43 protein-coding genes and 1 pseudogene are annotated in these 44,104 nt (G+C 63.4%); 26 read left to right on the top strand and 18 right to left on the bottom strand.

From position 1 onward, the window contains the following. Positions 1–33: 33 nt before the first annotated feature. Positions 34–513, top strand: a pseudogene (locus ACOJTD_RS26630) (glycoside hydrolase family 15 protein); the annotation flags it as partial. Positions 514–521: 8 nt separating this feature from the next. On the opposite strand, the gene ACOJTD_RS26625 reads toward ACOJTD_RS26630, so the two are convergent. The 8 genes from ACOJTD_RS26625 to ACOJTD_RS26590 form a co-directional block, all read right to left on the bottom strand. Then, positions 522–1,331: an HAD family hydrolase gene (locus ACOJTD_RS26625; RefSeq protein WP_420135846.1), complete on the bottom strand. Its 810-nt coding sequence runs from the start codon at positions 1,329–1,331 to the stop codon at positions 522–524. Then, positions 1,331–1,843 carry a gluconokinase gene (locus ACOJTD_RS26620; protein ID WP_420135847.1) on the bottom strand — a complete coding sequence of 171 codons (513 nt, stop codon included), beginning with the start codon at positions 1,841–1,843 and terminating at the stop codon, positions 1,331–1,333. The genes ACOJTD_RS26625 and ACOJTD_RS26620 overlap by 1 nt, the downstream gene beginning before the upstream one ends. 25 nt (positions 1,844–1,868) lie before the next feature. Beyond that, positions 1,869–2,615: a 6-phosphogluconolactonase gene (gene pgl / locus ACOJTD_RS26615; protein ID WP_420135845.1), complete on the bottom strand. Its 747-nt coding sequence runs from the start codon at positions 2,613–2,615 to the stop codon at positions 1,869–1,871. Further along, positions 2,615–4,126 (bottom strand): glucose-6-phosphate dehydrogenase, encoded by a 1,512-nt coding sequence (gene zwf, locus ACOJTD_RS26610; RefSeq protein WP_420135844.1) that lies wholly within the window; start codon positions 4,124–4,126, stop codon positions 2,615–2,617. Before zwf ends, pgl begins: the two co-directional genes overlap by 1 nt. Beyond that, complete coding sequence (gene gnd, locus ACOJTD_RS26605; RefSeq protein WP_420135843.1) at positions 4,123–5,163, bottom strand: phosphogluconate dehydrogenase (NAD(+)-dependent, decarboxylating); 1,041 nt, start codon at positions 5,161–5,163, stop codon at positions 4,123–4,125. The genes zwf and gnd overlap by 4 nt, the downstream gene beginning before the upstream one ends. Before the next feature lie 63 nt (positions 5,164–5,226). Continuing rightward, on the bottom strand, positions 5,227–8,079 hold the full coding sequence (locus ACOJTD_RS26600) for a bifunctional transaldolase/phosoglucose isomerase (protein WP_420135842.1): 2,853 nt from the start codon (positions 8,077–8,079) through the stop codon (positions 5,227–5,229). Positions 8,080–8,324: 245 nt separating this feature from the next. After that, positions 8,325–8,993, bottom strand: a complete 669-nt coding sequence (locus ACOJTD_RS26595) for a hypothetical protein (RefSeq protein WP_420135841.1) — start codon at positions 8,991–8,993, stop codon at positions 8,325–8,327. An 18-nt stretch (positions 8,994–9,011) separates the two neighbouring features. Next, entirely contained in the window at positions 9,012–9,506 is a 495-nt protein-coding gene (locus ACOJTD_RS26590; RefSeq protein WP_420135840.1) for a winged helix-turn-helix transcriptional regulator, read from the bottom strand. 96 nt (positions 9,507–9,602) lie between these two features. On the opposite strand from ACOJTD_RS26590, the gene ACOJTD_RS26585 reads away from it, so the two are divergent. Further along, positions 9,603–10,376: an SDR family NAD(P)-dependent oxidoreductase gene (locus tag ACOJTD_RS26585; RefSeq protein WP_420135839.1), complete on the top strand. Its 774-nt coding sequence runs from the start codon at positions 9,603–9,605 to the stop codon at positions 10,374–10,376. Positions 10,377–10,379: 3 nt separating this feature from the next. On the opposite strand, the gene pip is transcribed toward ACOJTD_RS26585, so the two are convergent. Further along, positions 10,380–11,372 (bottom strand): prolyl aminopeptidase, encoded by a 993-nt coding sequence (pip, locus tag ACOJTD_RS26580; protein ID WP_420135838.1) that lies wholly within the window; start codon positions 11,370–11,372, stop codon positions 10,380–10,382. Positions 11,373–11,508: 136 nt separating this feature from the next. Between pip and ACOJTD_RS26575 the strand changes: the two genes are divergently transcribed. The 4 genes from ACOJTD_RS26575 to ACOJTD_RS26560 all read left to right on the top strand — a co-directional run bounded on the left by ACOJTD_RS26575 (position 11,509) and on the right by ACOJTD_RS26560 (position 13,987). Then, positions 11,509–11,766, top strand: coding sequence for a DUF6894 family protein (locus ACOJTD_RS26575; RefSeq protein WP_420135837.1), 258 nt, complete (start codon positions 11,509–11,511; stop codon positions 11,764–11,766). A gap of 69 nt (positions 11,767–11,835) precedes the next feature. Beyond that, the gene (locus tag ACOJTD_RS26570; protein ID WP_420135836.1) at positions 11,836–13,233 is read left to right on the top strand and encodes an amidase family protein; all 1,398 of its coding nucleotides are present in this window, start codon (positions 11,836–11,838) and stop codon (positions 13,231–13,233) included. Between the two features lie 23 nt (positions 13,234–13,256). Continuing rightward, positions 13,257–13,733 (top strand): glutathione peroxidase, encoded by a 477-nt coding sequence (locus ACOJTD_RS26565; RefSeq protein WP_420135835.1) that lies wholly within the window; start codon positions 13,257–13,259, stop codon positions 13,731–13,733. Further along, positions 13,730–13,987 (top strand): DUF3297 family protein, encoded by a 258-nt coding sequence (locus ACOJTD_RS26560; protein WP_054163593.1) that lies wholly within the window; start codon positions 13,730–13,732, stop codon positions 13,985–13,987. Before ACOJTD_RS26565 ends, ACOJTD_RS26560 begins: the two co-directional genes overlap by 4 nt. Before the next feature lie 619 nt (positions 13,988–14,606). Here the strand turns inward: ACOJTD_RS26560 and ACOJTD_RS26555 are convergent. Next, positions 14,607–14,891, bottom strand: coding sequence for a GIY-YIG nuclease family protein (locus ACOJTD_RS26555; protein ID WP_420135834.1), 285 nt, complete (start codon positions 14,889–14,891; stop codon positions 14,607–14,609). Between the two features lie 115 nt (positions 14,892–15,006). Between ACOJTD_RS26555 and ACOJTD_RS26550 the strand changes: the two genes are divergently transcribed. From ACOJTD_RS26550 to ACOJTD_RS26535, 4 genes are all read left to right on the top strand, one after another. Further along, complete coding sequence (locus ACOJTD_RS26550) at positions 15,007–15,375, top strand: hypothetical protein (RefSeq protein ID WP_420135833.1); 369 nt, start codon at positions 15,007–15,009, stop codon at positions 15,373–15,375. Between the two features lie 141 nt (positions 15,376–15,516). Next, positions 15,517–16,446, top strand: coding sequence for an SMP-30/gluconolactonase/LRE family protein (locus ACOJTD_RS26545; protein WP_420135832.1), 930 nt, complete (start codon positions 15,517–15,519; stop codon positions 16,444–16,446). A 140-nt stretch (positions 16,447–16,586) separates the two neighbouring features. Next, positions 16,587–17,201, top strand: a complete 615-nt coding sequence (locus ACOJTD_RS26540) for a GNAT family N-acetyltransferase (RefSeq protein WP_420135831.1) — start codon at positions 16,587–16,589, stop codon at positions 17,199–17,201. 62 nt (positions 17,202–17,263) lie between these two features. Next, positions 17,264–17,596 (top strand): hypothetical protein, encoded by a 333-nt coding sequence (locus ACOJTD_RS26535; protein WP_420135830.1) that lies wholly within the window; start codon positions 17,264–17,266, stop codon positions 17,594–17,596. A gap of 172 nt (positions 17,597–17,768) precedes the next feature. Here the strand turns inward: ACOJTD_RS26535 and ACOJTD_RS26530 are convergent, their stop codons facing one another. Genes ACOJTD_RS26530 through ACOJTD_RS26520 form a run of 3 tightly spaced genes read right to left on the bottom strand, consistent with a single transcriptional unit; the run spans position 17,769 to position 20,575 of the window. Next, entirely contained in the window at positions 17,769–18,758 is a 990-nt protein-coding gene (locus tag ACOJTD_RS26530; protein WP_420135829.1) for a PDR/VanB family oxidoreductase, read from the bottom strand. A gap of 13 nt (positions 18,759–18,771) precedes the next feature. Then, complete coding sequence (locus ACOJTD_RS26525) at positions 18,772–19,527, bottom strand: GntR family transcriptional regulator (RefSeq protein WP_420135828.1); 756 nt, start codon at positions 19,525–19,527, stop codon at positions 18,772–18,774. A gap of 4 nt (positions 19,528–19,531) precedes the next feature. After that, the gene (locus ACOJTD_RS26520; protein ID WP_420135827.1) at positions 19,532–20,575 is read right to left on the bottom strand and encodes a Rieske 2Fe-2S domain-containing protein; all 1,044 of its coding nucleotides are present in this window, start codon (positions 20,573–20,575) and stop codon (positions 19,532–19,534) included. A gap of 200 nt (positions 20,576–20,775) precedes the next feature. On the opposite strand from ACOJTD_RS26520, the gene ACOJTD_RS26515 reads away from it, so the two are divergent. Next, positions 20,776–21,891, top strand: coding sequence for a YwqG family protein (locus ACOJTD_RS26515; protein WP_420135826.1), 1,116 nt, complete (start codon positions 20,776–20,778; stop codon positions 21,889–21,891). 209 nt (positions 21,892–22,100) lie between these two features. Here ACOJTD_RS26515 and ACOJTD_RS26510 read toward each other — a convergent pair whose 3' ends face one another. The 3 genes from ACOJTD_RS26510 to ACOJTD_RS26500 all read right to left on the bottom strand — a co-directional run bounded on the left by ACOJTD_RS26510 (position 22,101) and on the right by ACOJTD_RS26500 (position 25,420). After that, a complete protein-coding gene (locus ACOJTD_RS26510; RefSeq protein ID WP_420135825.1) occupies positions 22,101–22,943 on the bottom strand; it encodes an AAA family ATPase in 843 nt (280 codons plus the stop codon). A 126-nt stretch (positions 22,944–23,069) separates the two neighbouring features. Beyond that, positions 23,070–23,324 (bottom strand): GlsB/YeaQ/YmgE family stress response membrane protein, encoded by a 255-nt coding sequence (locus ACOJTD_RS26505; RefSeq protein ID WP_420135824.1) that lies wholly within the window; start codon positions 23,322–23,324, stop codon positions 23,070–23,072. Positions 23,325–23,401: 77 nt separating this feature from the next. After that, positions 23,402–25,420 (bottom strand): sensor domain-containing diguanylate cyclase, encoded by a 2,019-nt coding sequence (locus ACOJTD_RS26500; RefSeq protein WP_420135823.1) that lies wholly within the window; start codon positions 25,418–25,420, stop codon positions 23,402–23,404. A gap of 116 nt (positions 25,421–25,536) precedes the next feature. Here ACOJTD_RS26500 and ACOJTD_RS26495 point away from each other — a divergent pair, with 116 nt between their 5' ends. The 3 genes from ACOJTD_RS26495 (at position 25,537) to sseA (ending at position 28,263) form a co-directional block, all read left to right on the top strand. Further along, positions 25,537–26,712, top strand: a complete 1,176-nt coding sequence (locus ACOJTD_RS26495; protein WP_420135822.1) for a vWA domain-containing protein — start codon at positions 25,537–25,539, stop codon at positions 26,710–26,712. Between the two features lie 158 nt (positions 26,713–26,870). Next, the gene (locus ACOJTD_RS26490; protein ID WP_420135821.1) at positions 26,871–27,293 is read left to right on the top strand and encodes a rhodanese-like domain-containing protein; all 423 of its coding nucleotides are present in this window, start codon (positions 26,871–26,873) and stop codon (positions 27,291–27,293) included. A gap of 112 nt (positions 27,294–27,405) precedes the next feature. Then, positions 27,406–28,263 carry a 3-mercaptopyruvate sulfurtransferase gene (sseA, locus tag ACOJTD_RS26485; RefSeq protein WP_420135820.1) on the top strand — a complete coding sequence of 286 codons (858 nt, stop codon included), beginning with the start codon at positions 27,406–27,408 and terminating at the stop codon, positions 28,261–28,263. Positions 28,264–28,275: 12 nt separating this feature from the next. Here the strand turns inward: sseA and ACOJTD_RS26480 are convergent, their stop codons facing one another. After that, on the bottom strand, positions 28,276–29,415 hold the full coding sequence (locus ACOJTD_RS26480; protein WP_420135819.1) for a hypothetical protein: 1,140 nt from the start codon (positions 29,413–29,415) through the stop codon (positions 28,276–28,278). 478 nt (positions 29,416–29,893) lie between these two features. Here ACOJTD_RS26480 and ACOJTD_RS26475 point away from each other — a divergent pair, with 478 nt between their 5' ends. After that, a complete protein-coding gene (locus ACOJTD_RS26475) occupies positions 29,894–31,090 on the top strand; it encodes a L,D-transpeptidase family protein (RefSeq protein WP_420135818.1) in 1,197 nt (398 codons plus the stop codon). An 85-nt stretch (positions 31,091–31,175) separates the two neighbouring features. Here ACOJTD_RS26475 and ACOJTD_RS26470 read toward each other — a convergent pair whose 3' ends face one another. Beyond that, positions 31,176–31,391: a hypothetical protein gene (locus ACOJTD_RS26470; protein ID WP_420135817.1), complete on the bottom strand. Its 216-nt coding sequence runs from the start codon at positions 31,389–31,391 to the stop codon at positions 31,176–31,178. A 224-nt stretch (positions 31,392–31,615) separates the two neighbouring features. On the opposite strand from ACOJTD_RS26470, the gene ettA reads away from it, so the two are divergent. From ettA to ACOJTD_RS26415, 11 genes are all read left to right on the top strand, one after another. Further along, complete coding sequence (gene ettA, locus ACOJTD_RS26465; protein ID WP_420135816.1) at positions 31,616–33,265, top strand: energy-dependent translational throttle protein EttA; 1,650 nt, start codon at positions 31,616–31,618, stop codon at positions 33,263–33,265. A 470-nt stretch (positions 33,266–33,735) separates the two neighbouring features. Continuing rightward, positions 33,736–35,397 carry an NTP transferase domain-containing protein gene (locus tag ACOJTD_RS26460; protein ID WP_420135815.1) on the top strand — a complete coding sequence of 554 codons (1,662 nt, stop codon included), beginning with the start codon at positions 33,736–33,738 and terminating at the stop codon, positions 35,395–35,397. Further along, positions 35,394–35,771, top strand: a complete 378-nt coding sequence (locus ACOJTD_RS26455) for a GtrA family protein (RefSeq protein ID WP_420135814.1) — start codon at positions 35,394–35,396, stop codon at positions 35,769–35,771. Before ACOJTD_RS26460 ends, ACOJTD_RS26455 begins: the two co-directional genes overlap by 4 nt. Positions 35,772–35,792: 21 nt before the next feature. Continuing rightward, positions 35,793–36,488, top strand: a complete 696-nt coding sequence (locus tag ACOJTD_RS26450; protein ID WP_420135813.1) for a glycosyltransferase family 2 protein — start codon at positions 35,793–35,795, stop codon at positions 36,486–36,488. After that, positions 36,485–37,084 (top strand): phosphatidylinositol-specific phospholipase C/glycerophosphodiester phosphodiesterase family protein, encoded by a 600-nt coding sequence (locus tag ACOJTD_RS26445; RefSeq protein WP_420135812.1) that lies wholly within the window; start codon positions 36,485–36,487, stop codon positions 37,082–37,084. Before ACOJTD_RS26450 ends, ACOJTD_RS26445 begins: the two co-directional genes overlap by 4 nt. After that, the gene (locus ACOJTD_RS26440; RefSeq protein WP_420135811.1) at positions 37,081–39,135 is read left to right on the top strand and encodes a hypothetical protein; all 2,055 of its coding nucleotides are present in this window, start codon (positions 37,081–37,083) and stop codon (positions 39,133–39,135) included. Before ACOJTD_RS26445 ends, ACOJTD_RS26440 begins: the two co-directional genes overlap by 4 nt. Continuing rightward, positions 39,132–39,917, top strand: coding sequence for an HAD family hydrolase (locus ACOJTD_RS26435; RefSeq protein ID WP_420135810.1), 786 nt, complete (start codon positions 39,132–39,134; stop codon positions 39,915–39,917). Before ACOJTD_RS26440 ends, ACOJTD_RS26435 begins: the two co-directional genes overlap by 4 nt. Next, a complete protein-coding gene (locus ACOJTD_RS26430) occupies positions 39,914–41,695 on the top strand; it encodes a hypothetical protein (RefSeq protein ID WP_420135809.1) in 1,782 nt (593 codons plus the stop codon). The genes ACOJTD_RS26435 and ACOJTD_RS26430 overlap by 4 nt, the downstream gene beginning before the upstream one ends. A gap of 2 nt (positions 41,696–41,697) precedes the next feature. Continuing rightward, positions 41,698–42,693 carry a class II aldolase/adducin family protein gene (locus ACOJTD_RS26425; protein WP_420135808.1) on the top strand — a complete coding sequence of 332 codons (996 nt, stop codon included), beginning with the start codon at positions 41,698–41,700 and terminating at the stop codon, positions 42,691–42,693. Between the two features lie 117 nt (positions 42,694–42,810). Next, a complete protein-coding gene (tam, locus tag ACOJTD_RS26420) occupies positions 42,811–43,581 on the top strand; it encodes a trans-aconitate 2-methyltransferase (RefSeq protein WP_420135807.1) in 771 nt (256 codons plus the stop codon). Positions 43,582–43,699: 118 nt separating this feature from the next. Beyond that, the coding region (locus tag ACOJTD_RS26415; protein ID WP_420135806.1) for a TIGR00645 family protein at positions 43,700–44,104 on the top strand (405 nt) is incomplete at its 3' end.

The following is a 44,104-nucleotide window of genomic DNA, read 5'->3' as shown; positions in this document are numbered from 1 at the left end:
CGCTATCACATTCTTCGGGTTGTTTGCGCCTAGGGCTTCTATACGAAGCAGAAGTGGTTCGTCGAGCCCGCCGGCGCCGCCGGGCTCCACGCCAGCCTGCTGCTGCTTCCTGCGGTGGGCTTCCTGGCGCCGGACGATCCGCGGATGTGTGGTACGATCGCAGCGATCGAGACGCATTTGATGCATCGCGGCTTCGTGCTGCGACACGATCCGCGCGAGACGCCCGACCAGCCGCTCCCGATCGAAGGCGCGTTTCTCGCGTGCAGTCTTTGGCTGGCGGACGCCTATGTGCTGGCTGGCCGGATCGACGATGCGAAAGAGCTGTTCGACCGGGTCGTCGGTGTCGCCAACGATGTCGGTCTTCTTGCCGAGGAATACGACCCGGAAGCCCGCCGGCAGACCGGTAACTATCCGCAGGCGTTGACGCACATCGCCGTCGTCGTTACGGCCGACAATCTCAGCGCCGCAATGGCCGAGTGCGGCAAGAAACCCGCCGTTCAGCGATCGCAGTAGTTGGGTGTTCAGTCGGCGTTGCGGGCGAGAATGAAATCGATCGCCGCAGCAAACCCGTCCTCTTCGTTCGTTCCGGTGACGTGCTTGGCGAACTTCTTGACGTCGGCGGTGGCGTTGCCCATCGCGATCGGCAACCCGCTGACCTTGAACATCGGCAGATCGTTCTGCATGTCGCCGAGCGTGGCAATCGATTCCGCGGGAATTTCGAGTCGCTTCGACATTGCCTGGACGAAGGTGCCTTTGCTCTGTCCCGGCGGCGTCACATCCAGATAGTAGTCTTGGGAACGGGCCGCGAGCGCGCTCTCCCCGAGCTCGTTCTGCAATTCCGTTTCGCAGCGCTCAAGTAAGGCAAAGTCGGGGCTGGCGCCGACGATCTTGCACGCCTTTCCGATCAGCGGGGTCAGGTCGTCGGTCTGGGTGGGATCGAACTGAATGGTGCGCTGTTCGTGCGGCACGTATTTGCCATCGTCCCGACGGATGTACCAATTATCGTTGGTGAAGATCCAAATGTCGATCCCGTAGCGATCGAGCAGCGCGATGCTCTTGGTCACCGCGTCCGCCGGAATGAGATGCTGTTCGATCACAGCGAGCGACGGATCGACGATCGAGCTTCCGTTGAAGGGACCCATCGGCAAGGTGATGTCGAGCGGTTCGCTGAACAGTCGCATCCCGACCGGTGGACGGCTGCTGGTCAATGTGAAGCCGATCCCAGCGGCCTTCAGCTTTGCCACCGCAGCGCGAGCGCCATCCGTCAAACGTTTGTCCGAGGTGACGAGCGTGCCGTCGACATCGGAAATCACCAGGCGGATGCGGGACATCAGGTAGGCTCCACGGCAGATCGATGGGCTTGAGCTCTTGGAAGTTGCGCCACGATGCCGTCCACGATTTGCGCGACCGGGACGTCGATGCCGACAACGATCGGATTCTCCTCGGCGCCGGGCGGCTCGAGCGTTGCGAACTGACTGTCCAGAAGGCCGGGCGGCATGAAGTGATGACGCCGCGCCGCGATCCGGCGCGCGATCGTTTCCCGGCTGCCGTCGAGATAGACGATCCGCGTATCGGCCCGGCCGTGGACCAGGACATCGCGATAGCTTCGCTTCAGGGCCGAGCATCCGAAGACGACGTAGCCGCCGCGATCGGCAACCTTGTCGATCTCGGCCGCGATTGCGCGCCGCCACGGCCAGCGGTCGTCGTCGGTGAGCGGATGGCCCGCGCTCATCTTGGCGACGTTGGCGGGCGGATGAAAATCGTCGGCGTCTTCGTAGGTCCAGCCGAGTCGGTCCGCGAGTGCCTTGCCGATAGTCGTCTTACCGGAGCCAGACACGCCCATCACGATCAACGCCCGAGGTGCGACGTCAGCGGTCACGGAGGCTCTCCGGCAGCGCGTCCTGGCTGATCAGCCAAACCGTTTCGCCATTCGACCGTGCTTTGCCCGCCGGCAGATCTTCGCCGCCGAACACTTGCTCGAGGATATTACGCTTGCTCGCGCCATGGACCAGGAACAGCATTTCGCTGCACGACGCCAGCGCCGGAAAGGTGAGGGTGACACGCGGCACGAACGGCTCGACATGTGCCTTGTCCACGCCAGCCGCCCAACGATCGCGAACGGCAAGCTGCGGCCAGCCGGGAAACAGGGAAGCGGTGTGGCCGTCAGGCCCGACGCCGCCGAGTACGAGGTCGAACAGCGGACGCGCCGGATCGAGAGTTGCCGAACCGTAGAAGTCCTTCAATTCACGTTCGTAGCTGCGTGCAACCTCGTCCGGGTCGGCTCCGGTGCTGGCCGGAATGGCATGGATGTTGGCGGCAGGCGCTCGCCCGTCGAGCAACACTCGCTTCGCGGTCCCCATATTGCTGAGCGGATCGTCGAACGACACGACGCGCTCGTCGCTGATGAACCAGTGAACGTGCGACCACGGGATACGGTCTTCGAACTCGGTTGCGAGCAGTTCGAACATCCGCTGCGGGCCGGAGCCGCCGGTCAGGCAGATCCCCGGCCGATCATGGTGCAGGGCGATCCGTGCGATCAGGCGCTGGGCCGCTAACCGCGCCAGCGCTTCGGCGTCCGTCGCGACGACGATCTGGCGGTGATCGCCGGCCTGCACTAGCTCGGCTCCCGCCAGTTGCGGCCGTCACGTTTCAACAGAGCTTCGGCTTCTTCCGGGCCGTTGCTGCCGGCCGGGTAGCTCTGCAGGCCTTCAGCCCCGGCTTTGTCCCAGGCATCGAGGAACGGCTGAACGGCCTGCCAGCCGGCTTCGACGCCGTCGGCGCGCTGAAACAGGATGTTGTCGCCGATCATGCAATCGTGCAGCAGGGTTTCGTAGCCGTTGCTGGGCGCGACCTTGAAGTAATCCTTGTAGCGGAACGTCATCTCGACGCCGTCGATGGCGATCGTCGGCCCTGGGATCTTGGTATTGAACTGCAGGGCGATGCCTTCGACCGGCTCGATGCCGATGACCAGGTAGTTCTGAGACAATTCCTCGATCGGCGTGCAGCGGAACATCGCGAACGGCGCCTGCTTGAACTTGATCGCCACCTCGGTTCGCTTCGCCCCGAGCGCCTTCCCAGTGCGCAGATAGAACGGTACGCCGGCCCAGCGCCAATTATCGATCGTCAGCTTCAGCGCCGCATAGGTCTCGGTCGTGCTGGCGGGGTCGACGTCCTCGACGCTGCGATAGTCGCCGATCTCGGTGTCGCCGACCGTGCCGGCAGTGTACTGGCCGCGGACGGAATTCTGCAGCGCCTCTTCTTCGCTCTGCTGCTGGATCGCAGCCAGTACTTCGGCTTTCGCCGAACGCACCGAATGAGCGTTGAAGTGAGACGGCGGCTCCATCGCCACCAGCGACAGCAGCTGGAAGAGGTGGTTCGGCACCATGTCGCGGAGCGCGCCAGTCTTGTCGTAGAAACTGCCGCGGTGGGCCACGCCGAGCTTTTCGTCGACGGTGATCTGCACGTGATCGATATGTTCGCGATTCCAGATCGGCTCGAACATGCCGTTGGAAAAACGCAGCACCAGGATGTTCTGCACCGTCTCTTTGCCGAGGTAGTGATCGATCCGGTACAGCGAATGCTCGCTGACGATGCTGAGCAGATGATCGTTGAGGGCCTTGGCGGAGGCGAGGTCGGTGCCGAACGGCTTCTCGACCACCAGCCGTCGCCATGCGCCGCCTTCTTCCTTCAGAAGACCTGCGCGGCCGAGTTCGGTCGAAATCGGCGCGAAGGCGTCCGGCGGCGTCGCGAGATAGAACAGCCGGTTGCCGCCGGTGTTGCGGTTGGCCTCCAGCTTCTCGAGCCGTTCGCGCAGCCGGTCGAACGACGCTCGTTCGGACGGGTCGGCGCTGACTGCCGTGACGCAATACAGCAGCTTATCGGCGATCTCTTCGTTCACCGGCCGGGTCGCGAATTTCCGCAGGCCGTGCATCAGGCTGGCGCGCAGATCTTCGCTCGACATCTCCTTACGAGTGATGCCGACGACGCAGAACTTCTCCGGCAGGAGATTGGCTTCGGCGAGATTGTATAGAGCCGGGATCACCAGACGGTGGGTGAGGTCGCCGGTTACGCCGAAGATGACGAAAGCGCAGCCGTCAGGGATCTGCGCATTGGGCTGACTGGTCACGCACGCTCCGATGTCGGTTTCAGCTTCTGTTGCGGCGCGGCCTGATGGGCGGCGTCGGGATGCTGCTGCGGCTCCTTGTGGCCGCCGAAGCCCGCGCGCATCGCGGAGAGAATCCGCTCGGCGAAAGTATGTTCCTTGCGCGAGCGGAAGCGGGCGAACAGCGCCGAGGTCAGCACCTCGGCCGGCACGGCTTCATCGATCGCGGCATTGATGGTCCAGCGGCCTTCGCCGGAATCCTCGACAAAGCCGGAGTAGCTGTCGAGTTCGACATTCCGAGCCAGCGCCGAAGCCGTCAGGTCGAGCAGCCAGGAGGGAATGACGCTACCGCGTCGCCACACCTCGGCGATGTCGGCGATGTCGAGATCGAAGCGATGCTCGCTCGGCAGCGCGTCGATATTCGCATTCTTGAGAATGTCGAAACCTTCAGCATAAGCCTGCATCAGTCCATATTCGATGCCGTTATGGACCATCTTCACAAAGTGACCGGCGCCGACCGGGCCGGCGTGGAGGTAGCCCTGCTCGACGCGGGGGTCGCGATCCTCGCGACCGGGCGTGCGCGGGATGTCGCCGATGCCGGGGGCCAAGGTCGCGAAGATCGGATCGAGCCGATCGACGATCTTCTTGTCGCCACCGATCATCATGCAGTAGCCGCGCTCGAAGCCCCAGATGCCACCCGAGGTGCCAACGTCCACATAGGCGATCGACTTTTCGCGCAGCGTCTTGGCGCGGCGGATGTCGTCCTGCCAGAAGGTGTTGCCGCCGTCGATGATCGCGTCGTCGGCGCCGAGCAGCTTGCCGAGTTGTTCGATCGTGGTCTCGGTGATGTGACCCGCCGGCAGCATCACCCACACGGCACGCGGCGCGCCGAGGTTGCCGACAAGATCTTCAAGACTACTGGCGCCGGTTGCGCCTTCCTTCACCAAAGCTTCGACAGCTGCCGGATCCCGGTCATACACCACGGCTTGGTGGCCATCTTTCATGAGGCGACGAACGATATTGCCGCCCATTCGTCCGAGGCCGACCATGCCGAGCTGCATGCCGAGGTCTCCAGCTTGTGTCCGGGCTGCGCTTGATTGCGCAGCCTCGTTGTCAGTCGTTCGTCAGTTCAATGCTGCGCGAACGGCAGCATCGAGAGCCTTCAGCCCGCTTGTGAGATCACCCTTGAGGTGAACCCGCAGCGCCCGCCGACCGCGTTCGGTCAGCACGTCGAAATCGCCGCGCGCCTGCGCCGCCTTGATCACGCCGAAGCTCGCCTTCTGACCGGGCACAGGAAGATCCTGCGCATCGTCGGCGGTGATCTGCAGAAACACGCCGCTATCCGGTCCGCCCTTGTAGGCTTGTCCGGTCGAGTGCAGGAAGCGGGGGCCGAACTCGGCGCAGGTCGCGACGTGTCGGCGATCGCGAACAGCAAGGCGCATGCCCTGCAGCGCCGCGATATGCGACGCGTCCCGCTCGATGTAGGCGAGCAGAGCGACGTAGTCGCCCGCCTGTGCGCGTGACAGATGAGCCTTGATCCACGACTCCAGCGTGCCGTTCGCGCCGGCCTGGCGCAGCGCTGCTGCGTTCGACTCGCTGGTGTAGAGATCGACGTCGGCCGTCGACATCGCCGGCTTCTCCGCCGGCAGCGCGCCGGACTTTTCAAATGCCGCGGTGAGTTCGCGGGTCTTGATCTTGGCGGATTCGACGTCGGGTTGATTGAACGGATTGATCCCCAGGATGGCGCCGGCCACCGCAGTGGCGAGTTCGAAGCGGAAGAACTCCTGGCCGATATGGTCCGGCGACTTCAGGACGATCCGCACCACCGGATGCCCGGCGGCTTCGAGAGCCGCCAGCTTCGCGTCATGCGCGGCATCGTTCTCGCCTTCGACGCGAAGATCGACGAACAGTCGATCCTTGCCGTAGGCGGCCGGCTCGGCGAGAGGCTCGCCGTCGATCGGGATCAGTCCTTTGCCATCCTTGCCGGTGGACTCGGCGATCAACTGTTCGGCCCAAGCGCCGAAGTCTGCGATCGCCTTTGATGAGGTGATCGTCACCTTGTCGCGTCCCGCAAGTCCGGCGCATCCCATCGCGAGACCGAGTTGAACGCCGGAATTCTCGCTCGGTGGCACGTCCGGCCCGCACGATCGCACCATCGTCAGCGTCAAGTCGAGGAGCTTGCCGAGGTCGAGCCCGGCCGCGGCGGCTGGTACCATGCCGAACGGCGACAGAACCGAGTAGCGGCCGCCAATCGTCGGATCGCCATGGAAGATGCGCGCGAATTTTTGCTCGGTCGCGACTTTTTCCATCGACGAGCCCGGATCGGTCACGGCGACGAAGTGTTGTCCTGCCTTGTCGGCGCCGACGGTCTCGCCGACCCGCGACAGGAAGTAGTCCTTCATCACATTCGGCTCGGTCGTGCCGCCGGATTTGGACGATACGATAAACAGAGTGGTGCCGAGCGTCACGTTGTGTTCGAGGGTCCGCACTTGCGCCGGATCTGTGGAGTCGAGCACGTGCAGCTTCGGAAAGCCGCTTTGCTGCGGGAAAGTTTCAGCCAGGACCTCGGGGCCGAGACTCGATCCACCCATGCCGAGCACGACGGCGTCCGTGAACCCGCGCGCCTTCACCCACTTTGCGAAGTCCGTGTAGTCGGCGAGCTTCGCCTTTTCGGCTTTTGCGCTGTTCAGCCAGCCGAGCCACTTATCCTCGTCCGTTTCCGTCCATACCGATTTTTCGAAATCCCAGACCTGCCGGATCTTGCCGGTCTTTCGCCAGTCATCGGCATGCTCCTTCACTGACTTGTCGAGATCAGCCGGGAGGGCAAGCTTTTGAGTGTCGACCTGACCGGCGAGCACGGTGTTGCGCTTGAAGGCGACAGCGCCGAGCAGCTTGTCGAACGAGTCCGCGAACAATTGGAGGCCTTCGGTGACGAGCGTCTCGGTGATGCTCTGCAGCGAGATGCCGGCGTTCTCAAGGTTCTTCAGGACGTCGCGCGCATCGTCGACGTGCTCTTCCAGACTGTCGCGCGGCTTGCCGTGATCGCGAAACGCGTCGAGCGTGGCCGGTGGCACGGTGTTCACCGTGTGAGGACCGATCAGCTCCTCGACATAGAGGACGTCGCTATAGGCCTTGTTCTTGGTGCCGGTCGATGCCCACAGCAGCCGTTGCGGCTTGGCTCCGCACACCTCCAGCTTCGCCCAGCGATCGCCGGAGAAAAGGCGCTTGAAGTCCTGATAAGCGAGCTTGGCATTGGCGATCGCCACTTTGCCCTTCAGCTTCTCCAGCCGAGCCTTTTCTTCCGGATCGTTGGCTTGCGTGATCTTGTCGTCGAGTTGCTTGTCCACCGCGCTGTCGATGCGGCTGACGAAGAAGCTTGCCACGCTGCCGACACGCGCCGGATCGCCGCCCCCCGCAATCAACGCTTCGAGACCTGACAGGTAAGCCTCGGCGACGTCGCGGTAGACCTGCTGCGAAAACAGCAGCGTAATGTTGACGCTGATGCCTTTCGAAATGAGGTGCTTGATCGCGGCCAACCCCTGGCGGGTCGCCGGCACCTTGATCATCAGGTTTTCGCGCTTCACGGCATTCCAAAGCCGCTCAGCCTCGATGATCGTCGCCTTGGTATCGAGCGCCAGATAGGGAGACACTTCGAGGCTGACAAAGCCGTCACGGCCTTCGAGCCGGTCGTAGGTCGGCCGCAGCACGTCAGCGGCGTGCTGGATGTCTTCAACCGCGAGCGCTTCGTACAATTCGCCGACCGAACGGTCGCCCTGCTTCAGGGCGGCGCCAATCGCTCCATCGTATTCGTCTGAAGAGCCGATCGCCTTTTCGAAGATCGACGGGTTCGAGGTCACTCCCTTCACCCCATCTTCGTCGATCAGCTTCTTGAGGTCGCCTTTGGCGATGAAGCCGCGGGCAAGGAAATCGAGCCAGACGGCCTGGTCGTGTTGTTCGAGCGCTTTGACGGGGTTCATGTGCTTGTCTGTCATTCGGTGCGAGGGAGCCTCGCGTGCATTTCCGTCCGGGAGCGGAAGCTTGTCAACACGTCGTTGCCGGCCAGGCGGCCGGCCGAGATCGGCGAGCTGAATTGACGCGCAAGTTGGGAAAGGGTTCCGAACGACGGCTATCGCAAAGCTGTGATGGCTGGATGAAGGTTGCTCGAGCGCACGATTGCCCGGCAGGAAGGCAGTCTCTCGAACGGCGGCCGAAGAGCGCAATCTCAGGACGTTGCGAGGTCGCTCTTCGCCAGATCCCACAGCAACGTATACACACCCGTGGAGATCAGCTCCGCGCCGATGGTGCTTTCGAACCGTTCGATCATAGCAGTTCTGACGGCGGCCGTATCCGTGCCTTCGATTACCACGAACCAGTCCGACGCCCCGGGACTGGCGACGCCCGGAGGGTCGGTCAGCGGCCGCGACAGGTCCGGATCGTTTTCCAGCAGGTGCATCGAAATCAGTCCGTCCCGCGAAACAAGATCGCGCTGGCCGACAATCGCCGCGCGCAGTGTGTCCCGATTGTCCAACCGCGGGCGAATGCGCACCACCCCAACCACCCCACCACGGCCCTGGCCATAGCTTGCGGTGATCCGCGCGACGCCGCGGATCATATTCTTGAATTTGGCGATGTTACGGTTGGACCAGTCGGTTTGATTGGCGAGTGCCGTGCGGTAGGTCGCGCTGCTCAATACGTCGAAAGTGCTCGTGGCATAGAGTGCCAGATACTTTGGTGACGCGTCCTGCGCCACGTAGCGGCGGGCTTCGAGAAAACCGTCAATCGCGACCCGCTCGGCGAGATGCTCGCGGTCGTACCAACGGTTGAAGTCGGCTTCGTTCTCGGCGTCGATATCCATCGAGGTCAGCAGCATACCCTGAGCGACGAGTGGCATCGTGGACGTCTCCTGAGTCTAGCGCGGCGGAGCGCTGCCGCGCGTCCCGGATTTTTTCGATTTGACAGGGGATCGGGGCTGTAAGGTGGTGTCGCCTGGCGCAAGCAGCCGGCCGTCTTCGGCATGCAGCTCAAGCTTCTTTACTGGGCGGCCGCTGTTGCGATCCACTAGGACGGTCGCGATTTCGTCGGTGTGGGCGTCGAACTCTTCGCTCCACTGCCGCAGGGCGACTAGGACCGGGAAAATTCCCCGGCCCTTCGGTGTCAGTAAATACTCGTGGTAGGCGCTGCCGTCCGAAGCCGGCTCGATCCGGAGAAGGCCATGCTCCACCAGCGTGCGCAGCCGGCTCGCGAGGATATTCTTGGCCATTCCCAGTTTGCTTTGAAATTCGCTGAAGCGCCGGACGCCGAAGAGCGCTTCCCGGACGATCAACAGCGACCACCAGTCACCGATGACGTCGAGCGCCCGCGCGATCGGGCAGGGATCTCTCTCGAAACTGGTTCGCTTCACCATCCGGCAGCTCGCTGATCACGCGCTTGTGTGGTTGCAATATAAAACCAGTGGCGTACATCGCAAATAGTTTCATTATGCAACCAGAGCGAGGACGTTATGAGGCTGGCGGGCAAGACGGCATTGATCACAGGTGGCAACAGCGGCATCGGTCTGGCGACGGCGAAGCTGTTTGTCGCAGAGGGCGCTCAGGTCACCATCACCGGCCGGGATGCGGCCCGGCTCAAGGCGGCGGCCGAGGAGTTGGGCAGTGCTGCGTTGGCGGTGGAGGCGGATGTCAACGATGTCTCGGCGCTGGAGCGCGTCGCGGCGCAAGCCGCCGAAAGGTTTGGCAAGCTCGACATCCTGTTCGCGAATGCCGGAATCCCTGGCTCGACCCCGCTCGGCGCAACGACGCTCGCGGCATTCGAGCAAGTCATCCGCACCAACCTCACCGCGCCGTTCTTCACCGTGCAGGCGGCACTACCTTATCTGAATGACGGCGCTTCGATCATTCTCAACAGCTCGGTGATCGCAGTCTTGGGCAATCCAGGCTACTCGGCCTATGCGGCCAGCAAGGCCGGGCTGCGCGGCATGGCGCGCGTCATGGCGTCCGAACTGTCGCCTCGCAACATCCGCGTCAATGTCGTCGCGCCTGGAGGTGCACGTACGCCGATCTGGAAGGGCGCTGCGCCGACCGACGAGGCGATGGCGGTGCTCGAAGGCCGCATCGCGGCTGCGACGCCGCTCGGTCGGATTGCCGAGCCGGAACACATCGCCAAGACGGTGCTATTCCTGGCATCCGACGATGCGGCGCATATTCAGGGCGTGGAAATCTTCGTCGACGGCGGCACCACCGGCTCTCCAGCAGGCGCGCCGATCTATCGCGGCTGAGGCTCAGCGCGAACGATCAATCCGATCGGAGACGTCGTTGATCGCAGCGATCACGGCGTCGCGGACGCCTGGGTCGTAGAGGAGATGCCCGGCGGCATCGATCGTGCGCAACTCCGCGTCCGGCCAGTTCGCGATCAGCCGATGGGCGGTCGCGGGCGGGCACAGCAGATCGTAGCGGCCCTGAACGATGATGCCGGGGATGCCGGCCAGTCGGCTGGCTTCGGCCACGAGTTGGTCCGGGCGCATGAAGCAGTCGTGGACGAAGTAGTGCGCTTCCATATAAGGCGTCGCCGGCAACGGCCGGCCGTCATTCGTACTCGATGGATCGAGCCGGGTCCGCTTCGGCGCTATTTGCGACAGGATCGACTCCGTCTCACCCCATGCACGCGCGGCGGGGCCATGAATCTTCGGATCCGGATCGAGAATGCGGCGCCAGTATGCATCGAGCGGGGTCGCGCGCTCCTCCGCCGGAAGCAGCGACAAAAAGTCCGTATTCAATTCGGGATAGAATCTCGGGAGCGTCTCCAGAAAAGCGGCTTCGAGTTCGCCTCGTGTCCCCAGAAAGGTTGCGCGAAGTACAATGCCGCTGACGCGTTCTGGATGTGCCTCGGCATAGGCGAGCGCGAGCGTTGCTCCCCATGAACCTCCCACGACCAGCCAGCGTTCGATGCGGAGCGTTGTGCGGATCGTCTCCATGTCGGCGATGAGATGGGGGAGGGTGTTGGCTTGGCGGGCGCTTTTGGGGCGGCTGCGACCGGCGCCCCGTTGATCGAACAGCACGGCGCGAAAGCGTTGCGGGTCGAACAATCGGCGGTGATCCGGCTGGCAGCCGCTGCCGGGACCGCCGTGCAGATAGACCGCCGGCGAACCATCCGCGTTACCGTTGATTTCGACATACAGCGCATGACCGTCGCCGACCTCGAGCATCTGCGACGTGAGCGGCGCCGCGGCGCCGTTGGGACCGGGACGGATCTCGCGCTCTGCTTCTGGTGCCATCTGGTCTGGTTACAGCCAATTGCGGCGGAAGGCGAGCACGGCAAGGCGGTCGTACGGGACGGCGCCATGCGGGGAACAGGGTTGCGCATCGCCGATGCCGCCCTCACTTTCAGCTCAGGTGAAACGGAAAGTCTGGATGCCGAGATATTATTTCAACACACGGATTGGGGCTGAGCTGATCCCGGATCCCGAGGGCGAGGACCTGCGCGATGCGGATCACGCCTGGGAGGTGGCACGCGCGACCATCAGGGAGATCGTCAAGACTGAGGCCGCGCAGGTGGATCTGATCCGCGCCAGCCTCGAAGTTACCGACGAAGACGGCCACGTGGTGCTGGATTTCCCCTTCAGCGAAGCCTTGCTCGACATGCCCGCCATGCCGCGGAACAGGCACTGACCCGTATCGATTTGACGGTAGCGCAGCCTCTTAGCGCGCGGTATCAAGTCCTTGTCGATCGGGGGAAACATGCAAGACATCTGGCGACTGTCCGCGACCGAACTGACCGGCCTCATCAAGGCGCGCAAATTGTCCGCGCGGGAGGCGACCCAGGCGGCGCTGGACCGTCTCGACGCGGTCAATCCTGCGATCAACGCGGTGATCGATCACCGCCCCGAGGACGCGCTGGCGCAGGCCGACACGATCGACGCGGCGTTGAACCGCGGCGACGAGGTTGGTCCGCTCGCCGGCGTACCCGTCACCGTCAAGGTGAATGTCGATCAGACAGGATTCGCCACAACCAATGGCGTGACGCTGCAGCGCGACCTGATTGCGGCCTCGAATAATCCAGTGGTCGACAATCTGTTGAGGGCCGGCGGGGTGATCGTCGGCCGCACCAACACGCCGGCGTTCTCTTATCGCTGGTTCACATCGAACAAGCTGCATGGCGAAACCCTCAACCCGCGCGATCCGTCGATCACGCCCGGCGGTTCGTCGGGCGGCGCCGGTGCAGCTGTGGCGGCCGGCATCGGCCATATTGCGCACGGCACCGACATCGCTGGTTCTGTCCGCTACCCGGCCTATGCTTGCGGCGTTCACGGCTTGCGCCCGACGCTCGGGCGTATCGCTGCGTACAACGCATCGTCGCCCGAGCGCGCGATCTGTCCGCAGATCAGCGCGGTGTCGGGCCCGCTTGCGCGGAGCATTGCCGATCTTCGGCTCGCACTCGCGGCGCTGTCGCAGCCCGATGCGCGCGACCCATGGTGGGTGCCGGCGCCGCTTCAGGGGGCGCCGCGCGAGAAGCGCGCGGCGCTGTGCGTCGCGCCGGACGATCTCGCTGTGGTGCCGGAGGTGCGCGACGCGGTGCTCCACGCTGGGCGCCGGCTGGAGGCCGCAGGGTGGACTATCGAACCGATCGACAAGACGCCGCCGCTGCGCGAAGCGGCCGAATTGCAGGCGCAGTTCTGGCTCGGCGATGGCTACCGCGCGATGCTCGATGCCGCAGAGCGCGAGGGCGACGAGGGCGCGCTGGCCTGCCTCAACGGTAATCGCGCCCGCGAGATCACCGATGCGGCGACGCTGTCGCGGCTGCTGGTGCGCCGGGCGACCTTGACGCGCGAGTGGGAGCTGTTCTTCCAGCGCTACGCGGTGCTGCTGATGCCCGTGTCGGGCGAATTGCCGTTCCCGCAGCGGCTCGATCTCAAGGACGAAACCTCATTCAGGCGCGTCTGGGCCGCTCAGATGCCGCAAGTCGGCATTCCGTTCATGGGGCTGCCCGGCCTGACTGTGTCGACCGGTCTGGTTGGGCGCGTCCCGGTGGGCGTGCAACTGGTCGCCGGACGCTATCGCGAGGATCTGTGTCTGCTCGCCGGCGAAGCGATCGAAGCGGGCGGCACGCCCGTATCTCCGATCGATCCGGTGCGTTAAGGACGGGCGAGAGGGCAGTTGCGATGACATCGATCTACGAGTTCACGGCGAAGACGCTGGCCGGCGAGGAAATCTCGCTGAAACAGTTCGAAGGGCAGGTGCTGCTGATCGTCAACACCGCGAGCGCCTGCGGCTTCACCCCGCAATACAAGGGCCTCGAGGCGCTCCAGCAGCAATACGGGGCGCGCGGCTTCTCTGTACTCGGCTTTCCCTGCAATCAGTTCGGATCGCAGGAGCCGGGCGACGAGGCGCAGATCGCACAATTCTGCTCGCGCAACTACGGCGTCAGCTTTCCGATGTTTGCCAAGATCGATGTCAACGGCGCGCAGGCCCATCCGTTGTACAAATTCCTGAAGGGCGAAAAGGGCGGATTGCTCGGCTCCGGCATCAAGTGGAATTTCACCAAATTTCTGGTTGATCGGACGGGCCATGTGGTATCGCGTCACGCGCCGACGACCACGCCGGAATCGCTCGGCAAAGAAATCGAGACGTTGCTATGACCGACCAGACTCAGAACATCGAACTGCCCGATCGCCTCTCCGTCGAGGAATCGAGCCCGTACTACAACGAAGCGGTGCTCGCGCTCGACGTCGGCATTCGCTTCAAGGGGCAGGAAAAGACCAACGTCATCGAGTACTGCGTCAGCGAGGGCTGGATCCGCGTCGCCGCCGGCAATGCAAAGGATCGTTTCGGCAACCAGCTGGCCATCAAGGTGCACGGCCCGGTCGAGCCCTTCATTCGCCCGCGGAGCTGAGCGTCCGCACGCGGCGCGGCCACGCCCGGCGATGCGCCTGCGAAGCGGCCGTGATTGACGCGGCCCACCCTCGATCCATTTTTGCTTAGTCGCCGCGCGAAGCCGTTTGCGCCAACGCGGCAACTTGCGGCGCGCCGTTAACGAATGGCGACGCCTTGCGGCGGTATCTCGGCGAAAGAGTATCTAGATTTAGTGCTGACATCCGGTGAGTTCGCCGAAATCTTGCTTCCGATCTGTCAATTGCCGCTGATTCGGCCGATTCGTCGGCGCTTTGTTCTGATCGCGTTCCGTTCGTTAAGATTGCCGGAGGTGGATGTCGCAGGCTGGGACAGCCGGTTGGACTTCCCTCTGCGGTGGCGAGTCAGCGCCTTGGCATGTTGCGCAGCGGTCATTGAAGCCCGACGTTAACGAATTCGTCCTGGCATCCAGCCAATCAACCTTCATCATGCGGCGCATTTTGTGCGGCGTCCGGATCCCGCTTCGAGATGTAGAGGGAGAAGGTTCGCTTTTTGTGATTCGCAGTGATTCGACCGCCTTTTGTTCCGGACGCGTTCGATCCGTTAAGATCGGGCACCCGTGCTGTCGCAGATCGGAACATCGGGCCTCTGGCGGCGCCGTTCTAGGTGTTCGAGGTTTTGGTTTTTGCCACCAGTCTCCGTCTGAACGCACGATCGCGCTTGAGGTGCCATTCGCGGCTCATCGCGTCCTGCCGGCTGGTGAAGCGCTCGCTGTGGATCAGCACCCATGAACGCCCGCGCGTCGAACGCGCGCCGGTCCCGGCATTATGCTGTGCCAGGCGTCGGTCAAGATCGAGCGTCCAGCCAACATAGGTCAGGTAACGGCCTGGGCTCGCACAGCCGAGCACATAGACGAAACACTCTTCTTCGGCGGGAGCTTCTTGCATGGCGCAAGCCTCGCATGGCCTGCCGAGTCCGGCAATCAGCCGCGGCCGTGCACGTTGACAGCGCTGGACCAAAGCCGCTTGGCTGGGAGTCACGCAACCGCGGATGGAGCGCAGGATGACCGGCAAGACGATGGGATGGGCGATGGTGGCCACTCTGCTCGGCGGCGGGGCGGCACTGGCGCAGGACGTGCCGGGCATCGAGATCTGCACGGCCGAAAAGACGATGGAGCGCCGCACCAGTTGCCTGCAGAGCAATGTCGAATTTCTGCAGAAGTCGCTCGACAAGGCGCGACTCGACCAGCAGCAGAAGCTCGACGCGGCCAACCGTCAGATCGAGGCGCTGAAAGCCTCCGTGGCGACGCTGCAAAAGTCGCTCGACCAATCGCAGGCGACACAGAAGAAGTCCGAGCCCGCCGCTCCGGCGAAGGATCCATCGCCGGCAAAGCCCGACGCCAAATCCGATACGAAGAGCGGCGCGAAGTAACAGCGGCTGCTCGCCTGCCGCTGAACGGAATTCCAACTCGGCGCGCGGCTTGGCATCGCGCACCGAGATGCCTAACATCGTGCGTCACGGCGCACGGGCTCGAAATCCGCCCTGCAACAAGAACAAACATCGGGAGGATTGATGTCCAACGTCCGCGTTCTCGCAACCGATCTCGCGTTCCCCGAAGGCCCGGTGGTGATGCCGGATGGCTCGGTGGTCCTCGTTGAGATTCGCGCCCAGCAGCTGACGCGCGTCTGGCCCGATGGCCGCAAAGAAGTCGTCGCCAAGATCCCGGGCGGGCCGAACGGCGCGGCGCTGGGGCCGGACGGCAAAATGTACATCTGCAATAATGGCGGCTTCGGCTGGTTTCCGTCGCGCGGCACGATGATGCCCGGCGCGCCGGCCGCGCACGAGTATCTCGGCGGCTCGATCCAGCGCGTCGACCTGCAGAGCGGCGCGGTCGAAACGCTGTTCGACACATGCGGTGAGCATCCGCTGAAGGGACCGAACGATCTGGTTTTCGACAAGCATGGAGGTCTGTGGTTTACCGACCTCGGCAAGCGCCGCGCCCGCGACATGGATGTCGGCGCCGCTTACTACATCAAGCCCGGCATGACCGAGATCACCGAGCAGGTGTTCGGCACGCTGCCGCTCAACGGCATCGGGCTGTCGCCGGATGAAAACACGATGTACGCGGCCGAGACGCCGACCGGCCGTCTCTGGGCCTATGAACTCTCCGCGCCGGGCACGCTCAAGCCGCGCGACGTGATCTATCGCGGCGAGAAGGGTAAACCGATCGCCGGGCTCGGCGGCTACCAGATGTTCGACTCGCTCGCGGTGGAAGCCGGCGGCAATGTCTGTGTCGCGACCCTTGTCTCAGGTTGCATCTCGGTGATCGCGCCGGACGGCTCGCTGGTCGAGCAAGTGCCGACCGGCGACCGCGTCACTACCAACATCGCCTTTGGCGGCCCGGAGCTGAAGACGGCCTACATTACGCTCTCCGGCAAAGGCGAATTGATCGCCATGGACTGGCCGCGTGGTGGTCTGCCGCTGAATTTTTTGAATAAGTGACAACCGCACAGCAGGACCTTATCGTCATTGCGAGCGAAGCGAAGCAATCCAGGCTCAGGGTATTGCGCTGGATTGCTTCGCCGCTTTGCTCCTCGCAATGACGGATCAAGGTTGTGAACCGGCCGTCTGAAAGGAAGTTCATGTCCTGGCTCGAACCCGTCACCCTCAGTGGTCCGCATGCGACGCTGGAGCCGCTGCAGCCGGCTCACCGTGACGGACTGATCGAGGCCGTCCAGGACGGAGAGTTGTGGAAGCTCTGGTACACAGCCGTTCCGGCACCAGAGCGGATGGACGCCGAGATCGCCCGGCGGCTGGCGCTGCTGGCGCAGGGCGCGATGCTGCCGTGGACGGTGCGCGACGCTGACGGCCGGATCGCCGGGATGACGACCTATATGAACGTCGACGCGCCCAACCGCCGCGTCGAGATCGGCTCAACCTGGTACGCGCCTCGCGTGCAGCGGACCGGCCTGAACACGCAGTGCAAGCTGCTGCTGTTGCAGCATGCTTTCGAGAAGCTCGACTGCATTGCGGTGGAGTTCCGCACCCACTTCTTCAATCACCAGTCCCGCCGGGGCATCGAACGCCTTGGGGCCAAACAGGATGGTATCCTGCGAAGTCACCAGATCGCGCCGAACGGCACGCTCCGCGATACGGTGGTGTACTCGATCATCGCGTCCGAATGGCCGACGGTGAAGGCGCATCTGAACTATCAGCTGTTCGACAAGCCGCGGTCCGGTCCACGGGGTTCCACGTGATGCCGATCAAGCGCTGCTAACAGCTTGCTGATCCAAAGAATGATCGGTTACATAAGGCCGGTTTGATCTACATCATTCCAGGGGCGAACCGACCCCGCCATTCTGCTGCGATGCCGTTCTACCGATTTCACGTCTGCGATCCGATCAACCGCGTCGATGGCCCGGGCCACGACGGCGCGGCGCTCGCCGACGATATCGACGCCACGCTGTTCGCGGCAGGCGTGATTCAGCGGCTCATCCAGCTGCAGCCGAGCGTTCCGCTGACCTGGTCCATCGAGATTATGCAGGAGCAGCGCCGGGTTTGTGCCCTTCCGTTCGAGAAGGGATGCCAGGTGATGCTGCGTCCGGAATGGGTCTGCGACCAGCCGACGGACGTCCACGAAGGCTGGCGTTGAAGCCGTCTCCCCCTGACGTGCTATCGCGAGGAAGCCAGGCGCCTCGAACGATGCAATGACACAGGACGTGTTGTGCATGGCTCGAGACGGCGCTTCGCGCCTCATCGCCAGGACGTTGCGCCTGTCGACCTCTGCACACCGCCCGCACGATGCCCATCAACCGCAAACCGCTTTAAGCGGCCTGGCTGGGCAACTCATCCGCCCGATACAAGGTGTCGATGGTCACTGTTCCATTGGCCCGTGAGACGCAGGGGCAGATTTTGCCGTTCTGGTGCTTCTGCTCCGCGCTGAAGAACACGTCACGGTGGTCGATCTCGCCGTCCACCCGGGACACGTCGATGGCGCAGACGCCGCATTCGCCGCGCTGGCAGTCGGAGATCACGTCGAAGCCCGCGGCATTGAGCACGTCCAGCATCGAGCGATCGCGCGGCACCAGGATTTCCTGCCCGGTCGTTCCGATCCGGACGCGGAACTCGCGGGTCGGCAATCGGCCGCTTGAGCCGAAGGTTTCGAAGCAAAGGTCACTCGCCGCTCGCCCGGCGTCGGCCCAGGCGTGCTTGGCAGCCTCGATCATCCGCAGCGGTCCGCAGACCACGGCAACGGCGTCCGTCGGCAGCGCCGCGAAGGTCGCCGCGAGGTCGAGCCGTGCGGTCGCCGCGCTGTGATACAGGGCCAGTCGATCTCCCAGCAGGGCTCCCAGCTCGTCGTGCAGCGCGGCGTCCTCGCGTGACTTGGCCGCGTAGTGCATCGATAGCCCAACATCCCTGCGGGCCAGCGTCGCGGCGATGGCGAGCATCGGCGTCACGCCGATGCCGCCGGCGATCAGGCAGTAATGCTTGCGGCTCCAGTCGATCTTGAACAGCGAGGTCGGGTTGGACATCTCGAGGCGGCTGCCCGGCTGCAGCGCCCACATCGCGCGTGAGCCGCCGCGGCTGTCATCGGCGAGGCGGACGGCGATCCGCAGGTGACCGTCCGCACACGGGATCAGCGAGTAGCTGCGCCGTTCCGGCTGACCATCGATCAGCACGGCGACGCTGATATGACTGCCCGGCGCCCAGTGGCCAGTCGGCACGTCGGGCTCAAGGATGATTTCCCGAATCGTCGGCGCCAGATCGCGGGTGGCGACGACGGTGGCGTGGCTCCAGTGCTCGGCGAAACGCATACAGGCCTCCGTGCTATCTGTCCGCGGCGGACGTCACCAGCGCCAGCGCCGGCAGCAATTCGAGATGGGTGCGATTGCGCAGCGCGAGCCGCAGATTGCGCACCGCGAGCCGCGCGTGCTCCCGCATCACCGCTTCGGCACGGCCGCCTTCGCGGTTTTCGATCGCGTCGACGACGATGCGATGGTGATCCTGCGCAATCATCAGGATCTGGTGTGCTTCCGGCAGCGCCGACTGCGCCATGACGAACGCGCTCGGCGAGGCGAAGGGTAGGGCGGCGACGCGATCGATCTGCCGCATCACCGGCCCGCTCCCGGATAGCTCGTTCAGCAGTGCATGGAAGCGCGCGTTCAGCGACACGTAGGATGAAAACGCTTCGACCGAGATCGGATCCTGCTTCACCAGGAGATCGATGTCGGCGAGGCATTCTTTCAGCGGCTCGATCTGCCGTGCGGAGACGCCGCGCTCGGCGGCGAAACGGGCAGCGAGGCCTTCCATCGTCCCGCGCAGCTCGATCGAATCGAGAATGTCGCGCTCGGAAAACGCCTTGACCATGAAGCCGCCGGACGGGATCGCCTGCAGCAGGCCTTCGTCTTCGAGCCGGACCAGCGCCATTCGCACCGGCGTGCGTGACACGCCGGTGATCTCGACCGCCTGCAGCTCGGAGATGCGTTCGCCGGCGCGCAGCTGGCCCGATAGCACCATGTCCCGCAGCGCGAGCTGCGCGCGCACCGTCTGCGACATCGAGCGGTCGGCGACCTTGTCGTTCATCCCTTTACTCCGCGGCCTGCAGCCGCGGCGCGGCTTCCTTCGCAGTCATCCGATCGATCAGCTTGCGCGACCACATGGCGCCGGCGTCGATGTTGAGGTTGTAGAATACGCGGTCCGGGTTTTCGCTGATGGCGCGCTGTTGGGCTTCGAGGATGATCTCGTCCTCGCCGAAGATGCCGGACACGCCTTCGCGAATCTCGGTGGTGAGGCGCTGCTCGGTGAGCCGATAGTTGCGCACGAACGCCCAGAAGTAATGGCAGGTGGTGTCGGTCTCGGGCGTCATGGTGTTGAGCACGAAGCCGTTGACGCCCTGCGAGCGATCGCCCTCGGGCGCACCGCTGCCCGCGGGCGCGACGCCGACGTCGATCGTCACCGTGCCGGGCGCCTCGAAGCGGATGATCTGCCAGCGATCGACCAGGCCGGGCTTGCGCAGCTGCGCGGCCCAAAACGGCGGCGCCTCGATGCCCCTCATCCAGCGCGTCACCGTGACGGTGCGATCGCCGTGGGTGACATCGAACGGCGACTCGGCGACCGCGTCGTTGCCGATCGACGAGCCGTGCACGTAGGTCTCGTGGGTGAGATCCATCAGATTGTCGACCACCAGCCGCCAATCGCATTTGACGTGAATGGTCTTGCCGTCGCCCGCCCAGGCTGGATCGTCGTTCCAGTGCATGTCCGGCACCAGCGCCGGATCAGCCAGCGTCGGGTCGCCCATCCACAGCCAGATGAAGCGATGGCGCTCCACGACGGGATAGCTGCGCACGCAGGCCGACGGATTGATCGTCTCCTGCGACGGCATGTAGGTGCAACGGCCCTGTGCGTTGAACTTCAAGCCGTGATAGCCGCAGACCACGGTGTCGCCTTCGAGCCGTCCCTTGGACAGCGGCACCAGCCGGTGCCAGCAGGCGTCCTCGAGCGCCGCGACGCTGCCGTCGCTCTTCCGATACATCACCACGTGTTTGCCGCAGATCGTGCGGGGCATCAGTGCGTGCTTGATGTCAGCGTCCCAAGCCGCCGCATACCAGGCATTGAGCGGAAAAGCGGGCATCGAGGCCTCCCTGAGATCAATTCTTATTCTGAGTTCCGACTGTATACATGATTGCAGAGATTTCAAGGTTTCCGCGCTGTTTCTCGGGTTGATTTGCTCATTCTTGTATACCGCTCGTAGGAAGTCAGTCGAAAGGAAGATCCTGACTTGGCTTGTTCGTGATTTGTTCATTTGCTCAGTCTTCAGAGCGGGAGGCTGGCATGGTCGATTACGAAGTAATGGATGACGCGGCCCTCGTGGCCGCGTGGGTGGAGAATCTGAACCAGCAGGAGAAGATCGAGCACGTCGGCGCATACAATCGTCATTTCCAGCAGCGGAGCAGGATTCTGCAGATGCTGCGAAGCCGTGGGGGTAACGCGGCAGCGGCGATGCGTAGTCTGCTGGAGCATTCCAATCCGGTTGTCGCCAAGGCAGCCGCGCAGGCGTCTCAGGGGCCGGATAGTCCTGCACCTGCGCAAATGCCGTATTTTCCCCCAGAGCATCCGGCGTTCTGGATGGTCCGCAATCCGCCTCCGCCAGCTTTGACGGCGGCGGAAATCGCGCACCGGCTCAGTAAGGTCCTGCCGGATCAGGCCGACACGTTGCTACGTTGGCTTCGGCCTGCGATTGCTCTTTGGCCACAAGCCGAGCAACCGGATTCGCCGGCGTATGGCTCCCGCCTCGGTGGAATGCCCTATGCGCCGCCGGGATGGACATGGCCGGTTGCAGCCGGTGAGCCGATGCTGTTCATCGGTCAGATCAATTGCGCGGACGTTCATGGCATGCCGGGCGCTGAGGCGTTGCCCGCCAGCGGTCTGCTGTCGTTCTTCGCCGATCACGATACGGCAATGGGCTGCCTGCTCACCGGCGAGGGCGGCGCGGCCTACTATTGGCCCGACACCGCTGCTCTAGCGCCAGCCGAACCGCCGTTGGAGATCCTTGTGCGGTTCGCGCGCGCCGAACTGCTGTTCAGGCCGCTATTCGATCTTCCAGACCCGAAGAGCAGCATCATCTCCGCGATCCTGCCCGATCGGGAGCAACTCAGCATTTATGAACGCTTTCGCCGCGAGATGATTGCGTATGGACTGCCCGAGGAGAGCGGGAATGGTGTCAGCAAGCTGTTCGGCTGGCCGGATTTGCTGCAGGACGAAGACTTCTGCTTGGCTCTCAACGAACCGTTCGAGGCCTACCGGCTGCTGCTGCAACTCGGCGGCTACACCAACGGTGAGGACTTCGCCGACTGGGGGCCTGGCGGTTATCTCTACTACTTCCTCACCGAGGACGATTTCGCGCAGCAGAACTGGGACGCCGCCGAGCTCGCGATGCAGTGTACGTGAGGGAGTCTTTCTGAACTACGAGCAGCGATGAGTTTGTGGCTTCGCCGGTCGCTGCGCGTAGCTAGAAGAGCGGGAGCAGGCGCTCTGCGGGCCATCTCGAGATTCCGGGGTCACGAGTTGCGCTCGCTCCCCGGAATGACGTGGGGTGGGGGGCGGGAGGATGCACCCACTCACGATACGTGCGGACACGGCTTCCGCATTTTGAGCTCTTAGACTTCCCGGCGGCTCAGGAACGCCAGCCGCTCAAACAGATGCACATCCTGCTCGTTCTTGAGCAGCGCGCCGTGTAGCGGCGGGATCAGCTTGCGCGGGTCGCGCTCCTTGAGCTGCTCGGGGGTCATCTCCTCGTTGAGCAGCAGCTTGAGCCAGTCGAGCAGTTCGGAGGTCGAGGGCTTCTTCTTCAGGCCCGGAACGTCGCGCACCTCGAAGAAGATCTTCAGCGCTTCCGCGACCAGCCGCTGCTTGATGCCGGGGAAGTGCACGTCGACGATCGCCTGCATCGTGTCGGCGTCGGGGAACTTGATATAGTGGAAGAAGCAGCGGCGCAGGAAAGCGTCGGGCAGCTCCTTCTCGTTGTTCGAGGTGATCACCACGATCGGGCGCTTCTCGGCGCGAATGGTTTCGCCGGTCTCGTAGACATGGAATTCCATGCGGTCGAGTTCGAGCAGCAGATCGTTCGGAAATTCGATGTCCGCCTTGTCGATTTCGTCGATCAGCAGCACCGGGCGCTGCTCGTGCGTGAAGGCTTCCCACAGCTTGCCGCGCTTGATGTAGTTCTTGATGTCCGACACGCGCGGATCGCCGAGCTGGCTGTCGCGCAGTCGCGAGACGGCGTCATATTCGTAGAGGCCCTGCTGCGCCTTGGTGGTCGACTTGATGTGCCAGGTCAGCAGCGGGGCATCGAGCGCTCGCGCGACTTCGTCGGCCAGCACGGTCTTGCCGGTGCCGGGCTCGCCTTTCACCAAGAGCGGCCGCTCCAGAACGATCGCCGCATTGACGGCGACCTTGAGGTCGTCGGTCGCCACATAATCCTTGGTGCCGGTGAACTTCATGCGTTTCTGCCTCGTCTGTGATCAGGCGGCGGGCGCCATTCTTGTTGTTTGTTGTTGCTTGCGTCTCTGGATGTGGAGGTCACATCCGGCTGCGGCCGTAGGATCGCAGCGCCGACAGCCTGCGTATCAGGCTCTGCGGATCATGGCCAGCAGCACCAGCACGATGACCGCGCCGATCGCGGCATTGATGATTGCCCGGAAAATGCCTGCGCCTAGCGATACGCCGAGGAACGGCAGCAGCCAGCCGGCGACCACAGCGCCGACAATGCCGACCACGATGTTGCCGATCAGCCCGAAGCCGCCGCCGCGCACCAGCAGTCCCGCCAGCCAGCCGGCGATCGCGCCGACCAGAAGCCAGACCAAGATCGAATCGATACCCATGCCAGATCCCCGCTTGCTCTCGTCGCGGTCTGATCGGCCGCGGCTGGCCGACTTTAGTGGAAAGGAGCCTGCAGGGTCTAGGCGTTTGGAACTCGAAGCTGCCCTCGTGCCTGGGGGCGAGACTGCGGGTTGGCATCCGCCACCGGAGCCAGGGGCGCGGCGTCGCCGATATGCACAAAGGAGGCAACGCAGCGGTTACGGCCACTGCGCTTAGCCTGATACAGCGCCATATCGGCATCGCGCACCAGGGTCGCTGGCTCGCCCATGCTGGACGTCCGACTGGCTACGCCGATGCTGACCGTCAGATAGCCGGAGGGTGAGTCGGGATTGGCAAGGCTGAGGTCGCGAACCTCACGACGAATGATATCGGCCAGCTCCATCGCTATGTCGGCGCTGGCACCCGGCAGGACCACCGCGAACTCTTCGCCGCCGTAGCGTGCCGCATGTCCGCCGCGGTCCGTCACGGCCGCCGCCAGCAGTGCGCCGATCAGCTTCAGGCCCTCGTCGCCGGCCTGATGGCCGAGCTCGTCGTTGAAGCCCTTGAAATGATCGACGTCGATCATCAGCACCGACAGTTGGGCGTGGGTCGCGAACGCGCTCTCGATGAAATCCTCGTGAGCCCGGCGATTGGGCAGGCCAGTAAGACCGTCGGTTCGCGCCAGTTCCGCCAGGCGGGAATTGAGGGCTTCGACTTCATCTTCCATCTGCTTGCGGCGGGTCACGTCGCGCAACGTGCAGACGATGTGATTGCCTGGCTTTCCGTTCTGGCGCGTGAACCTGAAATTCGCCTCGAGCCAGACGAGAGTGCCGTCGGCGCGCTCCATCCGAAATTCCGCGCGCAGGCCCTCGCGGCATTGTGCCAGCTGTCTTCCCATCGCCCGCAGAGGTGCGATATCGTCCGGGTAAAGCATGTCGAGATAGGTGCGGCCGATCATCTCTTCAGCGGTGAAGCCGAGGACGCCCTCGACGGACTCGGACACGAAGGTCACGACGCCGCGTTCGTCGAGCAGCACCACCACGTCGCCGATGTTTGCGTCGATCAGACGATGCCGGGCGTCACGTTCGCGCAGGATGGCTTCGAAGCGCTCGCGATGACGCAATTGCCCGGCGAGCACGGCGGCCATCAGCACAATGCAGGCCAGCATCGCGATCGCGACCAGGGTGTCCGACCGGATTCCCTCGCGCCACCGTGCCAGAACCGAATCCTGAGTCCGGGCCACGGTGACGATCAGCGGGTAGCGCTGAACCCGCTCGTAGGCGTAGTATTTGATCAGATCGTCGAACGGTGACTGCTCGATGTTGTAGCCCTTGGAGCTGCGGGGAAGCAGCTCCCGGAACAGCGCCGATCGGGTCAGATCCTTGCCCTCGGCCGCGGAAGGCCAGCGGATCAGAATGCGGCCGGTGCCGCCTGCGAGCGTGATCGCCCCGCCGGCCCCGAGATCGAGCGTCTTGTAGAAATCGGTGAAATAGCCCCGGTCGATCGTGGCAATCACGACTCCGGAGAAGCTGCCGTCGGCGTTTTCGATTCGGCGGGTCAGCGCAATGATAGGCCGTCCCGAATAGCGCGACAGGATCGGCCCGGTGATGCGAAGCGTCCTGTCGGCGTGATCGCGGTGATAGATGAAATAGTTGCGGTCGGCGTTGTTGAGGGAAGGGGGCGTCGGCAGCGAGGCGTATTCGACATCGCCGGCTGCGTTCAGAACGACGAGGTCGCTGATCTGGGTGAGATTGTCGACGACTTCGCGAAGCCGCGCGTCGAACGTCGGGCGGTCGGGCCTGTCCTGCAGCCGCAGGAACGCAACCATGTCATCCATCACCACGTCGATCGCCTGGATCGTATGCGACGCATGCTCCGCCAGCGAGTGAGCCAGGTTCCGCATCTCGGTTTCGCTCTGGGCGAGCGCATTCTCCCGCGCGTCGTACTCCTTCCAGATCACCAGCCCCACGACGCAGGCGCTGAGCGCCACGACGAAGACCGTGACGATCAGGACCGGCGTCGACAGCCGACCGGTCAGATTGGTCCATGGGAGCTTGCGGGAGGTCATCGGCGATCGGTTTGTTGCCCGCACACACCTGCAACGGCTTTGCTTACCCAACCTATAATCCGATCGTTCCGTTTGGCGGCATTCGCCGTTTCGCGACGGTTTTTCAACAGCGGCAAATCCGCATCTGCGCCCTTGACGGGCCGTATCGCTCGGGCAATCTGTCGTTCATGTTCCTTCAGTTCTTCACGTCGCTGCGCGACGCCCAGGTTCCGGTCACGCTTCGCGAGTATCTGACGCTGATGGAGGCGCTCGACGCCGACCTCGCGGATCAGAGCGTGGAGAATTTTTACTATCTGTCGCGCGCGGCGCTGGTGAAGGACGAGCGCAATCTCGACAAATTCGATCGGGTTTTCGGCGCGACCTTCAAGGGGCTGGAAAATCTCCTCGACGCGATGGAGAAGGCCGAGATCCCGGCCGAATGGCTGAAGAAGCTCGCCGAGAAATATCTGACCGAGGAAGAGAAGAAGCAGATCGAGGCGATGGGCTGGGACAAGCTCATGGAGACCTTGAAGAAGCGCCTCGAGGAACAGAAGAAGCGGCATCAGGGCGGCAATAAATGGATCGGCACCGCCGGGACCTCGCCGTTCGGCGCCGAGGGCTACAATCCCGAGGGCGTGCGGATCGGCCAGGAGAAGAGCCGGCACCAGCGCGCCGTGAAGGTGTGGGACAAGCGCGAGTTCAAGGATCTGGACGGCAACGTCGAGCTCGGCATCCGCAATATCAAGGTGGCGCTGCGCAGGCTGCGTAAATTCGCGCGCACGGGCGCACCGGACGAACTCGATCTCGATGCGACGATCCGAGAGACCGCCAATCACGGCTACCTCGACGTCCATATGCGGCCGGAGCGGCGCAACGCCGTCAAAGTCCTGGTGTTCTTCGATATCGGCGGTTCGATGGACTCTCATGTCGCGCAGGTCGAGGAGCTGTTCTCGGCCGCGAAGAGCGAGTTCAAGCATATGGAGTACTTCTACTTCCACAACTGCCTGTACGAAGGCGTGTGGAAGCAGAACAAGCGCCGCTTCACCGACCGCACCCTGACCTGGGACGTACTGCACAAATTTCCGCACGACTACAAAGTGGTGTTCGTCGGCGACGCGTCGATGTCGCCTTACGAGATCATGGTGCCGGGCGGTTCGGTCGAGCATGTCAACGAGGAGGCCGGTTCGGTCTGGCTCGATCGCGTGCTGCGCACCTATCCGCACGCGGTGTGGCTCAATCCGGTGGCGCAGCGGCACTGGGACTACTCGGAATCCACCACGATCATCCGTCGGTTGTTCTCCGAACGGATGTATCCGATCACGATCGAGGGCCTCGAAAACGCGATGCGCGAACTGGTTCGCTGAACGCGCAGTCACGGCCCTGTCGAGGAGCCCATCATCCGAGACGTTTCCTGATCGTCGGTGATGCTCGTCGATCGGCGGTTCGCATCAGGCGCGTCGAGATGCTTCCCGCGGCCGGCAGGCCAGGATCATTTGCAAAGAAGAAGACTCGAGGAACGACCATGTCCCAGACCATCACCCGCGGCATCAAGGCCATGATCGACGAGGCCAACGCGTCGATCGAGACCCTGAGTACGGCGGACGCGATTGCATTGCAGAAGTCGGGTGCCGAAGACGTCGTAATCGTCGACATTCGCGATCCCCGCGAGATCGAGCGCGACGGCAAGATCCCAGGCTCGTTCTCCTGCACGCGGGGCATGCTGGAATTCTGGATCGATCCGCAGAGCCCTTACGCCAAGCCGATCTTCCAGCAGGACAAGAAGTTCGTGTTCTACTGTGCGGGCGGCCTGCGTTCGGCTCTTGCTGCCAAGACTGCGCAGGACATGGGATTGAAGCCGGTTGCCCATATCGAAGGCGGCTTCGGCGCCTGGCGTGATGCCGGCGGACCGGTCGAAGCATGGGTCCCGAAGGCGCCGAAAGGCTGAGGCCCGGCTCGCACGGGCGGCTTGACGCCGCCCAGTCATACTCGCTTTCAATGCAGACGGCGCGCCGGTGACCGGCGCGAGGTCTTTCAATATCCGCGTCGAGGTTCCGCTGATGACTGCAACCGATGACCCGTTGGTGTCCACCGAATGGCTGGCCGCGAAGCTCGGCGATCCGACGGTCAAGGTGCTCGACGCTTCGTTCAAAATGCCGGGCGTGATGCCACGGCCGACTGACGACTATCTGGCCGCGCACATTCCCGGCGCGGTGTATTTCGATGTCGAAGAGGTTTGCGATCACGCCGATCCGTTGCCGCACATGTTCCCGGACGCAGCGCAGTTTGCCCGTGATGTCGCTGCACTAGGCGTATCTTCGGACGATACGGTGGTGGTCTACGACGCTGGCGGCTGGGTTGCGGCGCCGCGTGCGTGGTGGATGTTTCTGTCTTTCGGCCACGACAATGTGCGCATTCTCGAGGGCGGCCTGAAGAAGTGGAGGGCGGAAGGCCGGCCGACTGAATCTGGCAAGCCGTCGCCGTCGCCTGGAAACTTCACCGCGACGCTCGATCCGGCCTATGTCCGCAGCAAGCAGCAGATGGTCGAGAATCTCGAAATAGCGACCGAACAGGTGATCGACGCCCGCGCGGCCGATCGCTTCGAAGGCCGCGTGCCCGAGCCGCGTCCGGGATTGCGCGCCGGCCATATCCCGGGCAGCCGCAACCTACCTTACAACGAACTGTTCGACGCTAATACCGGCCTGATGAAATCCCGCGACGAACTGCGCGCGGCATTTGTTCGGGCAGGCGTGGATCTCGACCGACCCATCGTCACCAGTTGCGGCTCAGGGGTCTCGGCCGCTGTGCTGACGCTCGCGCTCTACCGGCTCGGCGTCCGCGGCTCCGCCCTCTACGACGGCTCATGGTCGGAGTGGGGGATGCAAGACGGTCCGCCAGTCGCCACGGGGCCGGCCTAGACCGAGCTCGCCTCAACTCGGCGGAAAGCCGAACGGCGGGAGAGGCGCCGCCGCGGGGCGTGCAATGACCGGTCGGGCGCTCGGCGCTTCGCTCTGGCGCCGACGCTTCACCTTACGCTTCACTTGCGCGCGGCTGGTCGCCTTCGGCTTGGTCTCGGCCGTGGGCTGGGCTTTAGCGGCAGAAGCACCTGACGTCGCCGCTTCCGCGGCGCTGGGCTTTGCAGCCTGCTCCTCAGAGCCCGCTCCATCCGAAGAGGCCGGCCGATCGGAGGTCTGGACGACGGGCTTCGTGGGCGCGCGCGGATCTCGCCGGGGCGTCGGAATGGGCCCGGTCAGCGCAGCGACCTTCTCCAGAGGCTCCGCATTGGAAGGTTCTGCGGGAGCAGGCTCGGAGCTGACGACGGCCGGAGGTTCGGCCTTGGCAGGGGGCGCCGATTGGTTGGCACCCGGAGCCGCGGCGTCGGCTTTCTCGTCCGCGGGCTTGGCATCAGCCGGCTTGGCGTGATCAGAAAGCTTGGTTTGATCGGAGGCCGCCGGGATCTCAGCTACGGTCGAGTTGCCGGGGGCGGGAGTAGCGTTCGACGGCACCGGTGCAGGCTGCGGTTTGAGCTCCGGCTGCGGCGCCTCAGACTGGCTTTGCAGGGGTGTCGGAGCAGTCGCGATCTCTCGGGACAGCGTGGGGGCTGTCTGTTGCGCGGGCACTTCTGCGACGGGTGCGGCGGGAGCCGGCGCGCCCGCCGCGGCATCGGACGGCTTCGCAACCGGCGAGTTTGCCTCGGCGGGCTTCGCGTCACTCGGCGTGGTGTCGGGCTTGGTCGTGCTCGCCAAGGGTTCAGAGGCCGATACGGCCGGCGCGACCGGTGCACTCGGTTGGGCAGGCTGCGGGGCAACGTCGGGTGCAGCCGGCGGCGCCGCGGCTGGAGTCTCTTGCGCGGGAGTTTCGGTCGTGGGCTCGACCCGTAGCATGCTCAAGGTCGGCGTCGCGGACTGGCTCGGCCAGGCAGCGACCGCAATCGGGGCGGGGCGGACCGACATCTCGTTGGCGAATTGCTCATGCGCGGCACGCAAGAGGGCGGCGGCGCCGAGGCCAAACACCAGCATCGATACCGCAAGCGCAACCGCCGCGAACAGGAACCGGACTCCGGGAAGCATCTCGGGTTCATTCCATCTTCGGCACACGCGCGCGAAGACACATTGAGCAACAACCAAACGCGGCGACGACGCTGCCTTGCTCGACCGGGCGCTGTACCACGCCGTCCGCGAATCAAAGCTTGTCGAGAATAGCGCAACGGGTCAGCGGCACGGCTCGAAAATTTAGACCGAGTCGCTTCGCCGCACGCTGAGTTGCGTCGCGGTGACAGCGCTAACTCTTGCTATCCGTTCATCTCGGGGAGGCGCTCAGAACTTCGGGCCTGCCGGTCGGCACACCCGCCGAACTGCTGATCGGTCCAGCGGCGCCGGCTGTTGCGCGGATGTCGCGGTGGCCGGTGGAAACGCGCCAAATGCGGCGCCGCAATCGAAATCACGCCGATTTTGGCGTCATTGTGCCGGTCTTGTCTTGAATGTGCCGTGATCATCCGGCATCAGCCCCATTAACGATCCGGTCTCGGCTTCGGTCTATAAGCGGGCGATGATGAACAATCGAATCTTGACGTTGTTGGCAACGGCTGCGGCGATGGCGGTCGGAACTTCCCTGGCGCACGCGCAGAGCTACTCTGCTGCGCCTGGATCCTACGCGACGGCTGCGCCGGGCGATTACCGCCGCCAGTTGCCGGATTTCGACAATGTCGACGATGAAGAAGGAGCGCCGGCCGGCCAGTCCGCGACTTTGCCGCCGCCTGGTCCGGTAATGTCTCCCGATGATCCGCGGTATGGCCGTCCGGCCGGCGCGCCGGTCTATTCGGAGCGCGCGCCTGTCCCGCAGGGGCCGGTGATGTCCCCGGACGATCCGCGTTATGGCCGTCCTATGGGCGCTCCGGTGTATTCCGATCGTGGGGCCGCGCCCCAGGGCCCGGTGATGTCGCCGGATGATCCGCGCTATGGCCGTCCCGCCGGTCCGCCTCCGGTGATCTATTCCAACACCGGCGATGGGTCGCCGCGTCCTCCGGAAGGCGTCGGACAGTCCGGCGCTCCGCAACAGGCGACCGGATCCTTGCAGTCGGGCGCCAACGGGCAGCCGCTGCAGGTGGCCGCGCTGCCGCCGGAAGATCAGCCGGAAGCCAATCAGGAATTCCAGCTCCCGCCGAACCTGCGCCGTCAGGAAGTCGCGTTCCAGACCAAGGAGCCGGCCGGCACGATTGTGGTCGATACCAGCCACACATATCTGTACTACGTGCTCGGCAACGGCCGAGCTATGCGCTACGGCGTTCGCGTCGGTCGCGACGGCTTTACCTGGACCGGCGTGCAGAAGATCACCCGCAAGGCGGAGTGGCCGGATTGGCACCCGCCGACCGAGATGATCGAGCGCCAGCCTTATCTGCCGCGCTTCATGGCGGGCGGCCCCGGCAATCCGCTCGGCGCGCGCGCGATGTATCTCGGCTCCACCGTCTACCGTATCCACGGCACCAACCAGCCTTCGACGATCGGCAAGTTCGTGTCGTCCGGCTGCATCGGAATGCTGAACGAGGACGTCAGCGATCTATTCGAGCGCGCCAAGGTCGGCACCCGCGTGGTCGTGCTGCCGGGCGGTCCGCCGCCGGCGACGGCGAGCGCGGCTCCGCAGCCGGTCGCCTCCGCGGCGCCGTCGGCTTCGCCGCAGATGTCCTCGATGCCCGGCGCCCAGCCGACCTCGGTTGCACCGCTGCCGGCTCCGGTGACGATACGCTGATCCGGTCGCTGGCCTGAACACCAAAACGCCCGCGCAGAGCGATCTGCGCGGGCGTTTTGCTGTGAGGGGCTGGGGCTCTGGCGTTTCAGGCGCTGCGATCCGGTGGCGCAGCGTCCCGGCCATGCTTGGCGCGCCACGCCGGCCCTGGACCCCGCATGTAATGTAGCTCGGGCCGGTAGGGGCTGAAGGCCTGCACGAAGAACTGGCTCCAGAACTCCCCGATCTCGTCGATCAGGCGCGCGCGCGGGAGCACGGAGTCCGCCGCGTCGGATTCAACGGGTGTCGACAGGAAGCGTCCCATGATGGCCTCGTGGTCAACATCGGCGGCGCGCGACGCGCCGTCGCCTGCATCGACTTTTGATCGGGGCCGTTAAAACTTTGTGCGAATTGTCGGGAGGCGCACGCGCTTCGCAGTTGTGCTGAAGGATCCGTTAACGACGCTCGCTCGGGTTGCCCTTTGGCAGGCGTCCCGCTACATCAGCGGCAACCTAATCCCCCGCACACTCTGACTTTTCAAGGACCCCCATGGCTCGCCAGTTCGTCTACTTCATGCAGGGTCTCACCAAGGCCTATCCGACCCGCAAGGTGCTGGATAACGTGCATCTGTCGTTCTACCCGGACGCCAAGATCGGTGTGCTCGGTGTGAACGGCGCCGGTAAATCGACCCTGCTGAAGATCATGGCGGGGATCGACAAGGAATATACCGGCGAGGCCTGGGTCGCCGAGGGCGCCCGCGTCGGCTATCTGGAACAGGAGCCGCAGCTCGATCCGGCGTTGACCGTTCGTGACAACGTCATGCTGGGCGTCGCCAAGCAGAAGGCGATCCTCGATCGCTACAACGAGCTGGCGATGAACTACTCGGACGAGACCGCCGACGAGATGACGGCGCTGCAGGACCAGATCGAGTCCGCCGGTCTGTGGGATCTCGACAGCAAGGTCGATCAGGCTATGGACGCGCTGCGGTGCCCGCCGGACGATGCCGACGTCACCAAATTGTCGGGCGGCGAGCGCCGCCGCGTCGCGCTGTGCAAGCTGCTGCTCGATCAACCCGATCTGCTGCTGCTCGACGAACCGACCAACCATCTCGACGCCGAGAGCGTGTCGTGGCTGGAAAGCCATCTGCGCAACTATCCGGGCGCGATCCTGATCGTCACCCACGATCGCTACTTCCTCGACAACGTCACCAGCTGGATCCTCGAGCTCGACCGCGGCCGCGGCATCCCCTACGAGGGCAACTACTCGTCCTGGCTGGTGCAGAAGCAGAAGCGTCTGCTGCAGGAAGGTCGCGAGGACGCGGCGCATCAGAAGACGCTGGAGCGCGAGCAGGAGTGGATCGCCTCGTCGCCGAAGGCCCGCCAGGCAAAGTCCAAGGCGCGCTACCAGCGCTACGAAGAGCTGCTCGCCAAGGCGTCCGAGAAGCAAACCCAGACCGCGCAGATCATCATTCCAGTCGCGGAGCGGCTCGGCAATAACGTGGTCGACTTCGAACACCTCACCAAGGGGTTCGGCGACAAGCTGCTGATCGACGATCTCACCTTCAAGCTGCCGCCGGGCGGCATCGTCGGCGTGATCGGCCCGAACGGCGCCGGCAAGACCACGCTGTTCCGCATGATCACTGGTCAGGAGAAGCCCGATTCCGGCACCATCACGGTCGGCGAGACCGTGCATCTCGGCTACGTCGATCAGTCGCGCGACGCGCTCGACGGCAAGAAGACGGTGTGGGAGGAGATTTCCGGCGGCAACGAGCTGATCCTGCTCGGCAAGAAGGAAGTCAACTCGCGCGGCTATTGCTCCGCCTTCAACTTCAAGGGCGGCGACCAGCAGAAGAAGGTCGGCTCGCTGTCGGGCGGTGAACGCAACCGCGTCCATCTCGCCAAGATGCTGAAGTCGGGTGCCAACGTGCTGCTGCTCGACGAACCGACCAACGACCTCGACGTCGACACGCTGCGTGCGCTCGAAGAGGCCCTTGAGGATTTCGCCGGCTGCGCCGTGATCATCAGCCATGACCGCTGGTTCCTCGACCGCATCGCCACGCACATCCTGGCGTTCGAAGACGACAGCCACGTCGAGTGGTTCGAAGGCAACTTCCAGGACTACGAGAAGGACAAGATGCGCCGCCTCGGCCAGGACGCCATCATCCCGCATCGCGCGAAGTACAAGAAGCTCACTCGATAATCTCGCCGGCGTGAGCGGCGACGATGAGGGTGCCAAAATGTTTGGGAAGGCGGCTCGGTATTTGAATACTGCGCCTTCTGCTCTTTCCGGCACCCGGGAATTGATTATTCGATCGTCTGCCGGCGTTCGCAGCGAAGCTGGCTGTCGCGAAAAGGCGCCTGCATCCGACCTCAATTCGGTCGTGCGGGCGCCGGCCGATTGATCAGCGCCAATTCGTTTCTTGGTACTTCACGGTTGGCGGCGGTAATTTAGTAGCGCGCTGCGAAATCCTGACTGCCGTTAGGGCTGTACAGCTAAGCGTTCAGCTGTTCGCACCTGGGTCGAAACCCGGGCCTTTCAAAATCATAAGCCACTGCATTGACGTCCATAGGCATCTCCCCTATGGACACGCTTCTGGTTGTGTTCATCGATGATGGTATCATAATACGCGCATTCGGCTTCCGAGCCTGCGCTGCACTGCAATTATCAGCATGCAGATTATTGTCCCCATGTCCGGCTTCGGCGAACGGTTTCGCAAGGCCGGTTACTCCGTCCCGAAGCCCCTGATCGAGATCGACGGAAAACCGATCATCGAGTGGGTCGTTGGGCTATTTCCGGGGGAGACGGACTTTCTCTTCATTTGCAATGAAGGTCATCTCGCCGAACCGACCTTTCGGATGCGTGAGATCCTGCAGCGATGCTGCCCGACGGGACGGATCGTTGGAATTCCGGCTCATAAACTGGGACCAGTTCACGCGGTTCTGCAGGCATCTGAGTTTATTCGCCGCGACGGTCCGGTCGTCGTCAATTACTGCGATTTTGCGTGCTTTTGGGATTGGCAGGATTTCCGCCGATTTGTCGCAGAGACTGGCTGCGCCGGCGCGATCCCCAGCTACAAGGGATTCCATCCTCACAGCCTTGGTAGCACCAACTACGCCTATCTCCGCGAGACCGGCGGCTGGGTGCAGGATATTCAGGAGAAGCGTCCTTTCACCGACAACCGGATGGACGAGTACGCCTCGAGCGGCACTTATTACTTCGAGACTGGCGCGTTGATGGAAGACGCGTTCCGCGGCGCGATCGAACACGGTCTCGATACCGGCGGTGAGTTCTACGTCAGTCTGACCTACAAGGAACTGTTCGCCAGAAAGCTGCCCGTCGCTGTCTATCCGTTGCAGCACTTCATGCAGTGGGGGACGCCGGAGGATCTGGCCGAATATGTCGGCTGGTCGCAGGCGTTTCGCAAGCTGGTCGGGCCGCGAGCCGCGATGCCGGCCGTGGGAAGCCAGGTCGTTCTCCTGGCTGGCCTTGGGCAACGCTTCACGCGGGAGGGCTACGGCTTGCCGAAGCCGTTGATCCCCGTGTCCGGAAGGCCGATGGTGGTGCAGGCCGCCCGCGATCTTCCCCCGTCGGTCGAGTCCTGTTTTGTGCTTCGCCGCGATATGCCCGGAGAGGAGCAGATCGCGACCGAGCTGGTTCGAGAATTTTCCTCAGCTGTGATCGAAACCATCCCCGGCCTCACGGACGGGCAGGCTTGTACCGCTATTCTCGGACTCGACGCGCTCGAGCGCCGCTGCGGGACTCTCCCCGGGCCGGTTACGATCGCGTCATGTGACTTCGGTGTGCTCTACGACCCCGAGGCTCTTCAGCCTTTGCTGAACGATGAGACCGTCGACGTGGTGGTCTGGGCGGCCCGCGGCCACGCGAATGCTGTGCGCCATCCGGAGATGTTCGGGTGGATCGACGCGGTCGATGGCCGCATCCGCCACGTCTCGGTCAAGGCGCCCCTGGCATCCCCGGCGACCGACCCGCTGGTGCTGGGCACGTTCACCTTCCGCAGGGCCGACGATTTGCGCCGGGCGGTCTCGCGCCTGATCGATCGTGGGATTCGCGTCAATAACGAATTTTACCTCGACTCCTGCATCAACGAAGCGATCGCTCTGGGGATGAACTGCCGTGTCTTCGAAGTCGATCATTACCTGTCGTGGGGGACGCCCAATGATTTGCGGACCTTCGAGTACTGGCAGTCGTGTTTTCACAAATGGTCCGGTCACCCGTATCGACTGGAGCGGGACGGCCGCCTTCCTGCCGCTGCGCTTCCGGATCTCGAAGCTCGTTACCGGGTCCCGGACAGACCCAAGCAGTTCGCATGATCAAGCGAGAACTGCCCGTCTTCATCGTCGTTGGCATCATCACTGTCGCGATCGACTTCGTTTGCTATGTCAGTCTGGTTTGGATCGGGGTTGGGGTCGCGCTCGCAAAGGCGCTGGGGTTCGTGGCCGGAACCGTATTCGCGTACTTCGCCAATCGTTTCTGGACATTCGGCCACAAGGATGTGGCGGCAGGCAGCGTGCCGCGGTTTGCGATGCTCTACGCAGGAACGGCGGTTACGAATGTCGTCGTTAACAGCGGGGTTCTGAAAGTACTGCCTTACTCGAGCGTCGCAGTCGTCTGCGGTTTCGTTTTTGCGACGGGCGTGTCGGCAAGCCTCAACTTTCTTGGAATGAAATTTTTCGTTTATCGCTAATTACCGCCGAAAGGCTGTTCAGTGCTTTCATTGGTCATTCCTTGTTTTAACGAAGCTCGCAACCTGCCGCTGTTGCTGGAGCGCTGCAGCGCGCTCGCCGCGCAGGCCGATGTCGAAGTGATCATTGTCGATAATGGCTCATCCGACGGAACGCCCGCTGTCCTCGAGGAGGCGCTGTCACGCCATCCGGGCTGCAGGTCCGTCCGTGTCGACATCAATCAAGGCTATGGATTCGGTATCCTGTCGGGACTGCGCGCCGCGCAAGGCGATCTGCTCGCATGGACCCATGCGGATCTGCAGACCGACCCGCTCGACCTGCTGTCGGGCCTCCGTCTGTTCGCTGCACACGGTCCCGGAATTTTCGTGAAGGGACAGAGGCGCGGGCGGCCGTTCAAGGATGTGGTGTTCACGGTCGGTATGAGCGCGTTCGAGACGCTCCTGCTGCGCGAACGGCTGTGGGACATCAATGCACAGCCGACAATGTTCTCACGTGCGTTCTTCGAGACCTGGCAGAATCCGCCTCACGATTTTTCGCTCGACCTCTACGCGTATTACCAGGCGCGCCGCGCCGGTCTTCCGGTGCATCGATTTCCGGTCGTGTTCGGCGAACGCGCTCACGGCGTTTCGCACTGGAACGTTGATCTCCGGTCCAAATGGAAATTCATCAAACGCACCGTTGATTTCAGCTTCGAGCTGAAAGGCAGGCTGAGCCAATGATTTTGATCGCACACCGCCGGAATACGCGGGCGGACCTCCTGGCCACTCCCTCGAAGTATGGCATCGAGATGGACGTCCGGAGCCACGGCGACGATCTCGTCGTGGTCCACGACCCGTTTCTGCCTGGAGAGCGCTTCGACGATTGGCTGACCGGCTTCCAGCATCGCACCCTGATCCTCAACGTCAAAGAAGAGGGGCTCGAGCAAAGGCTGATCGAAGCCATGACGGCGCACGGTATCGAGGACTACTTCTTCCTCGATCAGTCGTTTCCGTTTTTGGTGAAGTGGGCGAAGGCCGGTGTCACCAAGTCGGCGGTCCGGGTCTCCGAATACGAATCGATCGAGACAGCCTTGGCGCTGGCGGGACAGGTCGAGTGGATATGGGTGGACTGCTTCACACGGTTTCCGCTCTCTTCGGCCGAGGCAGCGCGGCTCACATCTGCGGGCTTCAAGCTTTGCGTGGTGTCGCCTGAACTGCAAGGGCGGGCCGCCGAGACGGAGATCCCCGAGCTTTGCCGCCTGCTCGCGGAGCGCGACATTCAGCCTGCCGCCGTGTGCACCAAGCGCCCGGATTTATGGGAGGCCGCGTCAGCATGATGAAGCAATTGATCATCGATCCATTGTTCGCGGCCGGGCTCGCGGTTCGACTCCTGCTACTATTTGCGATCGCGCCGACAGCCGCGACGATCTGGTACGCCCCGTTCATCGACAGCTCGCTGTCCAGCTTCAGCCTCGATCCCTGGCAGGTCTTTCTCGCGAATGGCGGAAACCCGGCCGCGTTTCCCTACGGCTACGTCATGTGGCTGGCGTTCTTGCCGCTCAGTGCGGTTGCCAAGCTGGCCGGTCTTCCGGTGATCGTCGGCTATAAGGCGACCTTGCTGTGCGCCGATCTCGCCTTGATGCTGCTGCTCCGGCAGATCATCAATTGCACGCCGCGTCTGCTGTTGTTCGCCTATTGGCTGTCACCGCTCGTGCTCTACGCGACCTATGCGCAGGGCTTTAACGACCTTCTTCCTGTCGCGCTCCTGACGCTGGCGCTGCTCCTGATCCGCAGGCAGCAATTCGCGCTGTCAGGGTTCGTCATGGCCGCGGCGATCTCGGCGAAGATGAGCATGCTCATCGCCGTCCCGTTCGTCTTCATCTACCTTGCCAACAACTGGGCGTTCTCCGAGGACGCCTGGACCTATGCGAAGGGTCTTCTGCTCGGTGGCATCGTCTGGTGCGCGCCGTTTTTCGCATCGTCCGCTGCCGTGACGATGCTGTTCCAGAATCCGGAAATCTCCAAAGTCTATGAAGCGGCGCTGCCGATCGGCTCCGGCTTCAGCATCTATCTGGTGCCGCTGGCTTACGTGTTGGTGCTCTACGCCGAGTGGCGCTTCCGGCGGATCAATTTCGACCTGTTCTTCGCCACGCTCGGCATCGCCTTCCTGATGGTGGTGATTTTCACTCGTGCCGCGCCGGGCTGGTATTGCTGGATCATGCCGCTGCTCGTCGTTCATCAGGCGCGAGGCGGCATGCAGGCGATCGTCTTGTCGGCGGTGTTTTCGGTCGCTTTTGTCTGCGGGAGCCTGCTGATCCAATTGCTGTCGGCGAGCGGTGGCGCGGCCGTTCAGGTCGGGGCGTGGAATATCGCCATCGGCGATGATCTCGGGCGGCACCTCGTGTCTCTGCTGCACACCGCCATGGCGGCGCTCGGTCTCATCATGGCGCTGCAGGTGTGGCGCCGGTCGGTGGCCGCGAACGATTTCCTGCGGCTGAACCGCAAGCCCTTCATCATCGGCATCGCCGGGGATTCGGGGAGCGGGAAGGACACGCTGGCGCTCGCACTCGGCGATCTGTTCGGCAAGCGCACCGTCACGCAGCTTTCCGGCGACGATTATCATCGCTGGGATCGGCAAAAGCCGATCTGGCAGGTGATGACGCATCTGAACCCGGCTGCGAACGATCTGGAGTCGTTCGCGCACGATCTTTTGGCGCTGGCCGACAGGCGCACGATTCAGTCGCGGCACTACGATCATGCCAGTGGCAAGAAGCAGCTGCCCACCAGGATCGCCGGCAAGGACATCATCATCGCGAGCGGTCTGCACGCGCTGTACCTGCCGATCTGCCGTGCCCGTTACGATTTGAGCGTCTATCTCGACATGGATGACGCGCTGCGGCGGCACTACAAGATCCGCCGGGACTCGGGTGAACGCGGCCACACCGTCGAGTATGTGCTGGCGTCGCTGGAGAAGCGCGCGAAGGACGTCGCCAGGTTCGTGCGACCGCAGTCGCGGCATGCCGATCTGGTGCTGTCGCTGCAGCCGATTCATCCGCTGCTGCTGGCAGGCGATGCATCGATATCTCCGCGGCTGAAGCTGTCTGTGATGACGCGGAAGAGCCTGCACGAGATGTCGCTGGCGCGGGTGCTGGTCGGGGTGTGCGGCCTTCATGTCGATCTGGAAATCGACGACGACGCCGAAGCCGTGATGATGACGATCGAGGGCGAGACCGGCGCCGAGGATGTCCGGCTCGCCGCGACGATGCTGTTTCCCAAGATCATCGAATTCCTCGATCCGAAAGCTGCGTGGCGCGAAGGCATGCTCGGCGTCATGCAGCTCGTGATCCTCGCAAACATCAATCAGTCAATGATTAGGCGCCTGATATGATCAGCATCAACGATGCTCAGCGATTTGGCACGTTCCCCGACGCGGTGCTGTTCGACACCGACAACACGCTTTACAGCTATGCGGAGGCGCACGAGGCCGGCATGGAGGCCGTCCGGGCGAAGGCGACCCGGACGTTCGCGATCGACGTCGCCACGTTCGACCGCGCGTTCGACAGCGCGCGATATCAGGTCAAGGGGCGGCTCAAGCACACGGCGGCGTCCCACAGCCGGCTGCTGTATTTTCAGCGCATGCTGGAGATCATCGGTCTCGGCTCTCAGGTGCTGATGGCGCTCGATCTCGAGCAGACCTATTGGCGTACGTTTCTGAGCAACGCGATCTTGTTCGACGGCGTCAAGGAACTGCTCGACGACCTGCGGCTGCGCGGCATCCCCACCGCGGTCATCACTGATCTGACGGCGCAGATCCAGTTCCGCAAGATCGTGTATTTCGGCCTCGACCATTATTTCGATTACATCGTGACCAGCGAGGAGTCCGGATACGACAAGCCGCATGAGGCGCCGTTCCGGATCGCCGTCGAGAAAATGCAGCCGAAAGGCGCCAACCTCTGGATGATCGGCGACAATCCGGAGACCGACGTGCGCGGCGCCCGCAAGTGCCTCAACGCCACGACACTGCAGAAGGTCCACAAGGGAGTCGTGGTCGGTGCGGGCGAGGACCGCCCGGACGCGACCTTCGCCGACTTTGCGGATCTGATCCGGCTGCTCGAGCGGATCGAACACGGCGGCGGTACGGAGCGCGTGGCCGCCGGGGCACGTCAATGAAGCGGCTGCTGCTGATTGGGCTGTTCGCCCTAATCTTTCACCTCATTGCGATGGGCGTCTACCTTCGCAATGGTCTCCAAGGGAATATCGATTTTCACATCCTGTCGTCGTCGCATTTCGGTGTGCCGAAGCCGCTGGCCGACAGAGGGCTACGGCCTCTTTACGAAGACGGCGTCTATCTCGGATGGGACGGACAGTTTTACTACTACATTGCGAATGATCTCCGAGGTTCTCCGGAGACGATGAAGCATATCGATACACCCGGTTATAGATATCAGCGTATCGGTCTTCCGCTTCTTGCCAAGGCTGTCTCGATCCTGACATTTCAGGGCTGGGTTTCGCCAACTCTCTATTACCTGACCTACTTGCTGTTGGTGGTGTCCGGAACGATTGCCGCCGGATGGCTCTTGCAATCGGTCGGGTGCCATCCGGCATGGTCCCTGTTGTGGACGCTGTCAGCGGGGACACAAGTTACGCTGCTGAACGGGCTGCCGGATGCTGCGGCGGATGCATTCCTTCTGATCGGATTGACGTGCCTTCGAAGTAACAGGCGACTTGGGGTATGGCTTTCCGTTATTCCGTTTTCGTTCATGGTGATGTCGCGGGAGGCCTATGTCGTCCTTCCCGCGTTGCTTTTCTTGTTCGTCGGTCTGGATCGATTGCGAGCAGCTGGAGCTGGCGAGCGTCTTGCGTCTGTGGTGGCGTGGATACGTTCGCCATTCTTCATTTGCCTGGCGGCACCTGTTCTCGCCTTCATTGCCCTTCAGTTCGCGGTTCGATTTGTTCTCAACGTCGACCCCGGGGCCGCGCAAGGAATTCTCGGACCGCCATTGAAGGCGTGGTGGAGGTTTTGGTCGGGCGGAGTCGCGGGCGTTCATCCGTTCGTCGGGGCGGGGGCGCAGGCACGTAGCGAGCTCGTCCTGTTGACGGTCTTCCTGATCCTGCTCGGGATCGCGTTCGTCTCATCGGTTCGGCTTTTCGCTGTCGCCTATCGCGTCCGCGCGCCGATAGATCAGGCGTTGGGAGCGACGGCTGCGATCTTTGTCGTTCTGTATCTCTTCTTCGCGGACGCGGTGATGATGCACTACTCCGGCTACATGAAGGTGGCGAGCATCTTTCTGTTCTTGGTGCCGTACATGAATGCTCGGAGGGATGGGCTTGTCGTTCAGGGTGAGGTCGGAGGACGTGTGTTCACGAAGGCATGGCATTGGTTCGTTCGGAAGCCGGCCAAGAAGTTAATCTACGCATTTTTGATCTTTGCGGCTCTCTATGGCGGGATTCATGTTTGGGAAGAGCGGATTCTTCCGGAGAACCGTCCGCTTTACTGGCCCTATACGCGCGCGCTGGACCCTCGCTCCAACGCGCCGGCCGAGTGTCTGCCGAGTTACAAGGCGCATTTCGATGTCCTTGAGCAGCGTCCTTTCCCGTTGCCTGATACGCGCTTCAACCGACTATTTCCGCCGCCAGCGACCAAGCTCATCCGGGTAAGGGCGACCAATCTCACGGACCGTCCATTCGTCAGCACGACCGCGCCGGGGGCAGTGAACCTCAGCTATCAGTGGCTCGACGGCGCTGGGCGCTTGCTCGCCGACGGGATTCGCACGGTCGTGCCGGGCGGGATCGCGCCGCAGGCGAGCGCGGAGGCTTGGCTTGTCGTCGAGTATCCTCGGCAGCCCGGCCGCTACATCCTTCGGATTTCGGCGGTTCAAGAAAGCTGCTCGTGGTTCTACACCAAGGAGCCGTCGAGTTCGGTCGATCTGAATGTCGATGTGCCCTAGCCATGCGGAGCGCCATCAACGGGTTGAGTGCGAGGCTGGGAAAGGATCGGTCGCTGGTCCAGGGGCCCGGCGGGAACGTCTCGTGGAAAGACGGCGTCAATCTGCACGTCAAGGCATCGGGGACCTGGCTTGCCGATGCGATGGAGCGGGACATCTTCGTGTCACTTTCGCTGCCTGATCTGCATGAGCGGATGGACCGCGGAGAATACGCGTTCACGATCGACCGCGAGTCGAAGCCGTCGCTCCGCCCCTCGATCGAAACGGCTCTGCACGCGGTGCTGCCGCATCGCGTCGTCGCGCATGTCCATCCTGTCGACGTGATCGCACGGTCGGTTCGACGAGGCGCGCAGGTGACGTTTGCAAGGTTGCTCGAAGGGCTCGATTGGATCTGGATTGACTACGCCAAACCTGGAGAGCCGTTGGCGAAGGCGATGCGGACGGCGGCGAACGATATGGGTAGCGTGCCCGCCGTGTGGGTGCTTGCAAACCACGGCCTGGTCGTCGGCGCCGATGATCCGGCGCAGGCGATGCGCCTCGTCGATGAAATCTGCGTCCGGGTTGCTATCTCTCCGCGCGCGGCGGCCTTCGGGCCACAGCTTGACGCTCTTCAGCCGTGGCTCGAGGCTGGCTACCGTCTTCCGCAGGATCCGGTCGCGCATGCTCCGGCTTTCGATGCGTTGGCGTCTGAGTTAGCGCGGAGGCATTGGGTGATGTATCCGGACCAGGCGGTCGTCCTCGGCGCCTGCGGCGTGTTCGATCGAGGCGATGGTCCGGACCCGCGGCAATTGCACCCGGTGGCACCGGTCGTCGTCGTGCCAGGTGCGGGCGTCGTGCTCGCCGAGGGTGCAAATCCTGCGTGTGAGGCCATGCTGGTGTGTTACTGCGAAGTTCTGCTTCGCTGCGACACGGCCGATGACATCGTCTCGCTGACGCCCGAAGAGATCAACGAGATCGTCCATTGGGACGCCGAAGCGTTTCGTCGCCAGCTCGTGCGCTGACCTCGGCGCCCGGGTGTCGCCACCGGCGTGGCCGGGTCTCGCGAGACGGTCCGCGGGATATTGCAAAATCGCGCAAAATCAATAGCTTTCCAGCCGATCCGGTAAGGGTGGAGTTGGATGGCCGATTGGAGTGCCGAGCAGTATCTGAAGTTCGAGGATGAGCGCACGCGGCCGGCGCGGGATCTTCTGGCGCAGGTTCCCACCGTCGCGCCGGGGAAGGTCGCCGACATCGGCTGCGGGCCCGGCAATTCCACGGCGTTGTTGGTGGAGCGCTGGCCGGAGGCTGCCGTGGTCGGCGTCGACACCTCGGCCGACATGCTCCGCCAGGCGCGTGAGCGGCTGCCGCAGCACAAATTCATCGAGGCCAACGTCGCGCATTGGGCGCCGCCGGCGGGCACGGAGGTGCTGTTTGCCAATGCGGTATTTCAGTGGGTGCCCGACCATCTGAAGCATCTCAAGCGCCTGCTGTCCGGCCTGAGTGAGGGCGGCGTTCTTGCCGTGCAGATGCCTGACAATCTCGACGAGCCGTCGCACATCATGATGCGCGAGGTGGCGTTTCAGGAGCCGTGGCGTCATCAGCTGTCCAAGGCAGCGGAGCTGCGCGATTCGCTGCCGAAGCCGGGTGTGTATTACGACGCGCTGCGTCCGCTGTGCAGCCGGCTGGAGATCTGGCACACCGTCTACAACCACGTGCTCGACGACGCCGTTGCAGTGGTCGAATGGGTCAAGGGCACCGGATTGCGACCGTTCGTCGATCCGCTCGATCTGCCGGAGCGCAAGGCGTACCTTGCCGCCTATACGGCGCGTATCGCCGCCGCTTATCCGCCACAGGCGGACGGCAAGGTGCTGTTGCGGTTTCCGCGTATATTCATCGTCGCCATCAAGTAGTTTCCGCAGGATTCTGGGCGGCGGATGCGGTTAATCGCCGCTGCTCGTCGTCTCGACAGAATCGAACGGAGTTCCCACTTGAGAGGTCGCCAATTTTCCCCGTTTGGAGCTACTCCCAATGTCGCTGACGCCCGAGACGCCGCTGCCGCCGAAAGGCTCGGCGCTGCGCCCGATTCCCATGCTGATCTTCGGGTCGCGCTGGCTGCAATTGCCGCTGTATGTCGGACTGATCGTCGCCCAGGGCATCTACGTCGTCCTGTTCCTCAAAGAGCTGTGGCATTTGTTTCAGCACTCGTTCGATTTCAGCGAGCAGCAGATCATGCTGGCGGTGCTGGGACTGATCGACGTGGTGATGATCTCGAATCTGCTGGTGATGGTGATCGTCGGGGGTTACGAGACATTCGTCTCGCGGCTCAACCTGCGCGGGCATCCGGACGAGCCGGAATGGCTCAGCCACGTCAATGCGAGCGTGCTGAAGATCAAGCTGGCGATGGCTATCATCGGCATCTCGTCGATCCATCTG

Source organism: Rhodopseudomonas sp., assembly GCF_048594845.1.
Taxonomy (GTDB): Bacteria; Pseudomonadota; Alphaproteobacteria; order Rhizobiales; family Xanthobacteraceae; genus Rhodopseudomonas.
Note: the sequence above shows the minus strand (reverse complement) of the source record. Positions and strands in the feature narration are given on the sequence as shown.

Excerpts from the sequence above, each read along its gene's own strand:
- ACOJTD_RS26625 (WP_420135846.1), bottom strand. The coding sequence starts at position 1,331 with ATGTCCCGCATCCGCCTGGTGATTTCCGATGTCGACGGCACGCTCGTC.
- ACOJTD_RS26620 (WP_420135847.1), bottom strand. The coding sequence starts at position 1,843 with ATGGGCGTGTCTGGCTCCGGTAAGACGACTATCGGCAAGGCACTCGCG.
- gnd (WP_420135843.1), bottom strand. The coding sequence starts at position 5,163 with ATGCAGCTCGGCATGGTCGGCCTCGGACGAATGGGCGGCAATATCGTT.
- ACOJTD_RS26600 (WP_420135842.1), bottom strand. The coding sequence starts at position 8,079 with ATGAACCCCGTCAAAGCGCTCGAACAACACGACCAGGCCGTCTGGCTC.
- ACOJTD_RS26595 (WP_420135841.1), bottom strand. The coding sequence starts at position 8,993 with ATGCCACTCGTCGCTCAGGGTATGCTGCTGACCTCGATGGATATCGAC.
- ACOJTD_RS26590 (WP_420135840.1), bottom strand. The coding sequence starts at position 9,506 with ATGGTGAAGCGAACCAGTTTCGAGAGAGATCCCTGCCCGATCGCGCGG.
- ACOJTD_RS26585 (WP_420135839.1), top strand. The coding sequence starts at position 9,603 with ATGAGGCTGGCGGGCAAGACGGCATTGATCACAGGTGGCAACAGCGGC.
- pip (WP_420135838.1), bottom strand. The coding sequence starts at position 11,372 with ATGGCACCAGAAGCAGAGCGCGAGATCCGTCCCGGTCCCAACGGCGCC.
- ACOJTD_RS26575 (WP_420135837.1), top strand. The coding sequence starts at position 11,509 with ATGCCGAGATATTATTTCAACACACGGATTGGGGCTGAGCTGATCCCG.
- ACOJTD_RS26570 (WP_420135836.1), top strand. The coding sequence starts at position 11,836 with ATGCAAGACATCTGGCGACTGTCCGCGACCGAACTGACCGGCCTCATC.
- ACOJTD_RS26565 (WP_420135835.1), top strand. The coding sequence starts at position 13,257 with ATGACATCGATCTACGAGTTCACGGCGAAGACGCTGGCCGGCGAGGAA.
- ACOJTD_RS26560 (WP_054163593.1), top strand. The coding sequence starts at position 13,730 with ATGACCGACCAGACTCAGAACATCGAACTGCCCGATCGCCTCTCCGTC.
- ACOJTD_RS26555 (WP_420135834.1), bottom strand. The coding sequence starts at position 14,891 with ATGCAAGAAGCTCCCGCCGAAGAAGAGTGTTTCGTCTATGTGCTCGGC.
- ACOJTD_RS26550 (WP_420135833.1), top strand. The coding sequence starts at position 15,007 with ATGACCGGCAAGACGATGGGATGGGCGATGGTGGCCACTCTGCTCGGC.
- ACOJTD_RS26545 (WP_420135832.1), top strand. The coding sequence starts at position 15,517 with ATGTCCAACGTCCGCGTTCTCGCAACCGATCTCGCGTTCCCCGAAGGC.
- ACOJTD_RS26540 (WP_420135831.1), top strand. The coding sequence starts at position 16,587 with ATGTCCTGGCTCGAACCCGTCACCCTCAGTGGTCCGCATGCGACGCTG.
- ACOJTD_RS26530 (WP_420135829.1), bottom strand. The coding sequence starts at position 18,758 with ATGCGTTTCGCCGAGCACTGGAGCCACGCCACCGTCGTCGCCACCCGC.
- ACOJTD_RS26525 (WP_420135828.1), bottom strand. The coding sequence starts at position 19,527 with ATGAACGACAAGGTCGCCGACCGCTCGATGTCGCAGACGGTGCGCGCG.
- ACOJTD_RS26520 (WP_420135827.1), bottom strand. The coding sequence starts at position 20,575 with ATGCCCGCTTTTCCGCTCAATGCCTGGTATGCGGCGGCTTGGGACGCT.
- ACOJTD_RS26515 (WP_420135826.1), top strand. The coding sequence starts at position 20,776 with ATGGTCGATTACGAAGTAATGGATGACGCGGCCCTCGTGGCCGCGTGG.
- ACOJTD_RS26510 (WP_420135825.1), bottom strand. The coding sequence starts at position 22,943 with ATGAAGTTCACCGGCACCAAGGATTATGTGGCGACCGACGACCTCAAG.
- ACOJTD_RS26505 (WP_420135824.1), bottom strand. The coding sequence starts at position 23,324 with ATGGGTATCGATTCGATCTTGGTCTGGCTTCTGGTCGGCGCGATCGCC.
- ACOJTD_RS26495 (WP_420135822.1), top strand. The coding sequence starts at position 25,537 with ATGTTCCTTCAGTTCTTCACGTCGCTGCGCGACGCCCAGGTTCCGGTC.
- ACOJTD_RS26490 (WP_420135821.1), top strand. The coding sequence starts at position 26,871 with ATGTCCCAGACCATCACCCGCGGCATCAAGGCCATGATCGACGAGGCC.
- sseA (WP_420135820.1), top strand. The coding sequence starts at position 27,406 with ATGACTGCAACCGATGACCCGTTGGTGTCCACCGAATGGCTGGCCGCG.
- ACOJTD_RS26480 (WP_420135819.1), bottom strand. The coding sequence starts at position 29,415 with ATGCTTCCCGGAGTCCGGTTCCTGTTCGCGGCGGTTGCGCTTGCGGTA.
- ACOJTD_RS26475 (WP_420135818.1), top strand. The coding sequence starts at position 29,894 with ATGATGAACAATCGAATCTTGACGTTGTTGGCAACGGCTGCGGCGATG.
- ACOJTD_RS26470 (WP_420135817.1), bottom strand. The coding sequence starts at position 31,391 with ATGGGACGCTTCCTGTCGACACCCGTTGAATCCGACGCGGCGGACTCC.
- ettA (WP_420135816.1), top strand. The coding sequence starts at position 31,616 with ATGGCTCGCCAGTTCGTCTACTTCATGCAGGGTCTCACCAAGGCCTAT.
- ACOJTD_RS26460 (WP_420135815.1), top strand. The coding sequence starts at position 33,736 with ATGCAGATTATTGTCCCCATGTCCGGCTTCGGCGAACGGTTTCGCAAG.
- ACOJTD_RS26455 (WP_420135814.1), top strand. The coding sequence starts at position 35,394 with ATGATCAAGCGAGAACTGCCCGTCTTCATCGTCGTTGGCATCATCACT.
- ACOJTD_RS26445 (WP_420135812.1), top strand. The coding sequence starts at position 36,485 with ATGATTTTGATCGCACACCGCCGGAATACGCGGGCGGACCTCCTGGCC.
- ACOJTD_RS26440 (WP_420135811.1), top strand. The coding sequence starts at position 37,081 with ATGATGAAGCAATTGATCATCGATCCATTGTTCGCGGCCGGGCTCGCG.
- ACOJTD_RS26435 (WP_420135810.1), top strand. The coding sequence starts at position 39,132 with ATGATCAGCATCAACGATGCTCAGCGATTTGGCACGTTCCCCGACGCG.
- ACOJTD_RS26430 (WP_420135809.1), top strand. The coding sequence starts at position 39,914 with ATGAAGCGGCTGCTGCTGATTGGGCTGTTCGCCCTAATCTTTCACCTC.
- ACOJTD_RS26425 (WP_420135808.1), top strand. The coding sequence starts at position 41,698 with ATGCGGAGCGCCATCAACGGGTTGAGTGCGAGGCTGGGAAAGGATCGG.
- tam (WP_420135807.1), top strand. The coding sequence starts at position 42,811 with ATGGCCGATTGGAGTGCCGAGCAGTATCTGAAGTTCGAGGATGAGCGC.